The sequence below is a fragment of the Psychromonas sp. Urea-02u-13 genome, from assembly GCF_002835995.1.
Classification (GTDB): Bacteria; Pseudomonadota; Gammaproteobacteria; order Enterobacterales; family Psychromonadaceae; genus Psychromonas.
The window spans coordinates 1-57,671 of the sequence record NZ_PJBZ01000046.1 but is presented as its reverse complement, the minus strand read 5'-3'; the positions used below and the strand labels follow the sequence as shown (position 1 = coordinate 57,671).

The 57,671-nt window shown below is 39.0% G+C and carries 41 protein-coding genes and 1 pseudogene (1 of these 42 running past the window's edge); 25 read left to right on the top strand and 17 right to left on the bottom strand.

The window, feature by feature from the left end:
* Positions 1–1,111: the 5' portion of a response regulator gene (locus tag CXF74_RS06845; protein WP_101081672.1), read on the bottom strand. The gene continues 2,249 nt to the left of window position 1, outside the view; the window shows 1,111 of its 3,360 coding nt (coding positions 1–1,111); the start codon lies at positions 1,109–1,111; its stop codon lies beyond the left edge, outside the window.
* Between the two features lie 673 nt (positions 1,112–1,784).
* Between CXF74_RS06845 and CXF74_RS06840 the strand changes: the two genes are divergently transcribed.
* The 10 genes from CXF74_RS06840 to CXF74_RS06795 all read left to right on the top strand — a co-directional run bounded on the left by CXF74_RS06840 (position 1,785) and on the right by CXF74_RS06795 (position 16,654).
* Positions 1,785–3,461: an ABC transporter substrate-binding protein gene (locus CXF74_RS06840; RefSeq protein ID WP_101081671.1), complete on the top strand. Its 1,677-nt coding sequence runs from the start codon at positions 1,785–1,787 to the stop codon at positions 3,459–3,461.
* A 233-nt stretch (positions 3,462–3,694) separates the two neighbouring features.
* On the top strand, positions 3,695–4,678 hold the full coding sequence (locus CXF74_RS06835) for an ABC transporter permease (RefSeq protein WP_101081670.1): 984 nt from the start codon (positions 3,695–3,697) through the stop codon (positions 4,676–4,678).
* A gap of 4 nt (positions 4,679–4,682) precedes the next feature.
* Positions 4,683–5,729, top strand: a complete 1,047-nt coding sequence (locus CXF74_RS06830; protein ID WP_101081669.1) for an ABC transporter permease — start codon at positions 4,683–4,685, stop codon at positions 5,727–5,729.
* Positions 5,729–6,742 (top strand): ABC transporter ATP-binding protein, encoded by a 1,014-nt coding sequence (locus tag CXF74_RS06825; protein WP_101081668.1) that lies wholly within the window; start codon positions 5,729–5,731, stop codon positions 6,740–6,742. Before CXF74_RS06830 ends, CXF74_RS06825 begins: the two co-directional genes overlap by 1 nt.
* 25 nt (positions 6,743–6,767) lie before the next feature.
* Entirely contained in the window at positions 6,768–7,760 is a 993-nt protein-coding gene (locus CXF74_RS06820) for an ABC transporter ATP-binding protein (protein ID WP_101081667.1), read from the top strand.
* 158 nt (positions 7,761–7,918) lie between these two features.
* Positions 7,919–9,613 (top strand): glycoside hydrolase family 9 protein, encoded by a 1,695-nt coding sequence (locus tag CXF74_RS06815; RefSeq protein ID WP_101081666.1) that lies wholly within the window; start codon positions 7,919–7,921, stop codon positions 9,611–9,613.
* Between the two features lie 141 nt (positions 9,614–9,754).
* Complete coding sequence (locus tag CXF74_RS06810; RefSeq protein ID WP_101081665.1) at positions 9,755–10,633, top strand: N-acetylglucosamine kinase; 879 nt, start codon at positions 9,755–9,757, stop codon at positions 10,631–10,633.
* Positions 10,634–10,642: 9 nt separating this feature from the next.
* Positions 10,643–12,553, top strand: a complete 1,911-nt coding sequence (locus CXF74_RS06805) for a beta-N-acetylhexosaminidase (RefSeq protein WP_101081664.1) — start codon at positions 10,643–10,645, stop codon at positions 12,551–12,553.
* Positions 12,554–12,647: 94 nt separating this feature from the next.
* Positions 12,648–15,053, top strand: a complete 2,406-nt coding sequence (locus tag CXF74_RS06800) for a GH36-type glycosyl hydrolase domain-containing protein (RefSeq protein ID WP_101081663.1) — start codon at positions 12,648–12,650, stop codon at positions 15,051–15,053.
* 188 nt (positions 15,054–15,241) lie between these two features.
* Positions 15,242–16,654, top strand: a complete 1,413-nt coding sequence (locus CXF74_RS06795; RefSeq protein WP_101081662.1) for a phosphoglucomutase/phosphomannomutase family protein — start codon at positions 15,242–15,244, stop codon at positions 16,652–16,654.
* A gap of 172 nt (positions 16,655–16,826) precedes the next feature.
* On the opposite strand, the gene CXF74_RS06790 is transcribed toward CXF74_RS06795, so the two are convergent.
* A complete protein-coding gene (locus CXF74_RS06790; protein WP_101081661.1) occupies positions 16,827–17,210 on the bottom strand; it encodes a DUF2799 domain-containing protein in 384 nt (127 codons plus the stop codon).
* A 121-nt stretch (positions 17,211–17,331) separates the two neighbouring features.
* Positions 17,332–18,318, bottom strand: a complete 987-nt coding sequence (locus CXF74_RS06785) for a 2-hydroxyacid dehydrogenase (RefSeq protein ID WP_101081660.1) — start codon at positions 18,316–18,318, stop codon at positions 17,332–17,334.
* A 521-nt stretch (positions 18,319–18,839) separates the two neighbouring features.
* On the opposite strand from CXF74_RS06785, the gene CXF74_RS06780 reads away from it, so the two are divergent.
* Positions 18,840–19,832, top strand: a complete 993-nt coding sequence (locus tag CXF74_RS06780) for a LacI family DNA-binding transcriptional regulator (RefSeq protein WP_101081659.1) — start codon at positions 18,840–18,842, stop codon at positions 19,830–19,832.
* A 117-nt stretch (positions 19,833–19,949) separates the two neighbouring features.
* Here the strand turns inward: CXF74_RS06780 and CXF74_RS06775 are convergent, their stop codons facing one another.
* Together CXF74_RS06775 and CXF74_RS06770 are read right to left on the bottom strand one after the other, a co-directional pair.
* The gene (locus CXF74_RS06775; protein WP_101081658.1) at positions 19,950–20,489 is read right to left on the bottom strand and encodes a hypothetical protein; all 540 of its coding nucleotides are present in this window, start codon (positions 20,487–20,489) and stop codon (positions 19,950–19,952) included.
* A 4-nt stretch (positions 20,490–20,493) separates the two neighbouring features.
* The gene (locus CXF74_RS06770) at positions 20,494–23,163 is read right to left on the bottom strand and encodes an Ig-like domain-containing protein (protein WP_101081657.1); all 2,670 of its coding nucleotides are present in this window, start codon (positions 23,161–23,163) and stop codon (positions 20,494–20,496) included.
* 572 nt (positions 23,164–23,735) lie between these two features.
* Here CXF74_RS06770 and CXF74_RS06765 point away from each other — a divergent pair.
* Both CXF74_RS06765 and CXF74_RS06760 read left to right on the top strand, forming a co-directional pair.
* Positions 23,736–26,870 (top strand): glycosyl hydrolase family 18 protein, encoded by a 3,135-nt coding sequence (locus tag CXF74_RS06765; RefSeq protein WP_157822344.1) that lies wholly within the window; start codon positions 23,736–23,738, stop codon positions 26,868–26,870.
* A gap of 245 nt (positions 26,871–27,115) precedes the next feature.
* Positions 27,116–28,075: a YeiH family protein gene (locus CXF74_RS06760; RefSeq protein ID WP_101081655.1), complete on the top strand. Its 960-nt coding sequence runs from the start codon at positions 27,116–27,118 to the stop codon at positions 28,073–28,075.
* A 34-nt stretch (positions 28,076–28,109) separates the two neighbouring features.
* On the opposite strand, the gene CXF74_RS22150 is transcribed toward CXF74_RS06760, so the two are convergent.
* Positions 28,110–28,277, bottom strand: a complete 168-nt coding sequence (locus CXF74_RS22150; protein WP_198552805.1) for a hypothetical protein — start codon at positions 28,275–28,277, stop codon at positions 28,110–28,112.
* Between the two features lie 2,381 nt (positions 28,278–30,658).
* Here CXF74_RS22150 and CXF74_RS06750 point away from each other — a divergent pair.
* Positions 30,659–31,231, top strand: coding sequence for a hypothetical protein (locus tag CXF74_RS06750; RefSeq protein ID WP_101081653.1), 573 nt, complete (start codon positions 30,659–30,661; stop codon positions 31,229–31,231).
* 198 nt (positions 31,232–31,429) lie between these two features.
* Here the strand turns inward: CXF74_RS06750 and tal are convergent, their stop codons facing one another.
* Positions 31,430–32,392 (bottom strand): transaldolase, encoded by a 963-nt coding sequence (gene tal / locus CXF74_RS06745; protein WP_101081652.1) that lies wholly within the window; start codon positions 32,390–32,392, stop codon positions 31,430–31,432.
* 316 nt (positions 32,393–32,708) lie between these two features.
* Here tal and rbsD point away from each other — a divergent pair, with 316 nt between their 5' ends.
* The 8 genes from rbsD to CXF74_RS22825 all read left to right on the top strand — a co-directional run bounded on the left by rbsD (position 32,709) and on the right by CXF74_RS22825 (position 40,765).
* A complete protein-coding gene (rbsD, locus tag CXF74_RS06740) occupies positions 32,709–33,125 on the top strand; it encodes a D-ribose pyranase (protein WP_101081651.1) in 417 nt (138 codons plus the stop codon).
* 38 nt (positions 33,126–33,163) lie between these two features.
* A complete protein-coding gene (gene rbsA / locus CXF74_RS06735) occupies positions 33,164–34,669 on the top strand; it encodes a ribose ABC transporter ATP-binding protein RbsA (protein ID WP_101081650.1) in 1,506 nt (501 codons plus the stop codon).
* A complete protein-coding gene (rbsC, locus tag CXF74_RS06730; RefSeq protein WP_101081649.1) occupies positions 34,666–35,649 on the top strand; it encodes a ribose ABC transporter permease in 984 nt (327 codons plus the stop codon). Before rbsA ends, rbsC begins: the two co-directional genes overlap by 4 nt.
* 250 nt (positions 35,650–35,899) lie before the next feature.
* Positions 35,900–36,778, top strand: a complete 879-nt coding sequence (gene rbsB / locus CXF74_RS06725; RefSeq protein ID WP_101081648.1) for a ribose ABC transporter substrate-binding protein RbsB — start codon at positions 35,900–35,902, stop codon at positions 36,776–36,778.
* 398 nt (positions 36,779–37,176) lie between these two features.
* Positions 37,177–38,100: a ribokinase gene (gene rbsK, locus CXF74_RS06720; protein ID WP_101081647.1), complete on the top strand. Its 924-nt coding sequence runs from the start codon at positions 37,177–37,179 to the stop codon at positions 38,098–38,100.
* Positions 38,101–38,164: 64 nt separating this feature from the next.
* Positions 38,165–39,172 (top strand): substrate-binding domain-containing protein, encoded by a 1,008-nt coding sequence (locus CXF74_RS06715; protein WP_101081646.1) that lies wholly within the window; start codon positions 38,165–38,167, stop codon positions 39,170–39,172.
* 188 nt (positions 39,173–39,360) lie between these two features.
* A complete protein-coding gene (locus CXF74_RS22830) occupies positions 39,361–39,777 on the top strand; it encodes a transporter substrate-binding domain-containing protein (RefSeq protein ID WP_101081645.1) in 417 nt (138 codons plus the stop codon).
* Positions 39,761–40,765, top strand: a complete 1,005-nt coding sequence (locus CXF74_RS22825; protein ID WP_101081644.1) for a transporter substrate-binding domain-containing diguanylate cyclase — start codon at positions 39,761–39,763, stop codon at positions 40,763–40,765. The genes CXF74_RS22830 and CXF74_RS22825 overlap by 17 nt, the downstream gene beginning before the upstream one ends.
* A gap of 93 nt (positions 40,766–40,858) precedes the next feature.
* On the opposite strand, the gene CXF74_RS06700 is transcribed toward CXF74_RS22825, so the two are convergent.
* On the bottom strand, positions 40,859–41,698 hold the full coding sequence (locus tag CXF74_RS06700; RefSeq protein WP_101081643.1) for a hypothetical protein: 840 nt from the start codon (positions 41,696–41,698) through the stop codon (positions 40,859–40,861).
* A gap of 228 nt (positions 41,699–41,926) precedes the next feature.
* Here CXF74_RS06700 and CXF74_RS06695 point away from each other — a divergent pair, with 228 nt between their 5' ends.
* Positions 41,927–42,793, top strand: coding sequence for a response regulator (locus tag CXF74_RS06695; protein WP_101081642.1), 867 nt, complete (start codon positions 41,927–41,929; stop codon positions 42,791–42,793).
* A 92-nt stretch (positions 42,794–42,885) separates the two neighbouring features.
* Here CXF74_RS06695 and tcdA read toward each other — a convergent pair whose 3' ends face one another.
* The 9 genes from tcdA to CXF74_RS06650 form a co-directional block, all read right to left on the bottom strand.
* Positions 42,886–43,680 (bottom strand): tRNA cyclic N6-threonylcarbamoyladenosine(37) synthase TcdA, encoded by a 795-nt coding sequence (gene tcdA / locus CXF74_RS06690; protein WP_101081641.1) that lies wholly within the window; start codon positions 43,678–43,680, stop codon positions 42,886–42,888.
* A 236-nt stretch (positions 43,681–43,916) separates the two neighbouring features.
* Positions 43,917–48,020: a DEAD/DEAH box helicase gene (locus CXF74_RS06685; protein ID WP_101081640.1), complete on the bottom strand. Its 4,104-nt coding sequence runs from the start codon at positions 48,018–48,020 to the stop codon at positions 43,917–43,919.
* 342 nt (positions 48,021–48,362) lie between these two features.
* Positions 48,363–48,638, bottom strand: coding sequence for a hypothetical protein (locus CXF74_RS06680; RefSeq protein WP_101081639.1), 276 nt, complete (start codon positions 48,636–48,638; stop codon positions 48,363–48,365).
* 32 nt (positions 48,639–48,670) lie between these two features.
* Complete coding sequence (locus CXF74_RS06675; protein WP_101081638.1) at positions 48,671–49,315, bottom strand: esterase/lipase family protein; 645 nt, start codon at positions 49,313–49,315, stop codon at positions 48,671–48,673.
* A 702-nt stretch (positions 49,316–50,017) separates the two neighbouring features.
* A complete protein-coding gene (locus tag CXF74_RS06670) occupies positions 50,018–50,560 on the bottom strand; it encodes an SH3 domain-containing protein (protein WP_101081637.1) in 543 nt (180 codons plus the stop codon).
* Positions 50,561–50,643: 83 nt separating this feature from the next.
* Complete coding sequence (locus CXF74_RS06665; protein ID WP_101081636.1) at positions 50,644–51,042, bottom strand: hypothetical protein; 399 nt, start codon at positions 51,040–51,042, stop codon at positions 50,644–50,646.
* Between the two features lie 943 nt (positions 51,043–51,985).
* A complete protein-coding gene (locus CXF74_RS06660) occupies positions 51,986–53,251 on the bottom strand; it encodes a HipA domain-containing protein (protein WP_101081635.1) in 1,266 nt (421 codons plus the stop codon).
* Entirely contained in the window at positions 53,248–53,550 is a 303-nt protein-coding gene (locus CXF74_RS06655) for a transcriptional regulator (protein WP_198552804.1), read from the bottom strand. Before CXF74_RS06655 ends, CXF74_RS06660 begins: the two co-directional genes overlap by 4 nt.
* 531 nt (positions 53,551–54,081) lie before the next feature.
* Entirely contained in the window at positions 54,082–54,999 is a 918-nt protein-coding gene (locus CXF74_RS06650; protein WP_157822343.1) for a serine hydrolase domain-containing protein, read from the bottom strand.
* 556 nt (positions 55,000–55,555) lie between these two features.
* Here CXF74_RS06650 and CXF74_RS06645 point away from each other — a divergent pair.
* Together CXF74_RS06645 and CXF74_RS06640 are read left to right on the top strand one after the other, a co-directional pair.
* A pseudogene (locus CXF74_RS06645) lies at positions 55,556–55,816 on the top strand (IS66 family transposase); the annotation flags it as partial.
* Positions 55,817–56,310: 494 nt separating this feature from the next.
* Complete coding sequence (locus CXF74_RS06640; protein WP_101081633.1) at positions 56,311–57,471, top strand: hypothetical protein; 1,161 nt, start codon at positions 56,311–56,313, stop codon at positions 57,469–57,471.
* Positions 57,472–57,671: the final 200 nt, after the last annotated feature.

Genomic DNA, 57,671 nt, shown 5'->3' with positions numbered 1-57,671 from the left:
AATTAGACAGATAATGCGAAGCAATGACAACCATGCTTAATGCAAAGAGTAGGGTAAGCAGGAAGATACTTTCAAGTTGCCTAATTCTTGCATAAGCGGATTTTTCTGGTAACTCAATCGCAAGCGCCCAGGTTTTACCTTGTACATTAATCGGGGTAAATGCGGCTAAAATGCTTTCGCCTTTATCATTACGAAAACTATCAACAGAGGTAAAACCATTGACTGCTTGTTTAATACTGGCTTCTCTTATATTCAGTTTTTCACCGGGGGCAAGTTTAATGCGCGAGATAGATTGATCGTTGGTTAATAATGTTTCCATATCACCAATATTAGAATTTTGTAATAAGTGAGTTAATTGACTGTTCTCTAATTTGAAGAAAACAAAACTATGTTGGAAGCCACGCTCGGTAACAGGGGCTGCAAACCAGGCTATTTGTTTGTTTTCTTGTTCGCTAAAGTCAGAGAAAATAACCGGAATAGACTTACCATCATTCGTTTTAGCCAATTTCACAATACGTCTAAATATATTCGCCAGTGAGCTATTTTGAAACTTGCCGGTTATCAGGTTGGTCCCGTACTCTGCGTTTTTCTTTGTCGAGTAAACAACCGTACCGGATCGGGTCACTAATAATATGTCGTCAAAGTCAGAGTTAGTGAGTATGTCTGTGAAACGATAATGGTAGCGTTTATGGATTAAACGATAACGTTCACTGCCATTGTAGTTTGGTGAGTCACTGTGTATTACATTGTTTCTTTTATCGCCACTGCCCTGTATGTAGCGTTTTTGTGCATGCAGTCGGGCTTGCTCTTCATCTATTCCTAAATGTTCAAAAGCGGATGTTAACCCTGAAAAACGCCCGCCACTTGAAATACCTAGCTCTGAACGTGCAAAGCTTCTCACTTGTGATTCTTGACTCTTAAAGTAGTTTTGGATTTGTAATTGCTGATTATCGCGAAGTGCAATCAGCTGGGTTTTACTCTGTTCGGCTAAGTCTTGGCTTTGCGTATAAAGGAAGAACAAAGAAATAAGGGTCAGGGGAATAATGCTCAAAGCAAGAAAGGCCATCATAACTGTATTTTTAAGTTTTTTATTATGTTGTTTCTTATGCATTTTAGATAAACCACGTATTTAATGAGAAAAGATAAAAATAGCGCTCAGTTTCAAGTGCGACTGCTTTTATTTGAAACTAATAAATAACATTTAAAATTCGCCTTTAAGAGGGTCTTTATCGCGTTTTTTTGCCTTTTATTTAGGCTGTAATTTACCATGAATTAGCCCCTTATTTTAGTAAATTAACGTTTTTGAATTATCTCTTTAATAAAGTGCGAGTAGTGTCACAACGAATCGGCAAAACTAACGTAATAAATTTCAATATATTACAGTGCCCAATAAAAGTTGACTGTTTGAACGTTAAAGAGTCCCTATTTAAAGGGCTTTGTGGTTTTGTTTTCATTGTTTGGAAGTGTTTTACTTTTAATAGACATGGTGATCCATCGCAAAAAAATGAAGCCAAGGTTAAATGTGCTTAATCTTTATTTTGACGTTTTGCACGGATATTTCTTTAGTTTTGACGTTTTTTACGTAAGGTGCTGTTGACTCTTTTCTATGAGTGTAGTTTTCTAGTCGCCATAAGCCGTTCACGAAAATGTTTTTAGATATTAAATGTGTAGGTTTTTAATCGAATTTGTTGGTATGAATTTACTCAAGAATGAGGGCGATTCGTAGATAATGAATGTAAATACGTATAATAATTAATTGTTAGAATAATAGTGAGGATTACTAAATGTTTGCCAATTTTAAAAAAACGAAAATCACAGCGCTAGTAGTAGCAGTATCTACTGCATTAGCTCCTCAAGTTGCATTTGCTGAAAAAAGTGAACTAGTTTTTCACCCTAAAGAGCTCCCAACGTTAATTCGTAACTTTAACCCGTTCTTAGCATCGACTAACTTACATACAACATCTGACTTTATTTATGAGCCATTAGTTGTATTTAACGAAATGAAAGGCAACACGCCGGTATTTCGTCTAGCAACTGGTTTTGAAATGTCTAAAGACCTTATGTCTGTTACATTTGATATCCGTGAAGGTGTTAAATGGTCTGACGGCGAAAAATTCACTGCTGATGATGTTGTTTACACGTTCGACCTGGTTAAAGCTACGCCAAGTCTAGATTTCTCGGGTGCTAACAAAGTTGTTACTGCTGTTAAAAAAATCAACGAATACAAAGTTGAATTTACATTATCAGAGCCAAATTCAAACGCACCTTACGATATCGTTAAGGTACCTGTTGTTCCACAACATATCTGGTCAAAAGTTGACAAACCTGATGAGTTTTTGAATGAAAACCCAGTGGGTACTGGTCCGTTTACTGCAATTGAAACGTTTACTCCTACATTGTATGTTCAATGTACTGAAGCAACTTACTGGGACGCTGCTAATCTAGATGTTGATTGTCTTCGTGTTCCGCAAATTGCTAACAACGATCAATTCCTTGCTAAAGCAATGAACTCTGAAATTGATTGGGCTTCATCTTTCATTCCAGATATTGATAAAACTTACGCTTCTAAGAACCCTAACCATAAATACTGGTTGAGTGCTGCTGGTACTCAGGCATTTGTTGTTAACCATAAAAACCCTGATGCAGCGAAAAACGAAGCGTTAACTAACGTTGACTTCCGTCGTGCATTCTCTATGTCTATTGACCGTCAAACAATCATTGATATCGCATTTTACGGTGCTGGTGTAACAAATGATTTCGCATCTGGTCTTGGTTACGCATTTGAGTCTTGGTCTGATGAAGCAGTTCATAACAAATACAAAAAATTCAATACTTACAATGTTGAAGGCGCTAAAGCACTTCTTGCTAAAGCTGGCTTCAAAGACGTAAATGATGATGGTTTTGTTGATACTCCATCTGGTAAATCGTTTGTTCTTGAAATTCAATCGCCAAACGGCTGGTCTGATTTCAACAACTCTGTGCAACTAGCTGTTGAAAACCTAGAAGAAGTGGGTATCCAAGCTAAAGCACGTACTCCTGATTTCGCTGTTTACAACAAAGCGATGCAAGATGCGACTTACGATGTAGCTTACACAAACTACTTCCACGGTTCTGACCCGCATAAATACTGGGACAGTGCTTACAACTCTAAATACCAAACATCTGCATCGCCACGTTTTGCAATGCACCATTGGAAAAGTGAGAAAGTTGACTCTTTATTAAATGGTTTTTATAAAACCGCTGATAAAGCTGAGCAAGTTAAAATTGCTAACCAGATCCAAGCAATCATTGCTGAAGATCAAGTTACAATTCCTGTAATGTCTGGTTTAAATAACTTCCAATACAATACTAGTCGCTTCACTGGTTGGTGGAATGAGAAGAACCCTCAAGGACGTCCATCTAGTCACGCTGGCATCGCTGAGCGTCTACTTCAAGTGTTAGACTTAAAACCGGTTAAATAATCGGTTTTCGAAAGGCACACATTGTGTGCCTTTTTTAATTAAGCTCTTTTTGTTAAGGGTTTGTTAAGAAGGTTAATGGTTTGTAGGTTTGTGGCACATGATGTCTGTGCCTTTTTGTTTCTTCCCAATTTTTATTATTATGACAATCTTAGTCGTAATTGATTTTTTTCCATATTCCATATTCATTTTCGCTAGATAAGCGGACAAAGTAATGGATTATTAAGGTGTAAGTTATGGGGTTTTTCTTAAGACGTTTAGCGTTTTACTTTATTGCGTTGCTATTTGCGGCAACCTTGAACTTTATTATTCCGCGCGCAATGCCAGGTGACCCAATCACCATGATGTTTGCGAATGCAACGTCACAGGTAACACCTGAACGTATTGCCGCGATGAAAGAGCTATTAGGCTTTGTTGATGGTCCGCTTATTGTGCAGTTCGGTATGTACATGAAAAGTGTCTTGACCTGGGACTTAGGCATCTCAGTACAATTTTACCCACTAACGGTTAACACAGTATTAGGTAATGCAGTTGGCTGGTCACTATTTTTAGCAGGTACAGCGGTAGTAATTTCATTCACTATTGGCTCTGTATTAGGTATTTTTGCTGCTTGGAAACGTGGTAGCAAGTTCGATACTATTATGTCGCCAGGCATGTTGGTTATCCAAGCGGTACCACAGGTTGTAACAGCAATGTTATTACTGTTTGTTTTTGCAATCACTCTTAAGTGGTTCCCAACAAGTTATGCCTACACACCTGGTGTTACGCCTGATTGGACAAGCTGGACATTTTTAAAAGATGTTGCATACCATGCAGTATTGCCTTTATTTGGTGCGACAATCGTACAGATTGGTGGTTTCTTGATTGCGATGCGTAATAACATGATTAACTTGCTAGGTGAAGATTATATCACCATGGCAAAAGGTAAGGGGCTAAGCGAAAACCGTGTTGTATTTAATTACGCTGCACGTAACGCAATGCTACCAAGTGTAACAGCACTCTCTATGTCTTTAGGTATGGCGATTGGTGGTCAGATGATTATCGAAATTATCTTCAACTATCCCGGTCTTGGTACCGTTCTCTTAAACGCAATCAATGCACGTGATTACCAAGTATTACAAGGTCAATTATTGGTAATGACGCTGTTTATGTTGTTCTTCAACTTACTAGCCGACATGCTTTATGTATTGCTAGATCCTCGCCTTCGTAAGGGAGCATAAGATTATGAAAGGTATTTTAAACATATTGAAAAATAACAATAAGGCGTTATTTGGTTCAATTATTTTGTTCTCGTTTATCTTTATGGCCGTATTTGCGCCGTTATTAACGGATCATGTACCCAATAAACGTACGGGTAAGCCACATGAATACCCTGGTCCAATTGTAAAACTTGCACAAGCATCTCCTGATGGTTGGGTTGCAACAAACCTTGCTTATGACAAACGTACTTTGTTGATGTCTAAAAAAGCAGAACACGTAATGGGTACGTCTCGCATGGGTCGTTCTATCTGGTCTCAACTTGCACATGGTGCACGTGTTTCACTAGCGGTTGGTTTTGGTGCTGGTATTGTTGTATGTTTCTTAGCAACGGTTATTGGTATTTCTGCGGGTTACTTTGGTGGACGAGTAGATGATATTTTATCTGCTGCCATGAACGTTATGTTAGTAATCCCTCAGTATCCGTTACTGTTTGTATTAGCAGCATTCATCGGGGAGGCTGGACCGTTGACCATTGCATTAATAATCGGTTTCACTTCCTGGGCATGGGGTGCACGTGTAATACGCGCACAAACTATGTCTTTAAGTGAGAAAGAATTTGTTAAAGCAGCTGAAGTATTAGGTGAATCTCGTTTACGTATTATCTTTGTTGAGATTTTACCAAACCTTATCTCAATCGTTGGTGCAAGTTTCATCGGTTCTGTAATGTACGCAATCATGATGGAAGCCACTATCTCGTTCTTAGGTCTAGGTGACCCAGGTACAATTAGTTGGGGTATCATGCTTTATAACGTACAAACATCATCTTCAATGATAATTGGCGCATGGTGGGAACTACTAGCCCCTTGTGGTGCACTAATTACGCTTTCAATTGGTCTTGCAATGCTTAACTTTGCAGTCGATGAAATTGCTAACCCACAATTACGTTCAAACCCTGGTATGAAACGTTTTGAGAAAATGCAAAAAGCAGACAAAAAAGCACGTGCAGCACATGTAAAAGCAGAAGTTCCACACTTTCCTGGTGAACAAGATTTAGCAAGCGGGGCAAAATAATGACTACTCCACAAATTTCAATCCGCAACCTTTGTGTTGATTACATTACTGCAAATGGTGATGTACGCGCTGTAAACGATGTTAGTTTTGATATCGGTAAAGGCGAAGTATTCGGTCTAGCTGGCGAGTCTGGCTGTGGTAAATCAACGATTGCATTCGCATTAATGCGTTTGCATAAGCCACCTGCATTTATCAGTGGCGGTGAAGTTTTCTTCGCTGATGATAACGGCGGCATGAAAGACATTTTAAAGCTGAGTGATGGTGAAATGACAGTGTTCCGTTGGAGCGAAATGTCAATGGTATTCCAAAGCGCAATGAATGCTTTGAATCCAGTTATCCCAATTGTTGACCAGTTCACTGACGTTATCATGCGCCATACAAGCAAAACTAAGTATGAAGCAGTTAAACGTGCTGAGCAGTTATTACAAATTGTAGATATTCATCCAAACCGTTTAACGGATTACCCTCACCAGTTCTCTGGCGGTATGCGTCAGCGTTTAGTGATTGCGATTGCATTAGCGCTTAATCCAAAATTAATCATTATGGATGAACCAACAACAGCACTTGATGTAGTTGTTCAACGTGAAATATTACAGAAAATCTATGCATTAAAAGAAGAGTTTGGTTTCTCAATTTTGTTCATTACCCATGATTTATCGTTAATGGTTGAGTTCTCTGATCGTATCGGCATCATGTATTCTGGCCAGTTAATTGAAGTGGCGTCGTCTCAAGATATCTTGGGAAGCCCTTATCACCCATATACGCATGGTTTAGGTAACTCTTTCCCATCGTTAACGGGGCCAAAAACTGCGTTAGTAGGAATTCCTGGTAACCCGCTTAACTTATTAGATATCCCAACTGGTTGTCGCTTTCAGGCTCGTTGCCCACGCGTAGAAACAGTTTGCAAAACAAAAGCAAACCCACTACGTGATATTGAAAATGGCCATATGTCTAACTGTCACTTAGCAGTGGCGGGTGAGTCTATTGCTGTCGTTGAACTTGCAACTGCTTAAGCCAGATTGAGAGAAGGAAAGAATTATGAGTGCAAAATACGGTGAATTACTGGTTGAAGGCAAGAATATCGTTAAAGATTTCAAAGTCAGCAGTAACGCGTTAAAACAACCAATGATGCGTGCTTCAAACGATGTATCATTTAAAATGTACAAAAGTCGCGGTATGGCTGTTGTAGGTGAATCAGGCTCTGGTAAATCTACCATCGCTAAGATGATTGCTAAGATGTACGCGCCTACATCGGGTCAAATTATTTATAAAGGCCGTGATATACAAACGATTCAGAAACATGCCGACCTAATGAAATACCGTGAAGGTGTTCAGATGGTATGGCAAGACCCGTTTGGCTCTTTAAACCCAACGCACAATATTTTCCACCATATTGCGCGTCCGTTGAAGATCCACAAAAAAGTAACACCGGGTAATAAAAAAGAACTTGAAGAGAAGGTTTACGAACTACTTGAGCAAGTGGGTTTAAACCCTGCTAAAGAAACGGCTGAGAAGTTCCCACACCAACTTTCTGGTGGTCAACGTCAACGTGTTAACTTAGCACGTAACATTGCGGTAGGTGCTGAAGTTGTACTTGCTGATGAACCAACATCAATGCTTGATGTTTCTATCCGTGCGGGTGTATTAAACCTCATGGAAGAGATGAAATCAGAACGTCAAATGTCACTACTTTACATCACGCATGATATCGCAACAGCACGTTACATCGCTGAAGATCTCTCGGTAATGTATGTAGGTCATATGGTTGAATGGGGTGATACAGACGAGATTATTCATCGTCCACAACATCCTTATACTCAACTACTTGTTTCTGCAGTACCGGATCCAAGTAAATCTATTCACAGCAAGCTTGAAGGTAACAAAGGTGAAATTCCTCTTTGGACGCCAGATTCTTTAGGTTGTCCATTTGCAGGACGTTGTTTACATGCAACACCACGCTGTAAAGATGAGATGCCTGGAGTTAAGCAACTTGCTGAAAACCATTTTGTTCGTTGTCATTTACACGAATAGAAGAGACGCCCATTACGTTTCAAGGGGTACTTTGTAACAATTACCAATTTTCACGAGGTAATTATGGGCATTAACTCACCGCTCAACTCTCCTTAGAGTGGTGATACCAATATCCCCGAGCATTTGCTTGGGGATCTTTTTTTAAGGGGTTAAGTTAAGTGAAATTACTTACCAATCATATAGGTTATGAATGTGTTGGGCCTAAACAGGCTGTCTTACAAACTAAAACACGTTTAAACATCTCTCAAGTACAATTAGTATCCGCACTCAGCGGAGAAGTAATTCAACATCTTCCCCTTTTATCATCAGGTACCGTTGACCAATGGTCACAAGGCTATTTTCACAGCATTGATTTTTCTGAGTTTACGACAGTTGGTCGTTATTTTTTACGCCTTGATGAAACACAATCTCAAACGTTTGAAATCGGCGAAGGTCTGTTAATGACACGCTGTTTTTCTGATTTATTACATTATTTTAAAGGTCAACGTTGCGCGGGTATTTTTGACCAGCATGACCAAAAGGCTGTTGTATTAGGCACTGATAAAACCGTTGATGTTCACGGCGGTTGGTACGATGCATCGGGTGATTTAAGCAAGTATTTTAGCCATCTTTCTTTTGCCAATTATATGAATCCACAACAGATCCCAATGATCGTGTGGAATATGTTTAAAGGTCTAGATCTTCTAAAAGATAATAACAAGTTTGCTAAATATTCAGCCGTACGTTTACAAGAAGAAGCGATTTTTGGTGCTGACTTCTTACAACGTATGCTCAGCGAAGAGGGTTATTTTTATATGACCGTCTTTGATAAGTGGAGTAAAGATCCCGAGCAACGCGATCTTTGTGCTTATGAAAATCAAACCGGTGATAAAACTGAATCTTATCAAGCGGCTTTCCGTCAAGGTGCAGGTATCGCAATTGCCTCTTTAGCGGTTGCTTACCGTAAACCAACAGGTGGCGAATTTAGCGCTGCTCAATATTTAGCGAGTGCAGAAAGAGCTTACTGGCACTTAGTTGAACACAATGAAAGTTACTGTGATGATAATCAAAGCAATATTATCGATGAATATTGTGCCTTGATCGCAGCGGTTGAGCTTTATAAAAGCACGACAGACGAAAAATACTTGCAAGAAGCGCGTAGCTGGGCTGCTAAGTTATCACTTCGTCAACAATCTGATGATTTGCAACTTAACTTTTGGTCAGCTAATAGTGATGGTTCTCGTCCTTATTTCCACGGCGCAGAAGCGGGATTACCGGTTATTGCACTGACGCAATATTTAGAAATAGAAACAAACAGCGAATACCAACAGAAAACTAAACAAACCATTATTAAAGCGTTGAAATTTGAATTAGCGATTACCAGCGAAGTGTTTAACCCCTTTGCTTATCCACGCCAATACGTTAAAAGTGTTAATGAAGCGAAGCGCAGTGCTTTCTTTATCGCGCATAACAATGAAAGTGGTTACTGGTGGCAGGGCGAAAATGCACGTTTAGGTTCACTGGCTGCTATGGTGAATTTAGTCAAACCACATATTGAAGATGCGTCATTAAACAAAGCGTTAGCTAGTTTTGCACAATCATCATTAAATTGGATTGTAGGGTTAAATCCCTATGACATGTGCATGCTGGATGGCGCTGGTTTTAACAATCCTGATTACTTACCTGAGCTAGGTTTCTTTAATGCCAAAGGCGGTGTTTGTAATGGCATTACAGGTGGTTTTGATAATGAACTTGATATCGCGTTTAAGCCTGAAGGTCAGGCGGATGATATGTTGCAAAATTGGCGCTGGGGTGAACAATGGATCCCACACGGTGGTTGGTTTCTGTTAGCTATTATGGCCCAGTCAGCATAGCAGCTTTCAGCGTGATTTCTCATCATAATCTATTAGCTAGTTTGAGCTAAATGTTGAGTAGAATAGAACAAATGGGTTCGTTCCCATATTTTGTTTTGTAGTTTATTATTACGTATAATTAATCGTAATAGAGAGAGATTTATGAAAACACAATGGACAGTAGGTATAGATGGCGGGGGCACTTCATGTCGTGCTCGCATTTGTAATGCACAGGGCAAAACATTAAGTGATGCTAAGACAGGAAGCGCTAATATTTTATTAGGTGTGGACGTTGCGATGTCTTCTATTGTGGACGCGATTACATTGGCGGCTAAAGAAGCGGGCTTAAACGAAGCATATTTTAAAGATATGCATATCGGTTTAGCGCTTGCGGGTGCAGAGCAAAAATCTGCATGGCTTGAATTCATGAAACTGGCACATCCTTTTGCAAGTTTAACCTTGAATACAGATGCTTATGGTGCTTGTTTAGGTGCTCATAATGGCGCTGATGGCGCAATCATGATTGCGGGTACTGGCTCTTGTGGCATCTTAATTAAAGACGGTGAGCAACATATTGTCGGCGGCCGTGAATTCCCTATTTCAGACCAAGGCGGTGGCGCTGTGACTGGATTACGTTTAATTCAATATGTTTTATTGGCGTATGACGGCATTAAAGAGCGCAGCGCATTAGTGGATCACGTTTTAGATCATTTCCATAACGACTTAGATGAAATTGTTGATTGGTCTAAATCTGCTCGTCCTTGTGATTACGGACAATTCTCTCCGGCTATTTTTAAATATGCAAAAGAAGGGGACCGTGTTGCCATTGATTTACTCAAGCAATGCGCCGCGGATATCGATATGTTTTTATTAGCGCTCAATAAACGTGGCGCAACTAATATCGCCTTGATGGGCAGTATTGGCGAACGCATTGTTGATTGGTTAGAGCCAACGGTACGCCCGTGGTTAGTGATGCCTAAAGGTGATGCTATGCATGGTGCATTGATGATGGCTGGCAATCTTGAACATAACTTGTATTAAGGGACTGACATGAATAACTACTCACTTGAAGTCGAAGTTTTAAATAGTAAAGACAGCCTAATACAACTAAGCATAAATAACTTAACAGATGCGCCGTTAAGTCAGTGGTTATTAACCTTAGATTTTGCACGTTTTATTTACTCTGAATCAATGAGTAAAGGCAGTGTTGTGCAAGTAGGTACTTACACTGAAATTAAGCCTGATCAATCAGAGGTTATTGAAGCAAATGGTGTTTATCAAATAACCTTTAAAATAAAATCTGCGCCTTTTACTAATTATGAATGTGGCGTGCGTGAAGCTTATATAACAACGGCTGCTGATAACTTTACTGTTCATCATGCATTGGATGTTAAACAGATCCAATTACAATTACCTGAATTGATGCCGGTAGATAAAATTACCGTAGCAGCCTCTGATATCGCGGTTATCCCTAAAGTTAATAAACTCATTAAGTACGACGGTCAATTTGTTCTTGCTCAGACACTGACTGTTTCACAAGGCAGTGAACAAGCATTAGCTGCGAGTCAATGGCTTGTTGATGAACTAAGTTATGCAACAAAACTAACCCTCACTCAAGACAACACGGCAAACATTTATTTTGTTGAAAATGCTGTGTTAGCAAAAGGTGAGTATCAGCTAACTGTTGGTGATACTGAACTCATTATAAAAGCAGCTTCTGAAACAGGTTTTATTCACGCAGTCGCCACGCTTTTACAGTTGGTTAAATCGGATGCTGAAGGTCAATACACTGTGAGTTGTGTTGAGATAAATGACAAACCACGCTTTGATTACCGTGGTTTGATGCTTGATTGTTCACGTCATTTTCATTCTATCGCGACGGTTAAGCGTCTGATTAACCAAATGGCTATCTATAAATTAAGCCATTTTCATTGGCATTTTACCGATGATGAAGCATGGCGTTTAGAGATTAAAGCCTTTCCTGAGTTAACTGATATCGGTGCTTGGCGTGGTCCGGGTACGGCATTATTGCCTCAGTTTTCACACCTTAGTGAAAAATACGGCGGTTATTATACTCAGGCTGAAATTAAAGACGTTATTGAATACGCAACGGCACGTGGCATTACTATTATCCCTGAAATAGATATTCCTGGGCATTGTCGTGCTGCTATTAAATCATTACCACACTTACTAACCGATACGGAAGAACGCTCAGAATACCTCAGTATTCAAGCCTACACGGACAATGTGTTATCACCGGCATTAGCGGGAACTTACGAGTTTTTAGATAAAGTTATTGATGAAGTGTGTGCTCTTTTTCCGGGGAGCTCGGTACATATTGGCGCTGATGAAGTGCCGACAGGTGTTTGGACTAAGAGTCCTAAATGCCAAGCATTAATGGTCGAGTGCGGTTACAGCGAAGAGATAGAGTTACAGGGTCACTTACTGCGTCATGTAGAACAACGAATTAATAGTCACGGCAAACGTATGCTCGGCTGGGAAGAAGTGAAACACGGCGATAAAGTCAGTAAAGAGACAGTTGTTTACGCGTGGGTTAATGAAGAAGCTGCACTTGAGTGTGTTAAAAGCGGTTTTGATGTGGTCATGCAACCAAGCAAATATACCTATTTTGATATTGTGCAAGATTTTTCACCTGAAGAGCTTGGTGTTGATTGGGCGGGTACGTTACCACTTGAGCAAGCTTACTCATATGAACCACTGGCCGAACTTAAAAGTGATGATCCATTACGAGATCATATTTTAGGTGTGCAGTGTGCATTATGGTCTGAAGTAGTACTCAATCAAGATCGTATTGACCATATGTTTTTCCCGCGTGTATTAGCAACAGCAGAAGTTTCTTGGTCAAAACCAGAACATAAAAACTGGGCCGATTTCTGCGGTCGTTTACAGGGGCAAAAAGCACACTTTAAACGCAATAAAATAAATTATAGAAAGTTTTAAAAAATTAAAGAATAAGATAATCATATATCTATAAATTTTGCACTTAACTAATTATTTATAAACAAATAAGTTTACTACAAAGTAAGGAAATACAATGAAATACGGTTTTTTTGATGATGCAAACAGAGAGTACGTAATTACGCGTCCTGATACTCCAGCGCCATGGACTAACTACTTAGGGACTGAAAAGTTCTGTACGGTTATCTCTCATAACGCAGGTGGTTACTCATTCTACAACTCTCCAGAGTACAATCGTGTCACTAAGTTCCGTCCAAATGCGTCTTTTGACCGTCCTGGACATTACGTTTATTTACGTGACGATGAAACTGGCGATTACTGGTCTATCTCATGGCAGCCAGTTGCAAAAAGCTTAGACGAAGCGAACTACGAAGTTCGTCACGGTCTTTCATACTCTAAGTTTAAATGTGAATACAACGGTATTACGGCAACTAAAACATTATTCGTACCAAAAGGCGAAGATGCTGAAGTCTGGGATGTTGTTATTGAAAATACGGGTGACAAGCCACGTACTATCTCTGCATTCTCGTTTGTTGAGTTCTCTTTCTCACATATTCAATCTGACAACCAAAACCACCAGATGTCTTTGTACTCTGCGGGTACATCTTATGATGCTGGTGTACTTGAATACGATCTTTTTTACAACACAGATGACTTCGAAGGTACTTATTACCTAGCTGCTACGTTTGACCCAGATTCATACGACGGTCAACGTGATGCATTCTTAGGTCGCTACCGTGATGAGTCAAACCCAATTGCTGTTGAAAACGGACAATGTTCTAACTCTGCGCAAACATGTAATAACCACTGTGGTTCTTTACACAAGCAATTCACTATCGCACCAGGCGAGAAAGTGCGTTTTGCATTTGTATTAGGTCTAGGTAAAGGTAACGGCGAACGTTTACGTAAGAAATACCAAGATTTAACAAATGTTGATGCTGCATTCCAAGGCATTCTTGATCACTGGGAAGAGCGTTGTAGCAAATTCCAAGTTAAATCACCAAATGCAGGTCTTGATTCAATGATCAATACTTGGACGTTATACCAAGCTGAAACTTGTGTTGTTTGGTCACGTTTTGCTTCGTTCATCGAAGTAGGTGGTCGTACTGGTTTGGGTTACCGTGATACAGCGCAAGACGCTATCTCAGTACCACATGCTAACCCAACAATGACACGTAAGCGTTTAGTTGATTTATTACGTGGTCAGGTTAAAGAAGGTTACGGTCTACATTTATTTGATCCAGATTGGTTTGATCCAGAGAAAAAAGACGTTGTACCGTCTAAATCACCAACGGTAGTTCCAACGCCATCTGATGATGACAAAATTCACGGTATCGAAGATACCTGTTCTGATGACCATTTATGGATCGTTCCAACGATTTGTAAATACGTAATGGAATCTGGCGAAGATAGTTTCTTCGACGAAGTAATCCCTTACGCTAACGGTACAGAAGCAACAGTATACGACCACATGAAAGCAGCATTAGATTTCTCTGCAAAATACGTTGGCCAAACAGGTATCTGTAAAGGTTTACGTGCGGATTGGAATGACTGTCTAAACCTTGGTGGCGGTGAGTCTTCAATGGTTTCTTTCTTGCATTACTGGGCACTTCAAGAGTTCTTAGATCTTGCTAAGCACTTAGGTAAAGAAGATGACGTTGCTAAATACACTGCAATGGCTGAAGGCGTGCAAAAAGCATGTGAAGAAGTACTTTGGGATGAAGAGGGTGGTTGGTACATCCGTGGTCTAACTAAAGACGGCGACAAAATCGGTACTGCACAACAAACTGAAGGTCGTATTCACTTAGAGTCAAACACACTAGCTGTATTGTCTGGTGCTGTGTCGAAAGAACGTGGTATCCGTGCAATGGACAGCGTTGATGAGCACTTGTACTCAGATTACGGTTTACACCTAAATTCACCGTCTTTCACAACACCTAACGATGACATCGGTTTTGTTACCCGTGTATATCCTGGTATTAAAGAAAATGGCGCAATCTTCTCTCATCCAAACCCATGGGCTTGGGTAGCTGAAGCTAAACTAGGTCGTGGCGACCGTGCTATGAAGTTCTACGATGCACTTAACCCGTACAACCAAAACGAAAACATTGATTTACGTGTGACTGAACCTTACTCATACGTACAGTTCATCAATGGACGTGACCATGTCGATCACGGCCGTGCTAACCACCCATGGTTAACAGGGACTTCAGGTTGGGCTTACTTTGCGGTCACTAACTTTATTCTAGGTGTGCGTTTAAGTTTTGACGGTTTAATCGTTGATCCATGTATTCCAACTGACTGGCCTGGTTTTGAAGTTTCACGTCAATGGCGTGATGCGACATTCAAAATCGAAGTTAAAAACCCAGACAACGTAAGTAAAGGTGTTAAATCTATTACGTTAAACGGCGAAGTTGTTGAAGGTTCAATCCCAGTGCAAGCTGCGGGATCTGTAAACAGCGTTATCGTAACTATGGGCTAAATGACTTGCTGTATCACTCGATTACAGCGTTAGGCGCTTTCGTTTATGTGAACATAAACGTCAAGCACCTGCCTTGTACTCAAGCGATACTTCGGCGTCATTAATGTCAGTATGATTTTTTAGGGAGCTTCGGCTCCCTTTGTCAGTAGAAACTATTCATAAGCTATTAAAACTATACGGAGATTCAAATGGTTAAGTTCGGAACAGGCGGGTGGCGTTCAATTATTGGTGAAGATTTCACTAAAGCTAACGTATGTCTAGTAGCACAATCTATTGCTAACATCATGATCAATGAAGATGTAGTAGAGAAAGGCTTTGTTATCGGTTATGACCGTCGTTTTCTTTCAGACAAAGCATCAAAATGGTTTTCAGAAGTATTAGCGGCAAACGGCATTAAAGTCAGTTACATTGACCGTTTTGTACCGACTCCTATTGTAATGTATCAAGCAAAAGAGATGGGTTGTATTTATTCTGCGTGTATTACTGCATCGCATAACCCTTCAGACTACAACGGTATTAAAGTATTTATCGAAGGTGGTCGTGATGCTGATGAAGTGATCACAGAAAAAATCGAAGAGCAGATGCCAGCGATTAAAGAAAGTGATATCAAGTCACTTGATTTTGATAAAGCAGTTGAAAATGGCCAAGTGGTTATCATCAATCCAATGAACGCTTTTGTTGATTCCGTGATTGCATTGTTAGATATGGATGCCATTAAACAAGCTAATTTACGTGTGCTTATCGACCCTATGTTTGGTGTGGCTAAAAACGCATTACAAACCGTATTAATTACAGGTCGCTGTGACGTTGATGTTATCAACGATGGTGAAAACCCTGGTTTTGGCGGTATGATGCCTTCTCCTTCTGCAGCAACGCTTTACCAGCTTAAACATCTTGTTGTTCACGGTGGTTACGATGTGGGTATTGGTACCGATGGCGACGCTGACCGTATTGGTATTATCGATGAAAAAGGTAACTTCGTTCACCCGAATGAGATCCTAATTCTTCTTTATTATTACCTGTTAAAATACAAAAAACAGACGGGTTCTGTCGTACGTAATATTGCTACAACACATACGCTGGATAAAATTGCTGCTGATAACGGTCAAAAATCATTTGAAGTACCTGTTGGTTTCAAACATATCAGTTCACAAATGGAAGCGGATGATTCTCTTCTTGGTGGCGAAAGTTCGGGTGGTTTGACGCTTCGTGGCCATGTTAAAGGTAAAGACAGTGTATTTGCTGCTAGCCTATTAGTAGAAATGATTGCAGTCACCGGTAAGAAGATCTCTGAGTTACTGAAAGAGATCTATGATATCTACGGCTACACATACACAGCTGAAGGCGATTGCACCTTTAAAGCGGATCAGAAAGCGGTTATCTATAATAAAATTTATGTTGATAAGTCACTACCTGAATTTTCCTATGAAATTGAGAAAGTGAGCTATGCTGACGGCCTTAAAGTTTACTTCAAAAATGGTGGTTGGATGATCGCACGTTTCTCTGGTACTGAGCCGTTATTACGTATCTTCTCAGAAATGGAAAATCAAACAGTTGCTGAAAGTATCGTAAACCAAATGAAGCAGTTCTTAGCACTGTAAAACATTGATTGAATCGTATTTTCCATTGGAAAATACGATAAATTTCAGGCGTTTTTAGCGATTAATTATTATTGCTAATTAAAGCAAATAACAAATAAAAAACAAAAAACAAAAAGGCCCAAGTAGAGTTGCTACTTGGGCCTTTTTTTATTCTTTTTTTTACTGTTAAAATTTATCTACTATTCGATGTTTTAGCATTTAACCAATCTTGTCGGAAAAATGCACCATTAGGAAAACGTTCACAAACACCTAAATAAGGTTTACCCAGCATGCCGAGCATGTTTGTATTTTTAGGTTCACAGTAAACGGTTACTGCTGTTAAATAACTGCTTTGATACGCTGAATAACTAACATTTCCACCATTAAACTGATCACTTAATGCCTGTAAATCAAGCTCAGACTTTTCCAATAAACCATTGCTACCATCGTATTCACCAACGGCTTGCCAGTTATTACTTTCTATATCGCTTTGTGTCTCTGTTGGAATAGACGAGCAAGAAAATAAAAACACGGATAAACATAAAATAAAACTTATTAACATAACCAAGGAAATCATCAACCTTCTTTTCTTCGGGCTTTTTATGTTTAATTTCTTTTTAACTTATTTAAGCGCACTAATTATATTTATTATGGACTTACCGGAAGAGCCTCAAGTCATGTGACTTGAGGCTTTTTATTTAAACGCGGTTAGGACTTTCATTACCCGCTTCTACCGCTAATAAGTTATCGATCGTTGTCTGTGCAATGCTATCTAATGCTTCATTGGTTAAGAATGCCTGATGGCCGGTGAAGATAACATTATGGCAAGCAGATAAACGACGGAAGGTATCATCGGTGATTATTTCACTTGAATGATCGGCAAAGAAAAGGTGATCTTCTTCTTCATAAACATCTAATCCTAAACCACCAATACGGCCAGATTTTAATGCTTGAATAGCATCTTCAGCATTTAACAGTGCGCCGCGGCTAGTATTAATGATGGTCACGCCATTTTTCATTTTTTGAAAGCTTTGCGCATTAAGTAGATGTTTGTTTTCGTCTGTTAACGGGCAATGCAAACTAATAATATCACTGCGTGCATACATCTCATCAAGCTTGACATATTCAGCACCAAGTGCGATTGCTTGATCCGATGGGTAAGGGTCATAGGCTAATACGTTACAACCAAATCCTTTAAAAATACGCATAGTTGCCACGCCAATTTTACCGGTACCAATAATACCCACAGTTTTACCATGTAAGTTAAAACCCACTAAACCATCTAGTGAGAAGTTAGCATCACGTGTGCGTTGATAAGCTTTATGAATACGACGGTTGAGGGTCATTAGCAAAGCAATACTGTGCTCAGCAACTGCTTCTGGAGAATAAGCGGGCACACGTACTATATTGAAATTTAAGCGTTTAGCTGCCGTTAAATCGATGTTGTTATAACCTGCACAACGCATTGCAATGGTATTAATGCCAAGTGTTGCGAGTCGAGATAAAACGGGCTCAGAAAGATCGTCATTTACAAAAGCACAAACAGCGTCATAACCTTTCGCTAGCACTGCAGTATGGATATTGAGTTGAGTATCAAAGTATTTAAAGGTAAGAGAAAGCGACTCTAGTAGCGGATTAAAGTGGTCTGTATCGTAATTGCGCGCACTAAACATAGCGATTTTCATTAATTAAACTCCAAATTATCATAGATTAAGTGCAATAGCATGACATATGTCAATTTAGATTGTTATAGCGATTACATAAATAGTGGTGTAGATAGTGGTGACTTTGCTAGTTCTAAGGGAAAAAAGAGTATTTTAGTCTGATATCTGGTGCTCTCTTCTGATATCTGGTGCTCTCTTCTGATATCTGGTGCTCTCTATAGGTATCGTATCTTGCTTTTACGCAAGGCATTGTAATATTTAGCACTCTCATCTGTAAACTGCATTTAAAGTTGGTATCGCATTTTTGCCACATAGTGCTTGGTTTTTGCTTGCCATTTGTAGCTGAAAAGTTATGTTATCGTAAAATTTCAACAAGGGGGGAATCCCCTTTTTATGGTTAATATAAACCAAGCTGGTTAAGATTAAAAATAGATTAATCATTGATAATATACTTAGCCAGTTAATCTACAATGTAATTAACCTTAAGCCAACAATATAATTAATAATAAACCAACAATAACATTATAAAATAAGTGAATATTATGGTCACAATCAAACAAGTTTCTGCTCTTTCTGGCGTATCAAAATCAACGGTTTCACGGGTTATTGCCAATAACGGTGCGGTGTCTAAAATCGCCCGCGAAAAAGTGGATGCAGCGATTCTTGAACTGGGTTATCGCCCGAACAGTTTTGCGCGTGGCCTGAAAAGTAATAAATCGGATATCGTCGGTGTTGTTGTGGTTAATATGGGCAGTGCTTTTTACGCTCAAGTGCTCGGTGGTATTCAAAAAGCCTTTGTTGATAGTGATAAACACTTAATGGTAAGCAGTGGTTTTGGTGATAAAGCGACTGAGTTTGAGACGATCAGTTCATTGATTGATAGACAGTGTGATGGTTTGTTATTGTTTTTAGAAAGTGACTTTACTAAAGCTGAAATTCACCAATTATGTAACCGTGATATTCCTATTATATTAATGGGAAGAAGTGGTATTCCTTACGGATATAACTCTGTGCAAGTGGATAACCAAGCGGGTGGTCATATTGCAGCAACAAGCTTGATTAAAGCGGGTCGCCAAAAAATAGTGCACCTTGCTGGTCCGCAAAACCTCGCCGATGCCCGCGACCGATTAAACAGTTTTTGGCAGGCAATAGAAGATGCTTCTTTAGATAAAAGCCAATGCCAAGCGATTGTTGGTACTTATAGCGAAGAGTTTGGTTATGAAAGTACTAAAACCTTATTAGAGCAAGGCGCTGACTTTGATGCTATTTGCGCCGGAGATGACGATATTGCCGCCGGTGTTTACATGGCCCTGCGCGAAGCGGGTAAAAAAATCCCCGAGGACATCGCGGTGGTTGGTTACGATGATAACTTTCATGCGCGCCATATGAATCCACCCTTAACTTCAATGCGCCAACCGATCGAAGAAATCGGCCTTCAAGCAGGAAAAATGCTGATAGAGATGATGCAAGGAAAAGACAAAATAGAGAATAATACCGTACTTGGTACTAGTTTTGTTGAACGGGCGTCAATATAAGAAAGGTTTGTTTAGGGTAAATGCGAATAAGGGCTTTAAAAAATATAATTTTAAAAGAGAGAGCAGGTAGTTCCTACTCTCTCTTTTATCGTAAAATGCGAGGAAGATTAACGGGATTTATTTCACTGCTTGATCCAACCAAATTACAATATCTGCTTCATAAGTTGCTTGCTCGGAGGTTTTACCTTTAGTTTCTTTATCGGGTAAATACAATCTATCTAACTTAATAAAGTAATTGCTATCAGCAATGTTAAGTGATCGTTTTTCATGTTTATTTAGTATCAAGTACTCGGCTTGATTAAGTGAAACAGATAATTTTCTATCTGCAATTTTCAACCTAATAGAGTGTTGTTCCTTACCTACCTTGAATGCAAAGCTGTGGCGTGCTTTTTTAATGCTTTCCAGTATTAATTCACCATGTTCATTGTTTATGGTTGTAAATAATATTGGGCCGGCAGCTGTTTTTTTACTGTGAGTTGTTAAGTTACACTGCTGACAGCTTGGTATGGTTGTAGAAGTCCACATGACAAGCATTTCATTATCAAATAACAATTGCTCGTCATGTATTTGAAATTGATTGTTATCTGTTTCACTATTAACGCTTTGGCAGGCGCTTAAAAGTAATAGTGAAAACATAACCGCTATGGTTTTGAACATATGATTATTCGCCTTGTAAACGTTTAAAGAATGCATCTGACGGTGTTTTCTCTGCGATAAATTTTTGGGTATCGATTAGCATAAAATCAATCTTTTTCTGGGTAACTATTGCTGATCGAGATTGCCCTGCATTACCAGGCCAGTGATCTTGAAACTTCAAAGAGACTTTTTCCCAGTCATTATGATCGTGCATCGTCGATACCACTTCCTTTTCTAGCCATGTCTCGTTTTCAAATACCCAAGTAGGGCCATTTATCTCTAGGACTCCAATTTTTCCTTCGATAATGCCATTACAGTTAAAATCGATGCCAGATGTGAATGTTCTTCCCAATCCTTTGCTCTCATCTATTTGAGTTTCGTCAAGTGTAGAACCTGTACCATTTGAGTAATCTATAAGGAAATGTTCAACGTTATTTCTTGGGCCGTTAATGAGTGATTGTTGATCACATACAGCACTGCCAGAAAAACGATGCCCGTAATAACGATCACCTTCATTATTACCAGGGCTTGCAAGTCCATCTAATTGGTACAGGTAATTCATCACACTGAGGTAGTTAGGTTTAAAGTTTATCCCATCATCTCCTCCGTGTAATAAGCCTAAATTATGACCAAATTCGTGCATGATGGTAGCTGCTTGAATATTGATTAAAGCATTGTTGTTTTCTATTGTATCTTTATTGAGCCCCCATTTTCCTAAGCTGATAATTGAATCGTTACCATTCATTTCAGCCAAGCCAGATGATCCCGCTTCACCATCTATATTTTGACTGCTTGCAAATAACATGTAGAAGAAAATTTGACGACGACGCAGATCCATATGTTGAGATTTATAATCAACAAGAGAGCTAACGCCGGCTTCTTTAGCAAAGTTAATTGTTTTCGTAAAAGGTACTGAATTGCCACCGCTCAAATCAAAGTCATCATGGCTAATATCTGCGCCAGGATGATACAGTGTGCCTGTATCAAAATGCACGCTGTAACCTCTATTTGAGAATGCTTCTTTAACTTTTTGTAATGCCTCTTTTTGTGGTGTGATACCGAGGTCATTACTTTTCATATAATCTACTTCAATGAAGATATCTTTTTGATTGCTACGTGCGCCCCATTGGTAAAGTGGTAACCCTGCGAATGTGCTATTTTTAAGCTCCGAGCAATCGGGAATACCATCATTATCATCATCTCGAATACAATCATTAACATCGTTAATACCAGCTGGTGTAGAGAAGTGTGTGGTAGTCCAATCACTGCCATTTCCACTATCCTGATGAGTGATACTACGAACTAAACTTTTTCCTGTAATTAAGGGAGCGGAAGATATTTGAGTATCAGAACCAAAACGAACAAGATCGACACTACTTTGATCGACACTATTAATTAATTCAATATAACCTTGTCCACTCCAGTAAGGCGCATAGTCAGGATCATCTATGACTATTAATTGTTTACTGTTTTGTGCGCTAGTTTGTGATGAGTTTGGGGACTCTTGGGCTTGTATAATGACATAACTATCTGAATCAATTAGTTGAGCGGGAAGTGAAAAATTATGGTTTTCAATAATATTACCCGTTGCATTTATACCTTTACTAATAAAATTGTAATCAGATAAATTAATCGTTTTACCTGTGCCATTGTAGATCTCAAACCAGCGACGAGAATTAGAATAAGCTGATGCAGATATTTCGTTAATAATGGGCGTTGTCATTATCATTTGATAATTTAAAATTATTCTTTCTAGATATAAACCATGATAATTTTCAATCTGCTCATTGAATTTCAATTGATACATAGAGTTATTTTGAAGAGGTGAATTGATGAGCAGTGTTATGCTTTTTATATAATCATCCGTCGCAGTTTTTCCAATGGGAGTCGTATATTTTTGTAATTTTACACAGCTTAAAAAGTTATCATGTGAAAGCTGAATAGAGCCAGAGCAATCATTATTATCACCATTCACAGTGATGCTTGAATTTTTAATTAGGTCGTCAAATGAGATTTGGATTGGTACTGTCGTAGAAAATAAATTACTTTGATCTAACAATTGAATTTTGGGAGCGATTGAGTCTGTTATTGTAATATCAAATCTAGCATCAGTTGATATTTCACCATCAGAAACCTGAATGATAAAGAAATCGCTTATTACCTGATCGTCACTGGGTGTATAAGTGACTTCTTCTGTCATCATGTTTAAGGCTATCGAGCCAAAAGCGGCCTGCTGGATCATGCGATAACTTAAGTGATCATGATTGGTATCAGTTGCGTTTAAGAAAAAGGAAGCTGGTTGATTAAAATTTACAGAGACACTTCTATCATTAAAAGTAGGTGCCTCATTATATATTTTAATTACAGGTGTAAGCGTCGATGTTAATGCTAGAGAAGTTTCTGCTTCTGGTGTTATAAGCGTCGATGTTAATTCTAGAGAGTTTTCTGCTTCTGGAGCTATAAGCGTCGATGTTAATGCTAGAGAAGTTTCTGCTTCTGGTGTTATAAGCGTCGATGTTAATTCTAGAGAGTTTTCTGCTTCTGGAGCTATAAGCGTCGATGTTAATTCTAGAGAGGTTTCTGCTTCTGGAGTTGTAAGAGGTGTCGGTGTACCACTTTCACCACTACCTCCACAGGCAAAGAGGGTGAGTGATGATATGAGCGTAACAAGTGATTTTTTTTTATATATATCCATATACTAACTTTTAATTCCATTTAATTATAAAGCGAGGATTATAAGAGTATTTATTTAATTGTCATTGATTTATATCGAAGGTTTATTGTTTTAATGTTTTTTGTTTGATCTTTTGTTGGCTGGAGAGCGAGTTATTACTATTCTTTCCATCATAATGATATTGCTGGTGGAAGGTTTACTATACCCATGTTGCTTTGATGACTTTACATATTGAAATAGCATAGATATACATATAAACCAAGCTGAAAACGCTTGAACGTAAACCTCTAATCGGCTATGAAAATTAATTTCATCTAAAAAAATTTTACCCATTATGGAATTTTTAAAATCAGAAAATAAATAGTACCTACTATAAAACTATTGTTATATCAATTAGATAACCAATAAGTGTTTGTTTTTTTGTGCAATTAAACTCGGAACTCTCGGCTAACATTCAATTTATTCATCTTAAAATACAGTTAACACCTTGAAATGGAACACAATTTAGAAATCTATTTATGAACTCTTATTCTGATTTTGCTATTCTACGCAAGAGTGACCAATGGATGGTTACCGATTCAAAGGATGGATTTATGAATAAGAAAATGTCGGTCTTAGCGATTGCGCTAAGTGCGGCTCTGGGTAGTACGTCAGCGTTTGCTGCGACTACAACAGAGTTTGTACCGGGTAAAACTAAAGTAAGCAACGGTGACGTTGTTATGTACCAAGGTGAGTGCTATGTAGCAAAAAATACCCCAGGGACTTGGGAAACACCTTCTTCTTCGGCAACGTGGTTTTGGGCATCAGCAACCTGTGATGACACAACACCCGTTGTTACGCCAACGCCAGCAGTAACGCCTACACCTGTCATTACGCCAACGCCTGTAATTACACCTACTCCTGTCATTACGCCAACGCCTGTAGTTACACCTACTCCTGTCATTACGCCAACATCAGTACCTACTCCAGTAGTGACACCAACACCTGTTGTTGGTAGCGGTATGTGGGATGCATCAGCAGTTTACAATACTGGTGATGAAGTAACGCATAATGGTATTACTTATGTTGCTGGCTGGTGGACTAAAGGCCAAGAGCCTGGCACAACAGGAAAATGGGGCGTTTGGACAGCACAAACTGTCGTTGTAACACCAACACCCGTTGTAACGCCAACGCCAGTTGTAACACCAACACCCGTTGTAACGCCAACGCCAGTTGTAACACCAACGGCAGTTGTAACACCAACTCCAGTTGTAACACCAACGCCAGTTGTAACACCAACACCTGTTGTAACGCCAACACCTGTTGTAACCCCTGTACCATCTTCGCATGAAGAATGTCGTCCTGAAGGTTTATACAAAACAGAAGGTATCGACGTTCCTTACTGTACTGTTTACCAAAAAGGCGGTATCGAGCAAGAGATCAATGGGACATCTCGTCGTATCATCGGTTACTTCACTAACTGGCGCAACGGTGCAAACGGTCAATCTACTTACCTAGCGACTGATGTGCCATGGGATAAAGTAACGCATATTAACTACGCGTTTGCGCATATCGATAATAACTACCGTGTTTCTATTGGTGATAATGTTTACCCAACTGAAATAGGTTATAACCCTGATCCAACTAACCCAAATACGGGTATGGTTTGGAATGATGTACCGGGTGCAACGGATGCCGATATGGATTCAAGCATGAAGTACAAGGGTCACTTAAACCTAATCAACAAATACAAGAAAGCGAACGGTGTTAAAACCTTGGTTTCTGTTGGTGGTTGGGCTGAAACTGGTGGTTTCTGGGGTGAAAACACAGGATCTACTTGTGCGATGACTGATGCACCAGTTGCTGAAGACAACTGGACTATGCCGGGTCAAAAAGATAAAGACGGTGTGATGAACACAGGTCCTTGTCCTATTGATGATTTAGGCCGTGTTGTTAACGGTGGTTTCTACGCAATGACAACTAACTCTGACGGTTCTGTTAATAAAGCAGGTATCGCAGCTTTTGTTAAATCTTCTGTTGATTTTGTTCGAGCTTACGGCTTTGATGGTATCGATTTAGATTACGAATACCCAACTGCACTGAAAGATGGCGGTAACCCGTACGATCGCGCAGCGCAAAACCCACGTCGTAACGGCTTAATGGCTTCTTACAATGTGTTAATGAAAGACCTTCGTGAAGCGATTGATGTCGCCTCTGCTGAAGATGGTGTTCATTATTACCTTACAGTAGCTGTGCCATCTTCTGGTTACTTGTTACGTGGTATGGAAGTATTCTCTGCAGGTCAATACCTTGATTTCATCAATATGATGACTTACGACTTCTCTGGTTCTTGGGGTGAAGTCGTTGGTTTCAATGGTCCTCTTTACGATAATGGTAAAGATCCTGAAATGAAACTGTTTGATGTTTACAACGCTTACGGCAACGTCGGTTACCTAAACATTGATTGGGCATTCCATTACTTCCGCGGTGTTGTACCTGCTGGTCGTATTAACGTAGGTCTACCATTCTATACTCGTGGTTGGAAAGGCGTTGAAGGCGGCGTAAACGGTTACGGCGGTAAAGCTAAAACTGCTGACTGTGAACGTGGTACTGGTACAGGTACTGAGCAAGGTTGTGGTAACGGTGCTGTTGGTATCGACAACATGTGGCACGATTCTGACCCACATGGTGCAGAGCTAGGCGCAGGTTCAAACCCAATCTGGCATGTTAAAAACTTAGCAAATGCACATATTGGTACATACGCTGAACAATATGGTTTAGATCCAATCAACAACGAAGCTGACAAGTTAGTAGGCACGTACACACGTTTCTACGACAAAGATGCTGAAGCTGCTTGGTTATGGAACCCAACTAAGAAAGTCATGTTAAATATTGAAGACGAGCAAGCGGTTCGTGCTAAAACGCAATATGTAGCAGATAAAGGCTTAGGCGGTATCATGTTCTGGGAAATGGCGGGTGACTATAACTGTTACGCTATTGTAGACGGCGTTCGTACTGAAAACGTTGTTCCAGAGTCTAACTGTGCTGCTGGTAACGGTGAGTACTTCATGGGTAATACATTAACTTCATTGGGTCACGAAATTCTATTAACTGCAGGCGCAGCGGATATGAACATGACTGATTCTTTAGTTAATCTTCCTGCTCAGAAACTAGATGTTACTGTTTCACTAGTGGGTTACGTCACTGACGAAAGTGTTGCATGGCCACAAACTTCAGAATGGTTGTTTACGAATAACAGTACACAAACTATTTCGAAGATTGCATTTAGCATTCCGTCTTCAACTGACTTAAGTAAAGACCTTAAGAAAGTGGGAACATTGATTAATCATGCTAACAACGGTGGCAACAAAGGCGCACCAGGTATGCAAGACGACTTCCATCGTTTCGCTACATCTGTAAACCTAGCACCGGGTGCAAGCCATACGATTAAGATTGACGCTCACTTACCTATTGGTGGTGGTCCATCTTCATTCGTATTTACAACTGGCTCAGGTGATTTCGCGGCTAAAACAGAAGTGAAAATGATTACTGACGGTGGCTGTGAAGCGCGTGGCATTGATGTGTCTACTGTTGAACCTTGGAAAAGTGGTTATAGTGCTAACTATTCTAAAGGTGATATGGCAATTCAAGACGGCCAAGTTTGGGCACGTGCTTGGGGTGGTAACGACGGAAAACCTGGTTCTGCTGAGAACTGGGTAACGGGTTGGAACCCTGTTTGTCCTTTATAAGATAAACAGCGTCATTTTAGTTTTGTAATACTGAAGCTAAAATGACAGCCTTAATAAAAAACAGAATAAAAACATAAGAAATAGTAAGCCCGATAACTCCTAGTGAGTTGTCGGGCTTTTTTGTATCTATTAATTTAAGCCAGGGTTAAATTTGTTTTAACCCTTGTTTAAATTGTTTTAAATATTCTTAACGATGTTGGGCGCTTATAATCACCTCACTAAAATAGATGCTTAATGAGGCACTCATGAATATCGTTGTTCCAAAAACAAACCTAAAAATAGAATTAAACAGTCGCTTGGTGATTTTTCTTGGCTTAGCAGTATTGTGTCTTTTCCCAATTATCTCCTCGCCTATCGCACTGGTATTAGGCTTTACCTTAGCCACATTAGGGTTAGTGCCCACGCAAATAAATACGGCCTTTTTCACTAAAAAACTGTTGGCTTATTCAATTGTTGGTTTGGGTTTTGGTATTAATTTAGAGCAAGCGATCACGGTCAGTTCAAACAATATTGGCATTATTGTTTGTTCAATTTTTGGCACGTTATTACTGGGGGCCGCACTTACCAAAGGTTTTAACATCAAACCGAAAACAGGGCATCTTATTGCTTCAGGTACCGCTATTTGTGGGGGGAGTGCGATTGCCGCGATTGCGCCTGCGATTGATGCTAATGCAGATGAAACATCACACGCCTTGGCGACTATTTTTATATTAAATAGTATTGCGTTGATTGTTTTTCCGCTAGTCGGGCATTGGCTTTTAATGAGTCAGCATGACTTTGGTATTTGGAGTGCGATTGCCATTCATGATACTTCATCGGTGGTGGGGGCTGCTTCAGCCTATGGTGACGAAGCGCTTCAAACGGCAACCACATTGAAACTTGCGAGAGCGTTGTGGATTATTCCGGTGGCGTTTATTAGCGCGCTTATTTTTAAAGGTGACAGTAAAAAAATTCCAGTGCCTTTGTTTATCTTGTTTTATTGTGTCGCAATTGCGATTGCTTATTACTTGCCACAGTTTGATGTGATTTATCAGGAAATATTCACCGTTTCAAAACGTTTGTTAGTCTTGTGTTTATTTTTAATCGGCGCGGGATTAACCATTAAAAGTATTAAGTCTGCGGGTTTTAAACCGATGATATTAGGGATTAGTTTATGGGTGGTTATTTCGACCAGTTCACTGGCTTATATACTACTGGTAATGTAAATACTTAGAAAAATGATAAGCTGATTAGCGGAGATTAATTCTCCGTTTTTTTATGTGTATTATTTTTATTATCACTATTAATAACGTAATAAAATAATAAGCTAAAAGCCACTAAGGTAAATGCTGCGCTGATCAAACCCGTGGTGAATATCGCAATTATCACGGATAACAAAACCAGACTAATAATGAGTTTATTTAACATCTATTTTCCTCTCTATTATTGACCCGAAAGGGCTGTGAGTTGTATTTCTAATTAGGCTTATTATTGGTAACTCAAGCTTCAATAGGAAATACAAAAATCGTCTATCTAATAACGATTTTAGACTTGAGCATGCTGGTGGAATTTGAAGCTAGCTTACTTAGTTTTGTTGTTTATCCCGCTAATGGGTCTGTGTAGTTTTCAGTTCGCTAAGCTTAAACTTACTGTGCATTGGTTTCGCCTCTCGGCGAGTCACTTTCCTTTGATGGTCAAAGGAAAGTAACCAAAGGAAAAGCGGCCACCCATTTTTTAATATTACACAGTCCAACTGATTAAACGCACCAGTTCAAACAATCCTCCTTTAGCAATAAAAATGGAAAGGACTTGTGGCGCCACATTGTTTCGTTTTCTTTATCAAAAATGTGGTTACGAAGTTTCTAGTTCGCCAAGCTCATCCAGTCTGTTTTAAGCTTACTTATCAGTGATTTCGCCTCTCGGCGAGTCACTTTCCTTTGACGGCCAAAGGAAAGTAACCAAAGGAAAAGCCGCCCTACCATTTTTTAATCTTGCTAAAGGAGAACTAATTAAACGCACCAGCTCAAACAACACATCCCTGTGCTGGTTGAGCTTAGAGCCGACTTCCAAGGGGCACGCAGAGCTTAGCCCGCTCATACACTATGCTGTCGCATAATTCGCTGTCGGCTCTTGCTAATCAGCCCTCCTTTAGCAAGAAAAATGGAAGGGGTGTCGCGCAGCCACTTTGTTTTGTTGTTTTAATAAAACCATTTTTTAGAAATAATTTCCTATTTAATAAAGCTCAGTGGCTGCACAGATCCCGTTTAGTTTTCCTTGTGGAATTAAGCGCTTCTGCAAGTAACGACATGGATGTCGATGCTAAGTGAAGATCTGGCCATGGATGGCCAGTCTGAACTGGTGCTTTGAGAAGTGATTGATTACACGAGATTAGAAAACGCCACGGGCCAGCTCTCTTTTGGTGACTTTTCTCTACTGGCTTAGAGAGCATGCTGCTTCACACTTTGAAACTACGTTTCAGTGTTCATTCGCTACTCGCCCACAAGGCGAAATAAATGCGACTTAGGGTTAGTCATCGCCTCGATGAGCGAAGACGAACTAGGCTCTTTTTTTGTATGAAAATGAATGTGAATAGCTACCATGTTCGTCAAGCTCATCCTGTCTGTATTTAGACTTACTGAGCAGTGATTTCGCCTCTCGGCGAGTCACTTTCCTTTGACGGCCAAAGGAAAGTAACCAAAGGAAAAGCCGCCCTACCATTTTTTAATCTTGCTAAAGGAGAACTGATTAAACGCACCAGCTCAAACAGCACATCCCTGTGCTGGTTGAGCTTAGAGCCGACTTCCTTGTCGGCTCTTGCTAATCAGTCCTCCTTTAGCAAGAAAAATGGAAGGGGTGTCGCGCAGCCACGTTATTTCGTTTTCTTTATCAAAAAATGTGGTTACGAAGTTTCTAGTTCGCCAAGCTCATCCAGTCTTGGTTTAGACTTACTGAGCAGTGATTTCGCCTCCCGGCGAGTCACTTTCCTTTGACGGCCAAAGGAAAGTAACCAAAGGAAAAGCCGCCCTACCATTTTTTAATCTTGCTAAAGGAGAACTGATTAAACGCACCAGCTCAAACAGCACATCCCTGTGCTGGTTGAGCTTAGAGCCGACTTCCAAGGGGCACGCAGAGCTTAGCCCGCTCATACACTATGCTGTCGCATAATTCGCTGTCGGCTCTTGCTAATCAGTCCTCCTTTAGCAAGAAAAATGGAAGGGAGTTAGCGCAGCCACATTGTTTGGTTTTATTAACAAAGAAATATGGCTATAGGTTTTTATCTTTTATGTTTTATTTATCTATTTATCTATTTATCTATTTAACAAAACTGAGTGGCTGCACGGATCCCGTTTAGTTTTCCTTGTGGAATTAATCGCTTCTGCAAGTAACGACATGGATGTCGATGCTAAGTGAAGATCTGGCCATGGATGGCCAGTCTGAACTGGTGCGTTGAGAAGTGATTGATTACACGAGATTAGAAAACGCCACGGGCCAGCTCTCTTTTGGTGACTTTTCTCTACTGGTTTAGAGAGCATGCTGCTTCACACTTTGAAACTACGTTTCAGTGTTCATTCGCTACTCGCCCACAAGGCGAAATAAATGCGACTTAGGGTTAGTCATCGCCTCGATGAGCGAAGACGAACTAGGATTACTTTATTACGCCACTTTGTATTTATTCCAATAAATAAAATGATAGTACGTTGTAATTTAAGTTTGGAGGGGTTTAATATAATATGCCTTTAATTACTCCGTTTAGATGCTGATAGACGGAAATTCTCTATTTAATAAGTTGTTATGTCACAGGAGAAGTGTTGAAAATATTCATAGATAACAATTTTTGGGATTATCTTGTCGATAACAATCTCAGTCTGGAAAGTTATTTTCCAAAGGTGCGTTTCTCTCTGTATATCACGACTCACGGTAAATATGAAATTGTTCAAATGCCAGAACGTTGTAGCACGGTTAAAGAGTATGCACAGAGAAATTTACATTCCGGAATGGTAAAAGAAGATGCTGTTTTTGGGTTTCATAGCGACCTTTTCCCAGAGGAGTATCAGCGTTCTTCAGGCTTTGGTAAAGGACGTTTTTCTACTACAGAAGAGCAAGCAATACTCCGAAAGTTGTTAGAAAAATACGGAACAATTGAAAAAAGACATGATACTCAAATATTATTCAAACAAGAAGCTGATATCCAAATAGCTGCTAGATCAATGTTTCATCCAATAATCACATTTGATGCAAAGAAAAAAGGTGCCCTAAATTACATGTCTAAAAATGGAGGGAAAGTTGTGTTTTTAAGTCGCAAAGAGAGTGAGTCTATCTCACCTAGTAAATTTATGAGAAATCTATTAAGACGAATAGATGTTTACAAATCAGTGACATAATAAGGAAATTAAACGGAATTTGATTTTCCCCCTCCTTAACGGAACTAAAGTAGTTTGGCATATTCCGTTAGGAACATGTTTAGCTAATTATCTTTATTTATACAATAACAACTCTATTCCTACATCGAATTGTGCATAAAACGCAACTTAATCACTCCTGAACAACACTGCTCAGAAGTGATTAAAAAGGGTAAAACCCTACCCAGCTAAGATTGCCATCAGCTGCTTCTCAAGCTTAATTTGATCAAGCGTAAAATTACGAATACCTTCGGCCAACTTCTCTGTTGCCATTGCATCTTCATTCATATCCCATCTAAACTGACTTTCAGAAAGCGCTTCAACGGGAGCACCTTTAGCTGAAATTTGTGGCGTTAAGTTGTGCTCAACCACCTCATCACTGGCCTCAAGCTGCGCCATCAAATCAGGGCTAATGGTTAATCGGTCACAACCGGCTAACGCTAAGACTTCTTCAATGCTTCTAAAACTGGCGGCCATCACAATCGTGTTGTAACCCTGCTGTTTGTAATAGTTATATATCTGAGTAACAGAAATAACACCTGGATCTTCGCTCGCTGGGTAGTGCGCGATGCCGGTTTGTTTTTTGTACCAATCTAAAATACGACCCACAAAAGGGGAGATAAGGAAAACGTTCGCTTCGGCGCAGGCTTGTGCTTGAGCAAAGCTAAATAGTAACGTTAAGTTACAGTTGATCCCTTGTTGCTCTAACAGCTCAGCGGCTTTAATGCCTTCCCAAGTGGCTGCTAGTTTTATCAAAATACGATCGTTAGTAATGCCTGCCTGATTATACAGCGCCACTAATTGCTGCGCTTTTTTAATAGAGCTCGCTGTATCAAATGATAAACGCGAGTCTACTTCGGTAGAAATTCGTCCTGGTACTATTTTTAAGACTTCTAATCCTACTAATACAGATAACTTATCGCAGGCTAATTCACTTTGTGTTTGTAGGTCACTGCTTTGCTCTTTAGCCCATTTAGTCGCTTCTACTAATAAGTGTTGGTAGTTCGCTAATGATGCTGCTTTTAATAACAGAGAAGGGTTGGTGGTTGCATCCTGCGGCTGAAATTTACTAATGGCTTCAACATCCCCTGTGTCTGCTACAACCGTGGAGATTTTTTTTAATTGTGAGAGTTGATTGGTCATATGCTCGCCTATTTTATTGGGGAAGAGAAAGTGTTCGTTAAGTGTGCCTTTTTTATTAATAGCAATTGATAAAGGGATAAGCAAGTTGCCATTAGCTGATAAAGACGATTGAAAATAAAGTCTATTTATTATTGTGAAACAGATCACCCATTACGATTAAATTTAATGCAAAGAAGGCGATGAACGTATAAATTTCACTCATCGAAACGTTTGCGCAAACGTTTCGACGAGTCTATCTTTACTTTTATTGCTATTTAGTCAGCAGGTAAATAGGCCATTAAATTATCTATTACTGCTTACAAAAGGTTGAGAGTTGATGAAAAAAACGCAGTTGTTAAACCCACAGTTATCTTATGTCGTTGCTTCTCTTGGCCATTTTGATGAGCTCACTATTTGTGATGCAGGCTTACCGATTAATGATCAAAATAAACGTATTGATCTTGCTTTAACACATGGCGTACCCAGCTTTATCGATACGGTGCGTGTGTTATTAACCGAAGTGCACATTATTGGTGTATTGCTTGCCGATGAGTTTGAGCAGGCCAACCCTAATATATACCACGCGTTAATCTCACTGTTAAAAGAGCAACAAGTGAATGGTCATCATATTGATATCCAATACATCAGCCATGAGTCATTCAAGACACGTACGCTACAAAGCAAAGCGGTGGTACGTACGGGTGAATGTAGTCCTTACGCAAATGTGATTTTTCAATCTGGTGTGGTTTTTTAATGACGCCGCTTTTAGCAACAAGTCATCGGGAGTTAAGTATGCAACAGCCAATTTTAGAACTTAAAGAAATTCATAAGTCTTTCCCCGGCGTGAAGGCCTTAGATGGTGCTTCGTTAAATGTTTATCCTGGCAAGGTGATGGCGTTATTAGGCGAGAATGGCGCAGGAAAATCGACGTTAATGAAAGTATTAACCGGTATTTATCAATTGGACCAAGGTGAAGTTTGTTACCAAGGTGAGCAGGTTAAATTTTCTGGACCGCGTGATTCTCAGTTGGCGGGTATCAGTATTATCCATCAAGAATTAAACCTGATTTCTGAATTAACTATCGCTGAAAATATTTTCTTAGGCCGTGAAATTACTAATCGTTTTGGCGCTATTAATTGGCCATTAATGTTTAAAGAAGCGGATATGTTGTTAAAACGCCTTAATGTAAAACATAAATCGTCACAGTTATTAGGCGAGTTAAGTGTTGGCGAACAACAGATGGTAGAGATTGCTAAAGCGTTATCGTTCAAATCCAAAGTAATTATTATGGATGAACCAACCGATGCGTTAACTGATACAGAAACGGCGTCTTTATTTACTGTGATTAATGAATTGCGTGATGAAGGTTACGGCATTGTTTATATCTCACATCGTTTAAAAGAGATTTTTGAAATCTGCGATGACATTACGGTATTACGTGATGGTAAATATATTGATCAACGTGTGGTGGCAGATATTGATGAAGATACGTTAATCGAATTGATGGTGGGGCGTCGTTTAGACGAGCAATACCCACGTATTGACCATACCCATAGCAGTGAATGTTTACAGGTGAATAACCTCAGTGCGGAAGGTGTGTTTAATGTGAGTTTTTCATTAAGCCACGGTGAGATTTTAGGTGTTTCTGGCCTCATGGGTGCAGGACGTACGGAGTTAATGAAAGCGATTTATGGCGCATTAAGCTGTACGCAAGGTGAGATTTTATTAGAAGGTAAGTTGGTCAATATTACTAATCCTCAGCAGGGGCTGGCGAATGGCATCGCCTATATTTCTGAAGATCGTAAAGGTGATGGGCTGATTTTAGGTCTCTCGGTAAAAGAAAATATGTCACTTTGTGCGCTACAGGGATTATCAAAAAAATTGCAGATTGATCACCAAGCTGAAGCGACATCGGTGAATGATTTTATTCGATTATTTAATATCAAAACACCGTCGATGGATCAAATTATTGGTCATTTATCTGGCGGCAATCAGCAGAAAGTGGCAATTGCTAAGGGCTTGATGACACGTCCTAAAGTGTTAATTTTAGATGAGCCGACACGTGGTGTGGATGTGGGCGCTAAAAAAGAGATCTACCAGTTAATTAATAAATTTAAAGCGGAGGGCATGAGCATTATTTTAGTGTCTTCAGAAATGCCTGAAGTATTAGGTATGAGCGATCGTATTTTGGTGATGCACCAAGGGCGAATTAGTGGTGAGTTTTTGGCTGATGATGCCAATCAAGAAAAACTAATGGCTTGTGCTGTTGGTAAAGAAATCAATGAGGTAGCAGCATGAACAGTAATGTAATCAATAAAGCGTCAGAGAAAAAAAGAAAACCATTAATTAGTAAAGAATGGTTTATCGAGCAGAAGTCATTAATCGCGTTAATCTTGCTGATCACGGTTGTGTCCTTTATGAACGAGTATTTTTTTACCGTTGATAATATCCTCAATATTCTTCGTCAAACCTCGGTGATTGCAATTTTAGCCGCCGGTATGACCTTAGTGATATTAACCGCGGGCATTGATTTAAGTGTGGGCTCTATTCTGGCGTTATGTGGTGCATTTGCCGCTACGATGATTGGCATGGAAGTGCCGGTATTAATCGCCTTGCCAATCTCGTTATTTGCAGGGGCAGCCTTAGGCTCAATGACAGGTGTGATTATTGCCAAGGGTAAAGTACAGGCCTTTATTGCAACCTTAGTGACTATGACCTTATTACGAGGTGTGACCATGGTTTATACCGATGGTCGCCCAATCTCAACAGGTTTCACGGATGTTGCTGACTCTTTTGCCTGGTTTGGTACGGGTTACATGTTTGGTATTCCAGTGCCAGTTTGGTTAATGATCAGTGTATTTGGCGGTATTTGGTACTTGCTTAACCATACCCGTTTTGGTCGTTATATTTATGCTCTGGGCGGTAATGAAAGCGCAACACAGTTATCAGGTATCAATGTTGATCGTATTAAAATTGGTGTGTATGCGATTTGTGGCGCGTTATCTGCGCTTGCCGGCATCATCATTACATCGCGTTTGTCGTCAGCACAACCTACCGCAGGTATGGGTTATGAATTAGATGCAATTGCTGCTGTGGTATTAGGCGGTACAAGTTTGGCCGGTGGTAAAGGGCGCATTATGGGTACTTTAGTCGGCGCACTGATTATTGGTGTGTTAAATAATGCGCTGAATTTGTTAGACGTTTCTTCGTACTACCAGATGATTGTAAAAGCCGTGGTCATTCTGCTTGCGGTACTAGTAGATAATAAACAGAAATAAACCGTAACTACTCAGGTCGTCGTCATTTAAGGTTATTTCATCGTTAAAAAATGCGCATTTAAACGACTAAACTGTGCTTTTTCGCCTTGAACTAACCATAAATGACTTAGCCCTCTGCATCTACTCAGTCTTTGTACAGCCCTAATTGCATGAGGGCTGATAGGTATGAGAAAAATATTAGCTTAAACATAATTTTATGAAGGCAGGGTGGTTTTGCCCTGTCAACAACAGCAACCCAAAGGACTAAACCATGAAAAAATTAACAACGTTACTTTCAGCTGCAGTTATTTCTGCTTCTTTTAGTGCAAATGTAATGGCACAAGACACTATCGCGATGGTTGTTTCAACATTAAACAATCCCTTTTTTGTGAGCATGAAAGAAGGCGCTGAGAAAAAAGCGGATTTATTAGGTTACAAATTGCTTGTTTTAGATTCACAAAATGATCCAAGTAAAGAGTTATCAAATATCGAAGATCTAGTGGTACGTGGTGTTAAAGCGATTTTAATTAATCCAACAGATTCAGATGCAGTGTCTAATGCGATTCGTGTTGCTAATCGTGCGAACATTCCTGTATTAACCTTGGATCGTGGTGCATCACGCGGTGATGTTGTTAGCCATATTGCTTCTGATAATGTGGCTGGTGGCGAAATGGCGGGTAAATTTATCAGTGAAAAAATCGGTAAAGATGCAAAAGTGGTTCAACTTGAAGGTATTGCTGGAACGTCAGCTGCGCGTGAACGTGGTGAAGGTTTCATGAATGCCGTTAAATCTGAAAACATGGATTTATTAGCAAGCCAACCTGCTGATTTTGACCGTACTAAAGGCCTTAATGTAATGGAAAACCTATTAGCTTCAAAACCTAATACTCAGGCTGTATTTGCACAGAATGATGAGATGGCACTTGGCGCTATCCGTGCGGTACAAGCATCGGGTAAAGATATCTTAATCGTTGGTTTTGATGGTACTGATGATGGTATTGCCGCTGTTAAACGTGGTTTGTTAGGCGCAACGATTGCACAGCAACCGGCGTTAATTGGTGAGCTTGGTGTTGAAGCAGCTGTTAATTTTTTACAAGGTAAGAATGTAGAAAAAAGCATCCCTGTTCCATTGATGATGGTTGTTAAATAAACCTTATCAATCTGTTTAAACAGCAAAGAGAGCTATCTTTGCTGTTGTTTTTCCCCTCAAAATTGATTGTTTAAGGTTTAAGGTTTTATATATACCCATGCTGCCTCAATATACTTTGTCAGGCACAAGCTCGATAATCAGAGCAAGGCACAACATGAGGTAATTGTTATTCACTTTTCGTTGTTGTAACGCTGGGCTGGTTTTCGAGCTTGCGCCCCGTAGGGCAAGGTAACTTGTACCCACCTACGTCGTTATAAAATATCGACTTAGAATGACTAGGCTTCAATTTTATGCCTAGTATCTAGGAACAATTTTCCTTGCTGACTTTGCATCTTGAAGTCGCATGGGTATAAAAGTATTAAACAATCCGTTTTAACCTGAAAGTGAAGGTAGATATTATGAGTAAACTTGTTGTTTTAGGCAGTGTAAATGCAGACCACGTATTACAGGTGCCCAATTTTCCGCGCCCAGGTGAAACATTACATGGCCACAATTATGCCGTAATAGCCGGTGGTAAAGGGGCTAATCAAGCGGTGGCAGCTGCGCGTTTAGGCGCCGATGTCGATTTTATCGCTTGTGTCGGCGACGATAGTTTTGGTTTAGATATCCGTAAAAAATTCAGCGATGATGGCATTAATGTCGATGCTGTGATGGTTGAGAAAAATATCCCAACTGGTATTGCCATGATTCAAGTGAGCGCATCGGGTGAAAACAGTATTTGTATTTCAGCTGAAGCGAATGCGTGTTTAACCGTTGCACGCTTACAAGCGCATCTGAGTAAAATCAGTGATGCTGATATGCTCTTGATGCAATTAGAAACGCCACTAGAAACGGTGTTAGCCGCCGCTCAGGTAGCACACAAATCAGCAACAAAAGTAGTGTTAAATCCGGCGCCAGCGCAACCCTTAAGCGATGAATTATTAGCGCTTGTGGATATCATCACGCCAAACGAAACAGAAGCGCAATTATTAACGGGCATTATTGTTTGTGATGATAGCTCTGCTCAGCAAGCTGCTGATATACTGCATAAAAAAGGCATTAAGCAGGTTTTGATTACGTTGGGTAAAGAAGGTGTTTGGTTAAGTGAAAATAATCACGGCCAGAGAATCAGTGGTTTCAGTGTTAAAGCGCTAGATACGACTGCCGCCGGTGATACTTTTAACGGCGCGTTCTTAACGGGGCTTTTAAAGGGTAAACCGTTACAAGACGCTATCATGTTTGCTCACGCAGCCGCTGCGATTACAGTAACTGCAATGGGCGCACAAACCTCTATCCCATATCAGCATCAGGTTGAACAGTTTTTAACTGAAGTTTGTGTATGATGAAGGCTAATATCACTCATCACCAAGAAAAAGTGTGTTACTAATAAAGGAATAAACCACGCCAATGGCAACCATAAAAGATGTCGCTAAAGATGCACAAGTATCGACCTCAACAGTCAGTCATGTATTAAATAAAACGCGTTACGTCAGTGAAGAGATCACTGCACGTGTGATGCAAGCAGTTGAGACATTAAATTATGCACCGTCAGCGCTCGCACGTAGCTTAAAGCTGAAAAACACACGTACCTTTGGCATGCTGGTGACCACCTCAACGAATCCCTTTTTTGCTGAAGTGGTGAAAGGTGTAGAGCGCCGCTGTTATGAAGAAGGTTATAGTTTACTGCTGTGTAATACTGAAGGTGATTTAGATCGCCTGCGTTTTAATATCGACATGTTATTACAAAAAAGAGTCGATGGTTTATTGCTTATGAGTGATGAAATATCACATCAGCATTTAGATATTTTTAGTCGTCATAAAGCCGTGCCTACTGTGGTACTTGATTGTGGTGAAACCAGTTTCCCTGCGGATAAAATCCAAGATAACTCATTGCAAGGTGGCTATTTAGCAACAAAACACTTAATTGATAAAGGCCATCGTAAAATTGGCTGTATTACCGGCGCATTAGACAAACAAGCGTCGATTAAGCGACTCGCAGGTTATCAACAAGCGATGCAGGAAGCGAACTTAGCAATCTGTGATGATTGGTTAGCGTCGGGTAATTTTGAGTGTGAGGGCGGCCAACATGCGTTTGAGCAAATCATGGCGACTGGCAATATGCCAACGGCATTGTTTGTGTGTAACGATATGATGGCGATGGGCGTTATTAATACCGCTGATAAACATGGGATCTCAGTGCCAAATGATTTATCAATAGTGGGTTATGATGATATTAAACTCGCAGAGTTTGTCACGCCGTCGTTAACCACGATTCACCAACCAAAATTTAACCTCGGTAAAAAAGCCTTTGATACATTATTAGATAAAATTAAAGGTGAACGTGAAGGTAATATTGAATTACAGCTAGAGCCTCGATTAGTTGAGCGAGATAGCGTTAAGGTGTTGAAAAAATAAGTATCAAATGCCCTAGTAAATTTCTCGATAAAAATAAAAAGCTCGATAAGTACTCCCTTATCGTTTTTTTTTGTTTGTGAAATGCTCTTTAGCGCTTAAATATTCATAACGAACACACTGCTTTGTGTTGTTTTTTTGACTATTGGTTTGTAGTTGCATGGTCTATTTTTTTTACCTATGAGTATTTTATGCAACATCGTAGTCTCTCAATTCAGCTACTTAGCTTTTTTTATTGTCTTTTAAGTGCCTCAGCTTACGCCGATCATGGCCCTGTATTAGAGCAAAAACAAAATACTCTGGTTATTTCGAACTCTAAAGCCTGGAAGCCTTTTGCCTACATGGAGGACGGTCAACCTAAAGGGGTATTAATCGATTTTTGGAAACTTTACGGCGAGCGTTCAGGTACCAAAATCGTTTTCAATTTAATCGACTGGCAACCCTCGCTTAATGAAGTGGCAGAGGGGCATGCAAATATTCACGCTGGGTTGGTGTACTCGAAAGAGCGTGCTGAAATTTTTGAATTTGGTAGCGTACTGTTTAATGTTCAAACCTCTATTTACATTGATGTTAACTTAATGGGCATTATCGATGAGGATATTAAATAATATTCAGCAACCTGTCGGTGTGGTTCAAGGAGGTTATGAAGAAGGGTTTGTACGTAAGAATTATGCGCATCTGAAACTAATCACCTATGCCAATAATGCATTATTGTTTGAAGCGGTTCGTAAACAAGAAATTAGTCTTTTTGTTGCCGATAAACAAGTCACTAATTTTTATATGGTGAGCTTTTCTGAGCGAGCAAATGACTTTGTCTCACTGGTACAATTATATGATGAACCGATACGATTCGCAGTGACTAAGGGCGATTTTATGTTGTTACGTCTTGTTGAAGCGCAACTGAAAATGCTCTCTAAAGGGGATATTGATCAAATAAGGCAGAAGTGGATAAATACAGAAACGAAAGTCCCTGTTTGGTTTTATCACAGTATTATTTTTAGTTTGTTATTTGCCGCCGCTACTTACATCTTTTTTTTACGAAAAGCCGTTAAAAAACGGACATTACAGCTTGCTATCGTAAATGATAAATTAACATTACAAGCGAATAGTGATGTATTAACGGGTTTATATAATCGCCGCTTCTTAATGGAATCGTTAAGGGAAATTAAGGGTAAAAATAATATTGGTGACTTTGCAATATTAATGATCGATATTGATTTTTTCAAATCGATTAATGATAACTACGGGCACACCGCGGGGGATGTTGTACTGACTATTTTGGCTAAAAGGATGCTTTCCTGCATGCGCGAAAATGATATTTTAACTCGTATTGGTGGTGAGGGTTTTTGCGCTATTTTAGGAAAGGTAAGCCCTGAAAACATGCAAACGATTAGCGATAAAGTGAACCAGAGAATATCTGAAAGCCCTTTCAAGCACCGAGAAGAGCAATTTGATATTACTGTCAGCATTGGTGCTATTCATATAAAAAATAACCAGAAGTGGTCATCAGAGCAAATATTACAGCAGGTTGATAAGCTTTTATATGAGGCCAAAAATACGGGGCGTGATCAGACTATTTGTGGCGAATTAATCTAGGCAAGCATTGTTCTGCGCATTTTTTACCGTTAATTAGCCTGAATGATGCTCGCAAAATTAGAGCCGTTATTAGCGCAGTGAAACAACCTCTGATTAGATTAATATATTTTTTTTACCCTTACTCGCATCACTTTTATTTTCCTGATTATTTGTCTCATCTTTTTCATACTGCTCTAGTACATCTAAAAACTGTGTTTCTAAAAATTCTTTTTCGATAGAAATACGTTCTAATTCTTCGGTTGATTCAATGAGCTGAGAGTTGAGTTGTTCAATTTGTTGGGTAAATTCTTCTTGATTTATATCGCTACTTTTCATTTTAGATTTTTCTTTTAATACCTCTAACTCTTTACCTTGCTGTATCAATTTTGCTGTATATAACTCTCCACGCTCTCTCAGCTTTTTAATTTCATGAAGATGCTTTTTGAGTTGTTGTTTTAATTGTGTATTTTCCACGGTTATTTTATCTGCCTGCATACGTAACTTATTATATTGAGCCGATTGCTTTGCTAAATTTTCTTGTGTTTCTTCAAGTGCCCCTGAATCATTACTTTTTGCTATCATTTTAAGTGTTTTAATATATGCATTTGCTGCTTTCATACTTTTATTAAGTTGCTGAACATCTTTTTGATTGAAATGAAGCTGTTTATCTTTATCTAATAAATCACAGTTAAACTGTGCTTCTATTTTAGAGTTCATGGCGATTAATTTATCTAATTTATTATTATCAAATAATGGGTTTTGTGGCTCGCTTCTAATCTCATTCAGTGAACTCAGCTGATCTTCGATACCTTGATGAGAGAGACTAAAGCGATTAAGCGCCTCGGAAATTTTTTTATATTCACGAAAAAAAAGCAATAGGATGTAAAAAAGTGCAATTAGGATTAATAAAGCGAGATCAATCGCAAGCATTTCTAACATTTTTTGACTAAACATAGCGTTCCTTAAAAAATCTCAGCGTAATAATGATTTAAATGATAGCTGTGTTCTATAGTTCTATCCATATTACTGAAAGTTAATAAATAATTATTATTATTGTTGAAGCCACTGTTGAAGCCACTGCTGAAGTCATTGCGATTTCATCATGACTTTTTTAGTCTATTTTATAAAAACAGCTTAATTTCACGCGCTGTTTAATCGTTACTTATTGGAAAGGGAGGGGTTGTGAAATTACTGATTGTTGATGATAGTAAAGCGATGCGTGCAATTGTGCGTAGAGCGCTAAATAGCTTTGAACATGAAACCTTTTCCATTAAAAAAGCGTCGAGTGGAAAAGAGGCGCTGGTTATTATTGGTGATTGGCATCCTGATATCATTCTTTCTGATTGGCATATGCCAGGCATGTCGGGTCTAGAACTTATTTCAATTATTAAGCGTAAAGACCTGCCCATTAAAGTTGGGCTTGTCACCACTGAAAAAAAGCCTGAGCGCTTACAACAAGCGATTGAAGCGGGTGCGGAGTTTGTTCTTGCAAAACCCTTTAATCACCAAGCCTTACATGAAATGATTTTACCGCTGATGAATAAAAAATCAGAGGCCGATAATGAATTTGTATTGCCTGGTTTAGCGCGCCTACAAATGGCATTTAAACGTTCTTTAAGTGTCGAAGTTAACCTTGCTAGTGTGCCAAGGCAACAAGTCACATCAGAAACGCTTCCCTGTATTATCGGTTTATTTGAAGATTCAGAGAGTAAAAAAACGCGGGCCATTGCTATATTAAATATGAAAGTTGCCTGTTTAATGGGGGGCTTAAAATCAAAATTGAAAAAAAATGAAATCATTACCATGCTCAATAAAGGTGAGATCAATCGCGAAGCCTTAGCAGGATGCAAACAAGTACTGAGTGACAGTGCGATTGCTTTTAATATTCCACAAAGTAAGCGCTGCTTGAACTTTAAGAGTTTGATTATTGTTGATGACGAACTAGAGAAAGTGGAGTCTTTATTAAATAAAGAGACTGAGCAGCGTCTCGATTTTAGCTGTGAGATTGCCAACCTACAGAGCGGTGTAATTACGATTGTCGCTAATTAACTCGCTTAAAAAGGCTAACAACTTAGCTTGTGATTAAATAAACTAAAGGTGCTAAACAGCACCTTAAAATTTTTTAGTGAACAGATGATTTTTTAGCTCATTCTGTCCATGCGTCTTAACATTTTCTTCAGCATGAAACTCACCCCTATAAAGGCAAAGCTTGCGGTAACCATGGTTGATGCACCAAAACCGCCGGCACAATCCATCTTCAAGCTACCATCAGATTCCGCTTTCTCTTTACACACTTCACCATTCATATCTGGGTAGCTCAGTTGCTCAGTCGAAAAGACACAATCAATGTGAAAACGACGTTTTACATTTTTACTAAAATTAAAATGTCGACGTAATTCAGAGCGTACTTTAGCCGCTAATGGGTCTTGAATTGTTTTTGCCAAATCAGTCACTTGAATTTGTGTTGGGTCAAGCTGTCCACCTGCGCCACCACAAGTTAGTAATGGGTGTTTATTGCGCTTACAGTGCGCCACTAGCGCGACTTTGGCATGAATGCTATCTATGGCATCAAAGACATAATCCATGTCGCTTGAAAGGTACTCAAAACAGTTTTCTTTATCGATAAAGTCATCAATACAGTTAACAATGATATCCGGGTTTATTTGTCGGCATCGGTCAGCCATGACTTCTATTTTCTGCTTACCCACTGACTCGGTTAACGCATGCACTTGGCGATTGATATTAGTGACACATAAGTCATCCATATCAACTAAGGTGATTTGACCAATGCCTGAACGTGCTAATGATTCAACAACCCAAGAACCGACACCACCGATACCAATGACACAAATATGGCTGTTTTTAAACCTTTCAAGCGCCGTTGTGCCATATAAGCGTTTAATACCGCCAAAGCGTTGTTCATATTGTTCTGTCATGGTTTAACTCTTCATTTTTCTGGAGGCAGAATTATACCCACTGTTGGTGAATATGCAAAAGAGAGATAAGAGAAGCGGTCAGTGGTTAGTTATCAGCTGCCAAAAAAATCAGCTACGAGCTACGAAGGCAACTGGTGTTCGAAGCTAATAAACTCGACGCTCATTGCTGGTTCTCATCTTGCAGACACAAAAAAGCCAAGATAAAAATTTTGGCTTAAGTGACTATCTCATCAATATTATTCAAGCAACGCTAACATCTGATCGACATCCAGCTTGCCACTCACTTTTTCATTGCCAGATAACAGGTTGTTAGCAAGATCTCGTTTTTGCCCATGTAGAGCAATGATTTTCTCCTCGATACTATTTTCCATTATCATACGGTAAATAGTCACAGGGCGTTGTTGTCCCATGCGATGGGCGCGATCTGAAGCTTGATCTTCAACTGCAGGGTTCCACCAAGGATCCATATGAATAACGTAATCAGCGGCCGTTAAATTAAGCCCTGAACCTCCAGCTTTAAGGCTAATTAAAAAGACATCTCCACTGCCTGCTTGAAACTCGCTGACTGCTTGCTGACGTTTTTTAGGTGGGGTTGATCCATCTAGATATTGAAAGCTGATATTACGTTTAATAAGCACTTCTTTAAGTAGTGCTAAATGACCGACAAATTGGCTAAAGACGAGTGCTTTATGTTTGTTTTCAATTAACTCTTCAACCAGTTCAATAAAGGCTTGCTGTTTGGCACTGCTGATATCTACATCGGCATTGACCAGTTGAGGATGGCAACAGGCTTGGCGCAGGCGTGTAATTTCAGCCAATATTTTTAATTTTTGACTGCCTTTATTACTTTCCTCGCTTTCCGAAATACGATTAACCGCCTGGCGACGACATGCTTCATAAAAAGCGATCTCCTCTGTGCTGGCTTTGACACTAATATTTATTTCTGTACGCGCGGGTAATTCGGTTAATACTTCTGTTTTTAAGCGTCGTAGGATAAAAGGTTTTAGCAGGGTACGAAGTTGATCTGCCGCTACTTCATCGCCTTTCTCAATGGTATTCGAAAATTGCGTATTAAATTGTTCAAGTGTGCCTAATAACCCGGGATTGATAAAATTAAACAGACTCCAAAGCTCACCAAGATGATTTTCGATAGGTGTGCCGGTGGTGATGATTTTAAAGTCACCTTGGAGTTGCATTGCCGCTTGTGTGCGTTTGGCTTGTGGGTTTTTTATCGCTTGTGCTTCATCGGCAACAATAGTGGTAAATTGAACCTCTTTGAGCAGTTCAATTTCTGTTTGTAATAAACCGTAGCTACAGATAACAATATCAAAGCAGGTTGCTTCTTTTATTTTTTGTTTTCTGTCTTTACCTGAAAAGTTAATGATACGCAGTGTTGGTGAAAATTTAACAACTTCACTTTCCCAGTTTAAACATACTGACGTTGGGGCAAGTACCAACGTGGGGCCTTGGTTCGCGCGGTTTACAATAATCGCGAGTGCTTGTAGTGTTTTTCCGAGGCCCATATCATCGGCTAAACAAGCGCCGGCTTGCCAATGTGCAAGGCGTGATAACCATTCAAAACCTTGTAGCTGATAATCTCGTAGCGTGGCTTGCAGTGTCGAGGGTAACTCTGGTTGTAACTGATAAGCCTGATTGAGCTTAGTAAGCTGTTTTTTCCATGCTGCGCTATTGCTAAGTTGCATGCCATCAGTGAGTTCATCCATCGCTTGGCTCGCTAATGGGTGGAATTCAATTCCCTTATTACCGGCCCGACTGACACCACGCAGGCGCTGTAGTTGTTGGTATAGTTGCTCTGTTAACGCTAAATATTCGCCTTTTTTAAGTGCTATAAAACGGCCTGATGATTCGCCAATTAGTGTTAATAATTGCTCTAATGGTAATACGGTTTGTTCGTCAATTTGCAACTGTCCATCGAGTGCAAACCAATCTGTTTTTTTACCGACTTTGAGTTGCATATTACTGGCAGAGGCCGTTTTATTGAGCTTTATTTTTTGCCCTTTTTGCCACACTAATACCAGTTTTTCGCTGTTCTGTAATGTCTCAATGGTGATTAATGCCTGTTGTGGATCTTCGATAAGCCACTGTGAGTCTTCACAGGTAAATAATACCGGTGCAATCTTGGCAAGTGAACTGAGCTGCTGTGACTCTTGTTTTAAATCACGGGTTGTTTGTAACTGTTTTCCCTCTATTTCGCTGATGATAACTTTACTGCCCTGCCCGGGCTTAAATGAGGGGCCTAATTCACCAAGCGGAGAAGTGGTGGCATTTATTTTCATCATGCCTTCATCAAGCAAACTAATTTGCATATAAAGGCGTGTATCACTCTCTATCTCTTTTGTATTTTTATTACCGCCACCAATATCCGAATGAATCGTTAATAGAGGGGCAATGGCGCTGATAGAATCTAATACTTGCTGCTTAGCTTTTATTGGAACGGTTAAGCCTTTTGAGGTCAATATCTCTGCTATTTTATGGTGTTCATGATTAAAATCGATAAGAGTAATATTATAATCACTCTCTTTAATTATATTAGTGCCCGCTTCGGGAAAGGGCTGAAGTACTAATTTAAGATTTTTATTCTGCTTTGAAACTAACAGTTTTGGTGTGTTGTTAGTTAGGTGAATATTCTGCGAGTTATCTTCTGCCCAATAGAGTGCCGGGTGGTTGATTGCCGCAAAAATAGCATTTTCGCTTAACTCAAAAGTGGTCGAACCATACCAACCACCACTGGTATATTCGCCAATATGGCTACATATTTTGAGATCCGCTTCAGTAAGATAATCATAACTCTCTCTTTCACGATGCAATTTTTTAAGTGAAACCGCGCGGCCTTTTGTCCATTGACCATTTTTACTCAATTTCTGCTCACGAGGAGAGAGAGAATAGTCATGGCGATCAAGCCACCAGATCATACGTGCCCCTGCTTGTGGAGATGATTTTTTACTTTCACTGGTATTGCTGTCATTTAAATTTTTAAGCGCATCAAGAGAGCGTTGCCACTTTTGAATCGGTGTGATTAATTGATACAGTGCGGGATGCTCTGAAGTTTTTTGTTGGTAGTTATCACTTACTTTTGCAAGCATCGCCTGTGCTTGCTGTGTAAAGAGTGGGAAGTTATTTTGCTGTGCTTTTTGCAGTAATTTTTCAAGCGCAATTGGGGGGCTTATCTCAGTTAGATCATCAAACCAATAATCCGCATAGAGACGAATTAACGCTGAGAAAGCGATAGGGTAACTAGTATGATGGGAAGTTGTTAGTGCTGCACTATTTTCTGCAAGTTGAGCTGCATTAATAAAAGTGAAATAGAGCTGCACATTATTGGCTTTTTGATGTTGACCTGTGTGTTTCATCGCGACTTTTTTTACTAGTGCGGTGTTACCAACCACTAAATTTGCTAGAAGATAAAACATATTTTCAAAATCAAAGAGCTGTACAGCACGTTTTTTTGTTTCTTTACGTTTGGCTTTGAGTGCAAGTTCAAACTGTTGTAATGCTTTTTCTGCATCGCCTTTAATCAGTGTTAAACAAGCGTCGATAGCGATTGACCATGAGAGTGTTTTTGATAATAACTTAGGCAACAGTTCAAATTGATTACGTTGCAGATATTGCTGTGCAAGCAGGGCTGCAAATATCGGCTCATGTTGCCCTGTTTTTTGTAGATGTTGCTGATAACATTTTTCTGCCAGTATTAAATACTTATCTATATTTTCCAATGCTAATGAGCGTTGATACAAAATGGGCGCAAGCACTTGAAACTGAAATGCCAGTGAGGTGTTTAAAAACCATTCTTTGTTTGTTTCACTTTCATCTGCAAAGTCACAGCTAAAAATCAAAGACAAACTATAGCTGCATTCAATCTCGCTAAAAGGTGTTAATTCGAGTGTTTCAAAAAGATCATCTTGTGTTGGGGAGCAAATCAGTGGGCGAATTTTCCACAGGGGAATATCTTCTGAGTAATTATTAGCAATATGATAGGGCAATGCGCGCGTGGTTAACGCCATTTTTATTTTAGAGCCTAACGGGTTATTAACTGCTTTACGCGCGAGTGTTTCAGCGATTAAATGATGACACATATAAGCAGATTTAATTTCAACGATTAAACCAAGCTGCATCATATCTCTACGCCAGCTCGCATTTATTATACTGGAGAGTAATGTGCCACGATCTGTTTTCCAGTCTGCTCCGCGCACTAAGTTGGTTATCTCTGTTTGCTGTAAAGGTTTTGCAATGGTAGCAATAAGAATTAAAACATGTTGCAGTGAGCTATCTAATTTCTCAAACTCACAAAGTAGCTGGCTACGGTTAAGATTCTGTTTCATTATTATTTTCTACTTTATGAAGGAAATTTTATGGGGAAACATGATGCCATATAGCGATATTAATCGCAGGTTTTTTTAGTCTTTAGCTTTTAGCTGACAACTGAACGCTGACAGCTAATAACTTCGTTATTAAGACGCTTCTACGATTTTTTCATGTCTTGCATCTTGTAAACATCACTATGTTGGGGCGAGCTAAAACTGTTCAAAATCACTGCATACGATTTTGTGAAAGGAGAATAACTACTTTCTGCAACTCATGCTGTTATAGCACTCGCTTTTCCTGGGCAATACAAGATCACATATCTAATGCGCTTGGTCTCATTATCTACATAAATATTTTTATTACTGTTTTAAATCTACGTTAGCCAATTTGTAGATTTTTTGTAATTTTTCATAAAAAGCCTGCTGTTCTGTTTGAGCAACTGCTTTTATAATATGATTATCTTGTAGCGCTTGAATCAATTTATAGGGCACCATGCTTTCATTTCCTACTATTTCAACATGTCCCGCTTTGAGTTTAACCTTAGTAACCACTAAATCATTATGTACCTGCGGTAAAATTTGTTCATTGAGACTAAAGACATAATCATCTTCAACACACTGGTTATTATCATCCATCACACGGCAAGTATTGCGTTCATCGGCGGCAATTAATAAATGGCTTTTGATGGAATTGTGTAGTTTCCCCGGACGTGAATAAAGTCAGAGGCATCGGTTATTTCAAACCATTTATCGCCACTGACTAACCAACAGACTAAATCATGTATACCTAACGTCGCAACGCGTATAACAGGTTCTCCACAATATTGAGCCGCTTTAATGCCCGAAAGAGGGGCCGATACGGTGACTAAATCCACGGCGATATTTTCTTCAAGGCTCAGTGTGCTCGCTTTACGAGAAATTAACCCGCCTTGGCTATGGCCTAATAAAGTGATTTTCGGTTTATCCAAATGTTTAGCAACCGCCGATAGGCTTTTATTGAGTGCTTGTGCGCTATCAACCAGGCTATCTCTATCATCATAAACAAAACACACGGACTGCTGATTTTGCAAGGCAAGTACTTCTGATAATTTATTAAAGCTACCGGCAGAGGCATTACAGCCATGTACTAAGACAACTAAGGGTAATGTTGGGTTGATAACTAATGGATTATTGACTTGCCCGTCACAGGGGGACAAACCCGGTACATAGATTTGTGGAGATGACGTTTGACTCGGAGATACTGTTGACGATGAACAGGCCGCTAATAAGTTGCTGGCGAGCATTAAAATTAAAAACTTAATTTTAATATGCATATAAACTCAACCTATTTTCAAAGACTTATTGATAATAGCTTAGCTTTTTAGTTTTTTCTTCTCATTGTCTCTTCTTAGAGGGTGGCTTTAAATATATGACTGATAGTGAGAGAAAATACAAAGTAGCTTTTTATTCTTAAATTTCAGACACAAAAAACCAAGGTAAAAACCTTGGCTTAAACTGTTTTAGTCTTTAGCTGACAATTGATAAAGCGTTCAGCTATCAGAAAATTCAGCTATGCTACGAAAATACCTTATGTTCGAAGTTAATAAACTCGAAGCTCGTTGCTTATCCCTATCTTTCAAATACAAAAATTCTTGGATTAAACTGTTTTAGTCTTTAGCTGAAAACTGAATGCTAATAACTGAAAGTTATCTTATGATGCTTTAACTTGTTGGCGGACAATATAGTTTGATCGAAAGTTATAGTTCCCCCCCCCCTACATATAGAAGATATTTATAGGTAAATATTGATTGTTTTAGAGGTTTTTGGGCTCAGTAAACCGAAGATAAAGACAATAAAGCTTGATCCATTTGAAATTGGTTTTAGGCACAATAGATCTAGCTTTCTAAATCGCTTTGGGGCACATAGCGCCCTAGAAAATTTACTTCAACACACAAAAACGCCACCATTTAGGTAGCCTTCAAGTTATGCGTTTAACGGGTGTTATGGTAAATAAAGTATTATAAACTTAATAAAAATCAATTAATTACTTTCCCATTTTTAGCATTTATATAGACTTTAGAACCATCACAATAAGTAAAGTACATTGGCTTTGGTTTATGGGTAGTTGAACGTACCCAGCCTCCCATCTCTTTGTAATCAGCTATACTGCATCGGCCTTGTTTAATTAATTTATCTGATACTAATATGAAATTTTTTCTATATTGAGAGTAGTTGTCGGAATTTTTTATGGATTTTTCTAATTGTGTATTATTAGTAAAGGCATCTGTTGGCTTAGTATAAGATAAATATTTAGCAGATACCCACCTAGCTACTTGACCAATTTCTCCTTCTATTGAACCATTATAATACTTAGAAACTCTAGCCCAGCCATTTTTCACTTCAAATACTTCAACTTTTTGTTTTCTATTTAAAGCATTTGTAATACTTGCTGTAGTGCTGGGGCCAAGACGAACACTGAGACGATTTGCTGATACATAATAATCACCAGACTTGGTAGCTTCTGCAAATGAACCACTTACAAAAAAAAATCCCAGTAAGACTGTCAAAATACGTAACATAGTTATTCTCCATTATTAATCATAATAAGTTTAACTTACTGCGTAACGGTAAAACAAAAATACCGCTAATTGTTGTTCTTAGTTCATTCTAATATATTTCCCATACCGCTATTTATCATTGAAGTAACTTCCATTACATTGCCTTCCGAGAATAAGAAATAGTACCGCTTTGCACCAGTATATCCACCGAAGCTATTCTTGGAATTAATTGATGCTTGGACAATATATCCGAAATACTTTCTACCTCCAACAGCCCAACCATCTTGGGTCATTCCCTTTTTTGGCTCTCCAAAGCTATATAGAGCAGACTGCGGATCTTTCAGCATCCTAGACATTAGACTCTTAATATCGTATTCGTAATTAATTGGTTTTTCGCCAAAATTAGCACTTTTAAATTCTTCTGGAGAAATAGATACACACGAGGAAATAAACAATGCACATATTAATATGTACGCACATTTTTGAAAGGATCTAAATATCATTACTAATTCCTTTTTAGAAGCAGATTCCAAAAGAGGCTAATCACAATATACATAACTAACACATACAACAAATATAGCTGACAACATAAAAAAGCAAAGTGAATGTCTACAAATATCATGCGTAAAATGACTGTTATGTTAAATGGTCATTTTTCCTTATATAAATAGCTGTTTCACCATGAAGTTATTACGAACCACTTAAATTCGTTAGTTGATTGTTTAATATTAGCGATAAAAGAAATGGGCAGAAGGTCTTTCATTTTGCATTTTTAATAATCAACTACGATTCTGAGGCGCAATGGGGGCGTTTGTGAGCTAGCTTCCTGAGGATTTTCTCTGCACATTGCCCCTCGAAAGCCACACTCATTCCTAGCATTCTTAGCAATTCTTAATTGATTTAAGAATTCTTAAACTGTTTAAGAATTACTAAGGAAAGGAGCCTACCTATACATGAAATATTGGACACCTTTTTATAGGTTTCTAACTCGCAAAGGGGCACAAAGCGCCTTAGACCTTTTTATTGAAACCTCTACAAACATAGCCAAATTTACGATGCCATTGCCATGACAACCAGATACAAAAAATCCAGTAATTAGGTAATACCGTTCACTTAAGGTGAACGGTATTCTTCTTTTTAAGCGGATATATGTTTTTGGAACACTTTTGGTTATATTCATAACATGCTTAGGAATGTTTTCTGGGGAGCAGAATGGCAACATCGTTAACTTGTAGATAATATGCATTTTTGCTGGCGCACCCATTGATGCAAACGTTTATCCCAGACACTGCGAACGTTAGTGCTCGGCACAGGAAAAGGTAACGTTTGATAACACAAACCATACTGTTGTTTGCCTTGCTCACACATTGACAGCGGTAAAAAAACCAGCAATTCACTGCCCACCAATTGGGTTATTCGCGCCTAAACCCAATTTGTTTTTTGATTTCAAAGGCTAAGTTTGGCTACCATTTCTCCAATAACGTTGTATCGTATCTCACGCAGCATACGCAATTCACCAGCTTTATTGTCCACATCATCTAAAGACTCAGTATATTCATATAATTTATCAGCCTCCCTGGTTATACTGCCGACCAATTTATTCAATACACGAACTGATATAGCCTTGTTCAACCCCAATTCCTCACCAAACAGGATTATATTTTCACGCGTCAACTCGTTTAGCGTGGTCGCGTCCCCCATTTTTTGTGATAGTGGGGCACTTAAATGCTCCCCAGATCCTTGGTAGATTGCAGTGCAAACCAAATCATACATTGGGGATAAATACAAACCATCGGGGTCTACGATACAAGTCAGATTTTTTAGATGCGCGTCATTATTTCCAACTAACGCATTAAAAATCGCCCATGTAAAAACAGTTATTCTAGCTCGACCTACACCACGTAATTTTTCAACGAAAGCTTTTAACTGAACAACATTGCTAAGTGCATACTTACTTGTTCGGCTCAAGCCCAATGTCTGACACGAATCCATGGCATGTAACCTCAATTGATTGGGGTGTTTTCCAACCCTATCAAAACGCTCTATTATATAGACTGCCGACGGAAGGTAACAAACTTCAACTTTAGGCACATCAAGGCCCATCTTCCCTGCAAGAGTCATTACAAACCACTCGTTACGAACTGTTTGCCAATAGTCGCTTGGCTCCGAATGTTCCGGCTTTAATATGTGAGTTGATGGCATCGTACCACTTGGCTCATAAAACCCACCCTCATGCTTAACGATTAGCATTTTGTGCTGAGCGCCAGCAATCGACATACGTTTACTTTCTTTGTTATTCAATGGGATTCGAGGTAAATTTAAAATGCGCTCATTTAGCTCTTCAAACGACAACTTGGTTAATGTGCCTGCTTCGAGAACTGTGCTCGGAGTTACCAAAGTAAGCGCACCTGCAGATTCTTTGCCAACTTCAGCTAGTATTCCAAACGAATCAGCTTCATCTATACTGTTCAACTGTTTTGCCAAGAGCGTTCTCGCGCCCTCCTCTGGCAAAAGGTTATCAAAAAACCATTGGATGTATCGCTTTGTCGATCCATCAATCTGTTCTTCACCTTGCAAAGGTATATTGGGAGATAACGGGAAACTGTCACCCCACTCAAGCCAACTCTTTGTGTACGAAAAAGACCAAATGTCACTTTCAGTCTTCAACGTGCCGACACTTGCATTATTTATCAAAACATCAAGGCTTCTCATTCAAATGCCCTTGTCGGTGGCGATGACAATGCTTGTATAAGGCCAAGATTAAGTAATTTTTTATGTGCTTTCGGTGATAAATTTTTAGGCACTGTTACTTTAACCTCTACGCCAAGTTGTTCTAACAAGGATAAGACTCGACCTATCTCCGATGACTCTTTTCCATGCTCAAATCTACTAATGAACGTAGATCCACACCCCGATAATAAACCTGCAGTTTCCTGATCAAGTGATTGGTCGCGCCTAACAACCATTGCCACCTGCCCTAATTGCGAAACACTTTTAATTTTTATTGACAAAAATCACCTCATTTACAGCAATAAATACTGACTCAATTTATTTTGTTATTTAAATGTACGCGTACGCACTGATTATACATATATTAGCCTGTTTTCACACACTCTGTACGCGTACGCGCTGATTGTGCGTATATCAGCCTGTTTTTAAACGCTCTGTACACGTACGCACTGATTTTATCATTATTACACCATAAATCGCAGTTTGTATGCGTACGCATTCATTTAGAATGTGAAAATATTAAATGAAGTGCCATAATCTAACAAATTATGGGATTTTTGCCAGAAAATGAGGGCAACACTTTTCTGAATGTTGTGGCTAAATAATGTTGACCACTTACTTGTAGTTTCTAAGTCGGTTTGGGGCACAAAGCGCCCTAGGGAATTCACTACTAGATACAAAAAAGGCCACCGATTAGGTAGCCTTCAAGTTATGCATTTAACGGGTGTTATGGTAAATCAATGACCTCTTCACGGAGTTTGTCATGGTAATAAAAAACTCTATCCATATCATTTGGGTACCAAGATGTATTCTCAAGAACAACAAGATGAAACATCTGACTCAGGATAATATATCATCGTGGAAATATACCCATTTACGTATCCACTATGACTCCATTCAGGCTTATCTAAATCAGTTGATAACTGTAGTCCAAATCCATAACCAAGGTCACCCCAGCGATGACTCCTAATCTTTTCTCTGCTCACCATTTCTTGATGTATTTCAGCCGACAATATATCTCCTTTATGGAGACACTGATTCCATTTTGCTAAATCAGAAACAGTTGAAATGAGACCTCCACTAGGGATTGAGCTATAGGGGGATTTAGATGTTACAAGCTTCATCTCTCCATTTTCTTCTTCATTAAATCCCCCGATAAGAGAAGCAGGTGGAAGGCTATTTTCCGCAACTGAAATTGAATTATTCATTTCACATATTTGAAATAACTGCATAGCTGATGAAGAATATGAATCGCGAGAGGTATTGGATACAATCTCCCCTAGAAGATCATACCCAAGATTGGAATAAGCAAATTCTTTATTAGGCTTCGATTGAAGGGGCTGGTTTATATTTACAATTCCAGAGGTATGATTAAGTAAATTTCTTATTGTAACTACTGAACTCCACTTTTGTTTTAACTGCGGAAGATATGTAGAAATTGGTTCATCTAATTTTAAATTACCCTTATCTACTTCTCTGAGAACTAATGTAGCTGTTATTTGTTTACTCAAAGAGCCAATAATAAATTGTGAGTTTTCATTTAAATCCGTGTCTTTTTCATTTTTAAGTGAATTGCTTGAATGCTTAAAAAGAACATCGTTCCCCTTAGTTACAATAGCAACACCATTAAATTCTCTCTGCTTACTCGACTCTTTAATAGCAAATACATCTGCATATGTAGACGCACAAAAACATAGATAAATGGATGTAACAATTTTTTTAAATTTCATGTTATTTATCAACATATTAATAGGGAAATATATTATGCATGAAATGACTGTTATGTTAAATGGTCATTTTTCCTTATATAAATAGCTGTTTCACCATGAAGTTATTACGAACCACTTAAATTCGTTAGTTGATTGTTTAATATTAGCGATAAAAGAAATGGGCAGAAGGTCTTTCATTTTGCATTTTTAATAATCAGCTACGATTCTAAGGCGCTTTGGGGGCGTTAGCGAGTCAGCTTTCTAAGGCGGAAAGGGGCACAAAGCGCCTTAGGGAAATAACTAATTCACTCGAAATTAGTGGCTAAAATGATTGCTTCACGACACTGGTGCGTATTAAACAATCTTTAAATCAAAATAAGGGAATAATCGGGGGATCTCTTTTCTGCTCGCCAGAAAAGAGTTACTCGCCTTCAAGGCGAAATCACTGCTATTTGGGATTTAAAAGGCAACAATAAGCACTAGCATTACAGAAGAATAGATAGGTAGTATATGGCTTTTAAATCTTAAGCGTTTGATTTTGTTTGCATCAGTATATGGATGTCCCCGAACTTCCTTCTACCTTGAAGATGGCAGGTTAAGCATCGACAATAACCGAGCGGAACGGGCTGTGAAGCCCTTTGTGATAGGTCGCAAGGCTTGGCTATTTTCGTACACCAATACAGGTGCGAACGCGAGTGCCATTTTATATAGTTTGGTTGAAACAGCGAAAGCGAATAATCTCATCGTGCATGATTATATCGCAAACTGCTTACAGCAGATTGCTGAAAAGCCGAATGATATTGACGCGTTACTGCCATGGAATATTAAGCGTAGCTAGGTGCTGTTGCCCATACGCTTACGTACTTTCCAGTCAGGTAATATGATTTAAATTAAAATAGCACATAACATACTAATTACCGATAATTGCATACAGTTTGCTAACAACAGAATGCGTGTAACGAGAGGGGAATCAAGAAACCATGATATCGAATGCTTAGACTTTTATCAGGGCTAGCTTAGGGCTCGATCTCTCCATGCTTTGTAACCCTCATATACTTCACGTTGCCATGATTCTATTTTGCCACGAATCTCCTCTGTAAAAACCTGCTCACTTAATCTCACCGCTTCAATAGGAGCATTAAGCGCTAGCCAGTTAATTGACTCAGATTATAGTTACCTACTGATATAACTAATAATTATACAAAAAATTATACAAAAAATCATACAAGAAAACTATGTGACATAATTAACAGAATGAAGCCCTGTATATTCATATAACTACTCAAATCTGCAATGATGAATATGAATTATTAATCATAAATGGAAAAAGTAATGAAAAAAATAGTCGTTGGTTTAATACCTCTTATAATTTCTACATCAGTTTTAGCTGATAATATTTGTTATTCATCCATCCCTGAAGGGTTAGATGAAGTAATGATTAAAGAGGTAGAGAGTAATACTCTTGGCAGTGGTCAAATATATTCAAACAATAAGATGCAAGGGGTTATATTTACCAGCTATCTTGCACCTGAGAAATTTTCTTTTAAAAAAATAACACTATGTGACAAAGAAAGCGCTACTCCATTGTCAAAGAATTGGCAAATAGATTCAAAAGAAAATGGTTATGCTCATGATATTAATCAGCAAGGTAAAGGAGATCCCGTTACGGTCTATAAATCAGAATTAATCCAAGATAGTTTATATGATAAATATACTGTCGCTCAATTTTTAAGATCGAGCACGCCTATTTCTTCTGAAGTCTGTAGTGTTGTAAGTGGGTACCAAACAGTAGAAACTGAAAGTGGCGCGACTGAAGAGATCCCTGTAAGAGTAAGCAATTGTGATAGTTTTGAAAGTGCTTATATCTCAGCAGAAGAAAGTCTTAAGACAAATATAACTCCAGATGCTTACTTTGGAAAACATACATTTAATTCTAATAAATACCATGACTTTGTAAAATACGAACTAAAAACTTCTGATTCATACCATGTAGTACCGGAAAGCATAACTTATTCAGTAGGCGGTACAACTTCGAACATTAACGTAAAAGTGAAAACTAATCATCCTGGCCTTATACTAAGAGATCGACAACTTCATGATGTAAATGTAAGTTGGACAGGTGTCTTTGCGATTACGCCAGAACAAACTGTAAACATGCGACACATTAACGAGTCATCAAAGACAGTTGGAAATGTTAGCATTCCTGAGCCTACAACTGACGATAACACCATTGCTCACTTCATTCAGGCACAATTACATAAAAAAAGTATATATTATTTGGATTACTTCCTACAAAGGGCCTACAGTTCGATAAGAGGGGAATATTATTATGGCTATAACTATGACGGTGTATTCAGAGATTATCCCTCACAACTACTTCCGTCAGAAAATGACATTTTAGAAAATATCATTTCATTTGATGATATATATGGTCTTAGTTACAAGATTAGAATTAAGTTTTCTAATAATGGAGAAAGTCTAATGACATTTTAGAAAATATCATTTCATTTGATGATATATATGGTCTTAGTTACAAGATTGGAATTAAGTTTTCTAATAATGGAGAAAGTCTAACCACTTTTAAACCACTAAGCTTATTACATTAATCGGTAATTCTGCCGTATAGATAATAGCAAGGCCCAATCGTTAAAGTGATTGGGCTTTTCTTATATAGCTACCCCTCAAAAACAATC

Bases quoted from the DNA above. Each gene is read 5' to 3' on its own strand.
- CXF74_RS06840 (WP_101081671.1), top strand. From the start codon at position 1,785: ATGTTTGCCAATTTTAAAAAAACGAAAATCACAGCGCTAGTAGTAGCA.
- CXF74_RS06835 (WP_101081670.1), top strand. From the start codon at position 3,695: ATGGGGTTTTTCTTAAGACGTTTAGCGTTTTACTTTATTGCGTTGCTA.
- CXF74_RS06830 (WP_101081669.1), top strand. From the start codon at position 4,683: ATGAAAGGTATTTTAAACATATTGAAAAATAACAATAAGGCGTTATTT.
- CXF74_RS06825 (WP_101081668.1), top strand. From the start codon at position 5,729: ATGACTACTCCACAAATTTCAATCCGCAACCTTTGTGTTGATTACATT.
- CXF74_RS06820 (WP_101081667.1), top strand. From the start codon at position 6,768: ATGAGTGCAAAATACGGTGAATTACTGGTTGAAGGCAAGAATATCGTT.
- CXF74_RS06810 (WP_101081665.1), top strand. From the start codon at position 9,755: ATGAAAACACAATGGACAGTAGGTATAGATGGCGGGGGCACTTCATGT.
- CXF74_RS06805 (WP_101081664.1), top strand. From the start codon at position 10,643: ATGAATAACTACTCACTTGAAGTCGAAGTTTTAAATAGTAAAGACAGC.
- CXF74_RS06800 (WP_101081663.1), top strand. From the start codon at position 12,648: ATGAAATACGGTTTTTTTGATGATGCAAACAGAGAGTACGTAATTACG.
- CXF74_RS06795 (WP_101081662.1), top strand. From the start codon at position 15,242: ATGGTTAAGTTCGGAACAGGCGGGTGGCGTTCAATTATTGGTGAAGAT.
- CXF74_RS06790 (WP_101081661.1), bottom strand. From the start codon at position 17,210: ATGATTTCCTTGGTTATGTTAATAAGTTTTATTTTATGTTTATCCGTG.
- CXF74_RS06785 (WP_101081660.1), bottom strand. From the start codon at position 18,318: ATGAAAATCGCTATGTTTAGTGCGCGCAATTACGATACAGACCACTTT.
- CXF74_RS06780 (WP_101081659.1), top strand. From the start codon at position 18,840: ATGGTCACAATCAAACAAGTTTCTGCTCTTTCTGGCGTATCAAAATCA.
- CXF74_RS06775 (WP_101081658.1), bottom strand. From the start codon at position 20,489: ATGTTCAAAACCATAGCGGTTATGTTTTCACTATTACTTTTAAGCGCC.
- CXF74_RS06770 (WP_101081657.1), bottom strand. From the start codon at position 23,163: ATGGATATATATAAAAAAAAATCACTTGTTACGCTCATATCATCACTC.
- CXF74_RS06765 (WP_157822344.1), top strand. From the start codon at position 23,736: ATGAATAAGAAAATGTCGGTCTTAGCGATTGCGCTAAGTGCGGCTCTG.
- CXF74_RS06760 (WP_101081655.1), top strand. From the start codon at position 27,116: ATGAATATCGTTGTTCCAAAAACAAACCTAAAAATAGAATTAAACAGT.
- CXF74_RS22150 (WP_198552805.1), bottom strand. From the start codon at position 28,277: ATGTTAAATAAACTCATTATTAGTCTGGTTTTGTTATCCGTGATAATT.
- tal (WP_101081652.1), bottom strand. From the start codon at position 32,392: ATGACCAATCAACTCTCACAATTAAAAAAAATCTCCACGGTTGTAGCA.
- rbsD (WP_101081651.1), top strand. From the start codon at position 32,709: ATGAAAAAAACGCAGTTGTTAAACCCACAGTTATCTTATGTCGTTGCT.
- rbsA (WP_101081650.1), top strand. From the start codon at position 33,164: ATGCAACAGCCAATTTTAGAACTTAAAGAAATTCATAAGTCTTTCCCC.
- rbsC (WP_101081649.1), top strand. From the start codon at position 34,666: ATGAACAGTAATGTAATCAATAAAGCGTCAGAGAAAAAAAGAAAACCA.
- rbsB (WP_101081648.1), top strand. From the start codon at position 35,900: ATGAAAAAATTAACAACGTTACTTTCAGCTGCAGTTATTTCTGCTTCT.
- rbsK (WP_101081647.1), top strand. From the start codon at position 37,177: ATGAGTAAACTTGTTGTTTTAGGCAGTGTAAATGCAGACCACGTATTA.
- CXF74_RS06715 (WP_101081646.1), top strand. From the start codon at position 38,165: ATGGCAACCATAAAAGATGTCGCTAAAGATGCACAAGTATCGACCTCA.
- CXF74_RS22830 (WP_101081645.1), top strand. From the start codon at position 39,361: ATGCAACATCGTAGTCTCTCAATTCAGCTACTTAGCTTTTTTTATTGT.
- CXF74_RS22825 (WP_101081644.1), top strand. From the start codon at position 39,761: ATGAGGATATTAAATAATATTCAGCAACCTGTCGGTGTGGTTCAAGGA.
- CXF74_RS06700 (WP_101081643.1), bottom strand. From the start codon at position 41,698: ATGTTTAGTCAAAAAATGTTAGAAATGCTTGCGATTGATCTCGCTTTA.
- tcdA (WP_101081641.1), bottom strand. From the start codon at position 43,680: ATGACAGAACAATATGAACAACGCTTTGGCGGTATTAAACGCTTATAT.
- CXF74_RS06685 (WP_101081640.1), bottom strand. From the start codon at position 48,020: ATGAAACAGAATCTTAACCGTAGCCAGCTACTTTGTGAGTTTGAGAAA.
- CXF74_RS06680 (WP_101081639.1), bottom strand. From the start codon at position 48,638: ATGGATGATAATAACCAGTGTGTTGAAGATGATTATGTCTTTAGTCTC.
- CXF74_RS06675 (WP_101081638.1), bottom strand. From the start codon at position 49,315: ATGCATATTAAAATTAAGTTTTTAATTTTAATGCTCGCCAGCAACTTA.
- CXF74_RS06670 (WP_101081637.1), bottom strand. From the start codon at position 50,560: ATGTTACGTATTTTGACAGTCTTACTGGGATTTTTTTTTGTAAGTGGT.
- CXF74_RS06665 (WP_101081636.1), bottom strand. From the start codon at position 51,042: ATGATATTTAGATCCTTTCAAAAATGTGCGTACATATTAATATGTGCA.
- CXF74_RS06660 (WP_101081635.1), bottom strand. From the start codon at position 53,251: ATGAGAAGCCTTGATGTTTTGATAAATAATGCAAGTGTCGGCACGTTG.
- CXF74_RS06650 (WP_157822343.1), bottom strand. From the start codon at position 54,999: ATGAAATTTAAAAAAATTGTTACATCCATTTATCTATGTTTTTGTGCG.
- CXF74_RS06640 (WP_101081633.1), top strand. From the start codon at position 56,311: ATGAAAAAAATAGTCGTTGGTTTAATACCTCTTATAATTTCTACATCA.